Origin of the sequence: Sedimentimonas flavescens (genome assembly GCF_019264375.1) — a bacterium.
GTDB classification, from domain to species: Bacteria; Pseudomonadota; Alphaproteobacteria; order Rhodobacterales; family Rhodobacteraceae; genus Rhodobacter; species Rhodobacter flavescens.
In genome coordinates this window covers 437,067-493,605 of sequence record NZ_JAHVAI010000001.1, presented here as the reverse complement: position 1 = coordinate 493,605, position 56,539 = coordinate 437,067, and the positions used below count along the sequence as shown (strand labels likewise).

51 protein-coding genes and 1 tRNA gene are annotated in these 56,539 nt (G+C 65.6%); 29 read left to right on the top strand and 23 right to left on the bottom strand.

Features of this window, described 5'->3' with window-relative positions; translation table 11 throughout:
• Positions 1-79: 79 nt before the first annotated feature.
• From KTQ37_RS02505 to KTQ37_RS02490, 4 genes are all read right to left on the bottom strand, one after another.
• The gene (locus KTQ37_RS02505) at positions 80-1,255 is read right to left on the bottom strand and encodes an acetyl-CoA C-acyltransferase family protein (protein WP_218628878.1); all 1,176 of its coding nucleotides are present in this window, start codon (positions 1,253-1,255) and stop codon (positions 80-82) included.
• A gap of 126 nt (positions 1,256-1,381) precedes the next feature.
• Positions 1,382-2,119, bottom strand: coding sequence for a metallophosphoesterase family protein (locus KTQ37_RS02500; RefSeq protein WP_218628877.1), 738 nt, complete (start codon positions 2,117-2,119; stop codon positions 1,382-1,384).
• Between the two features lie 65 nt (positions 2,120-2,184).
• Positions 2,185-3,780 (bottom strand): phosphoglycerate dehydrogenase, encoded by a 1,596-nt coding sequence (gene serA / locus KTQ37_RS02495; protein ID WP_218628876.1) that lies wholly within the window; start codon positions 3,778-3,780, stop codon positions 2,185-2,187.
• Between the two features lie 74 nt (positions 3,781-3,854).
• Positions 3,855-5,000 (bottom strand): phosphoserine transaminase, encoded by a 1,146-nt coding sequence (locus KTQ37_RS02490; protein ID WP_218628875.1) that lies wholly within the window; start codon positions 4,998-5,000, stop codon positions 3,855-3,857.
• Between the two features lie 254 nt (positions 5,001-5,254).
• On the opposite strand from KTQ37_RS02490, the gene serB reads away from it, so the two are divergent.
• Positions 5,255-6,127: a phosphoserine phosphatase SerB gene (serB, locus tag KTQ37_RS02485; protein ID WP_218628874.1), complete on the top strand. Its 873-nt coding sequence runs from the start codon at positions 5,255-5,257 to the stop codon at positions 6,125-6,127.
• Here the strand turns inward: serB and nagA are convergent.
• A complete protein-coding gene (gene nagA, locus KTQ37_RS02480) occupies positions 6,103-7,251 on the bottom strand; it encodes an N-acetylglucosamine-6-phosphate deacetylase (RefSeq protein WP_218628873.1) in 1,149 nt (382 codons plus the stop codon). The two genes, serB and nagA, sit on opposite strands and share 25 nt — an antisense overlap.
• Positions 7,239-8,069 carry a glucosamine kinase nucleotide-binding domain-containing protein gene (locus KTQ37_RS02475; protein WP_218628872.1) on the bottom strand — a complete coding sequence of 277 codons (831 nt, stop codon included), beginning with the start codon at positions 8,067-8,069 and terminating at the stop codon, positions 7,239-7,241. The genes nagA and KTQ37_RS02475 overlap by 13 nt, the downstream gene beginning before the upstream one ends.
• A 127-nt stretch (positions 8,070-8,196) precedes the next feature.
• Here KTQ37_RS02475 and KTQ37_RS02470 point away from each other — a divergent pair, with 127 nt between their 5' ends.
• The 8 genes from KTQ37_RS02470 to KTQ37_RS02435 all read left to right on the top strand — a co-directional run bounded on the left by KTQ37_RS02470 (position 8,197) and on the right by KTQ37_RS02435 (position 16,257).
• The gene (locus KTQ37_RS02470; protein ID WP_218628871.1) at positions 8,197-10,293 is read left to right on the top strand and encodes an FAD-dependent oxidoreductase; all 2,097 of its coding nucleotides are present in this window, start codon (positions 8,197-8,199) and stop codon (positions 10,291-10,293) included.
• Complete coding sequence (locus KTQ37_RS02465) at positions 10,290-10,901, top strand: CDP-alcohol phosphatidyltransferase family protein (protein WP_218628870.1); 612 nt, start codon at positions 10,290-10,292, stop codon at positions 10,899-10,901. Before KTQ37_RS02470 ends, KTQ37_RS02465 begins: the two co-directional genes overlap by 4 nt.
• Before the next feature lie 3 nt (positions 10,902-10,904).
• A complete protein-coding gene (locus tag KTQ37_RS02460; protein WP_218628869.1) occupies positions 10,905-12,080 on the top strand; it encodes an ABC transporter substrate-binding protein in 1,176 nt (391 codons plus the stop codon).
• Positions 12,077-13,678: an ABC transporter permease gene (locus KTQ37_RS02455; protein ID WP_328799683.1), complete on the top strand. Its 1,602-nt coding sequence runs from the start codon at positions 12,077-12,079 to the stop codon at positions 13,676-13,678. The genes KTQ37_RS02460 and KTQ37_RS02455 overlap by 4 nt, the downstream gene beginning before the upstream one ends.
• Positions 13,675-14,328, top strand: coding sequence for an ATP-binding cassette domain-containing protein (locus KTQ37_RS02450; RefSeq protein ID WP_218628868.1), 654 nt, complete (start codon positions 13,675-13,677; stop codon positions 14,326-14,328). The genes KTQ37_RS02455 and KTQ37_RS02450 overlap by 4 nt, the downstream gene beginning before the upstream one ends.
• A 39-nt stretch (positions 14,329-14,367) precedes the next feature.
• Entirely contained in the window at positions 14,368-14,997 is a 630-nt protein-coding gene (locus tag KTQ37_RS02445; protein ID WP_218628867.1) for a hypothetical protein, read from the top strand.
• A gap of 123 nt (positions 14,998-15,120) precedes the next feature.
• On the top strand, positions 15,121-15,891 hold the full coding sequence (locus tag KTQ37_RS02440) for a DUF6478 family protein (RefSeq protein ID WP_218628866.1): 771 nt from the start codon (positions 15,121-15,123) through the stop codon (positions 15,889-15,891).
• 12 nt (positions 15,892-15,903) lie between these two features.
• Positions 15,904-16,257 carry a hypothetical protein gene (locus tag KTQ37_RS02435; protein WP_218628865.1) on the top strand — a complete coding sequence of 118 codons (354 nt, stop codon included), beginning with the start codon at positions 15,904-15,906 and terminating at the stop codon, positions 16,255-16,257.
• A gap of 87 nt (positions 16,258-16,344) precedes the next feature.
• On the opposite strand, the gene KTQ37_RS02430 is transcribed toward KTQ37_RS02435, so the two are convergent.
• Positions 16,345-18,357 carry an NADPH-dependent 2,4-dienoyl-CoA reductase gene (locus tag KTQ37_RS02430; RefSeq protein ID WP_218628864.1) on the bottom strand — a complete coding sequence of 671 codons (2,013 nt, stop codon included), beginning with the start codon at positions 18,355-18,357 and terminating at the stop codon, positions 16,345-16,347.
• A 203-nt stretch (positions 18,358-18,560) separates the two neighbouring features.
• On the opposite strand from KTQ37_RS02430, the gene KTQ37_RS02425 reads away from it, so the two are divergent.
• Positions 18,561-19,466, top strand: a complete 906-nt coding sequence (locus KTQ37_RS02425) for a LysR family transcriptional regulator (RefSeq protein ID WP_218628863.1) — start codon at positions 18,561-18,563, stop codon at positions 19,464-19,466.
• 36 nt (positions 19,467-19,502) lie between these two features.
• On the opposite strand, the gene KTQ37_RS02420 is transcribed toward KTQ37_RS02425, so the two are convergent.
• From KTQ37_RS02420 to KTQ37_RS02410, 3 genes are read right to left on the bottom strand one after another with little or no spacing between them, the layout of a single operon-like run.
• Positions 19,503-20,426 carry an OmpA family protein gene (locus tag KTQ37_RS02420; protein ID WP_218628862.1) on the bottom strand — a complete coding sequence of 308 codons (924 nt, stop codon included), beginning with the start codon at positions 20,424-20,426 and terminating at the stop codon, positions 19,503-19,505.
• Positions 20,423-21,136: a GNAT family N-acetyltransferase gene (locus tag KTQ37_RS02415; RefSeq protein ID WP_218628861.1), complete on the bottom strand. Its 714-nt coding sequence runs from the start codon at positions 21,134-21,136 to the stop codon at positions 20,423-20,425. Before KTQ37_RS02415 ends, KTQ37_RS02420 begins: the two co-directional genes overlap by 4 nt.
• Entirely contained in the window at positions 21,133-21,861 is a 729-nt protein-coding gene (locus KTQ37_RS02410) for a competence/damage-inducible protein A (RefSeq protein WP_218628860.1), read from the bottom strand. The genes KTQ37_RS02415 and KTQ37_RS02410 overlap by 4 nt, the downstream gene beginning before the upstream one ends.
• Before the next feature lie 115 nt (positions 21,862-21,976).
• Here KTQ37_RS02410 and map point away from each other — a divergent pair, with 115 nt between their 5' ends.
• Positions 21,977-22,786 carry a type I methionyl aminopeptidase gene (gene map / locus KTQ37_RS02405; protein ID WP_260012777.1) on the top strand — a complete coding sequence of 270 codons (810 nt, stop codon included), beginning with the start codon at positions 21,977-21,979 and terminating at the stop codon, positions 22,784-22,786.
• A gap of 138 nt (positions 22,787-22,924) precedes the next feature.
• Here map and KTQ37_RS02400 read toward each other — a convergent pair whose 3' ends face one another.
• The gene (locus KTQ37_RS02400) at positions 22,925-24,811 is read right to left on the bottom strand and encodes a bifunctional 2',3'-cyclic-nucleotide 2'-phosphodiesterase/3'-nucleotidase (RefSeq protein WP_218628859.1); all 1,887 of its coding nucleotides are present in this window, start codon (positions 24,809-24,811) and stop codon (positions 22,925-22,927) included.
• 168 nt (positions 24,812-24,979) lie between these two features.
• Between KTQ37_RS02400 and nudC the strand changes: the two genes are divergently transcribed.
• Both nudC and KTQ37_RS02390 read left to right on the top strand, forming a co-directional pair.
• A complete protein-coding gene (gene nudC, locus KTQ37_RS02395; protein ID WP_218628858.1) occupies positions 24,980-26,011 on the top strand; it encodes an NAD(+) diphosphatase in 1,032 nt (343 codons plus the stop codon).
• Positions 26,012-26,035: 24 nt separating this feature from the next.
• A complete protein-coding gene (locus KTQ37_RS02390) occupies positions 26,036-26,497 on the top strand; it encodes an SRPBCC family protein (protein ID WP_218628857.1) in 462 nt (153 codons plus the stop codon).
• Here the strand turns inward: KTQ37_RS02390 and KTQ37_RS02385 are convergent.
• On the bottom strand, positions 26,488-27,324 hold the full coding sequence (locus tag KTQ37_RS02385) for a prephenate dehydratase (RefSeq protein WP_218629005.1): 837 nt from the start codon (positions 27,322-27,324) through the stop codon (positions 26,488-26,490). The genes KTQ37_RS02390 and KTQ37_RS02385 overlap by 10 nt on opposite strands.
• Before the next feature lie 205 nt (positions 27,325-27,529).
• On the opposite strand from KTQ37_RS02385, the gene KTQ37_RS02380 reads away from it, so the two are divergent.
• From KTQ37_RS02380 to KTQ37_RS02360, 5 genes are all read left to right on the top strand, one after another.
• Positions 27,530-28,072, top strand: coding sequence for a c-type cytochrome (locus KTQ37_RS02380; protein WP_218628856.1), 543 nt, complete (start codon positions 27,530-27,532; stop codon positions 28,070-28,072).
• 135 nt (positions 28,073-28,207) lie between these two features.
• On the top strand, positions 28,208-30,097 hold the full coding sequence (locus tag KTQ37_RS02375; protein WP_218628855.1) for an extracellular solute-binding protein: 1,890 nt from the start codon (positions 28,208-28,210) through the stop codon (positions 30,095-30,097).
• A gap of 28 nt (positions 30,098-30,125) precedes the next feature.
• Positions 30,126-31,280, top strand: coding sequence for a microcin C ABC transporter permease YejB (locus KTQ37_RS02370; protein WP_218628854.1), 1,155 nt, complete (start codon positions 30,126-30,128; stop codon positions 31,278-31,280).
• Positions 31,280-32,386, top strand: coding sequence for an ABC transporter permease (locus tag KTQ37_RS02365; RefSeq protein ID WP_218628853.1), 1,107 nt, complete (start codon positions 31,280-31,282; stop codon positions 32,384-32,386). The genes KTQ37_RS02370 and KTQ37_RS02365 overlap by 1 nt, the downstream gene beginning before the upstream one ends.
• Positions 32,383-33,975 (top strand): ABC transporter ATP-binding protein, encoded by a 1,593-nt coding sequence (locus tag KTQ37_RS02360; protein ID WP_218628852.1) that lies wholly within the window; start codon positions 32,383-32,385, stop codon positions 33,973-33,975. Before KTQ37_RS02365 ends, KTQ37_RS02360 begins: the two co-directional genes overlap by 4 nt.
• A 51-nt stretch (positions 33,976-34,026) precedes the next feature.
• Here the strand turns inward: KTQ37_RS02360 and hemN are convergent, their stop codons facing one another.
• On the bottom strand, positions 34,027-35,382 hold the full coding sequence (hemN, locus tag KTQ37_RS02355) for an oxygen-independent coproporphyrinogen III oxidase (protein ID WP_218628851.1): 1,356 nt from the start codon (positions 35,380-35,382) through the stop codon (positions 34,027-34,029).
• A gap of 58 nt (positions 35,383-35,440) precedes the next feature.
• On the opposite strand from hemN, the gene fnrL reads away from it, so the two are divergent.
• Positions 35,441-36,187 (top strand): transcriptional regulator FnrL, encoded by a 747-nt coding sequence (fnrL, locus tag KTQ37_RS02350; RefSeq protein ID WP_218628850.1) that lies wholly within the window; start codon positions 35,441-35,443, stop codon positions 36,185-36,187.
• A 73-nt stretch (positions 36,188-36,260) separates the two neighbouring features.
• Here the strand turns inward: fnrL and KTQ37_RS02345 are convergent, their stop codons facing one another.
• Positions 36,261-37,100: a universal stress protein gene (locus KTQ37_RS02345; RefSeq protein ID WP_218628849.1), complete on the bottom strand. Its 840-nt coding sequence runs from the start codon at positions 37,098-37,100 to the stop codon at positions 36,261-36,263.
• A 357-nt stretch (positions 37,101-37,457) separates the two neighbouring features.
• Between KTQ37_RS02345 and ccoN the strand changes: the two genes are divergently transcribed.
• The 8 genes from ccoN to ccoS all read left to right on the top strand — a co-directional run bounded on the left by ccoN (position 37,458) and on the right by ccoS (position 45,580).
• Positions 37,458-39,056 carry a cytochrome-c oxidase, cbb3-type subunit I gene (gene ccoN, locus KTQ37_RS02340; RefSeq protein WP_218628848.1) on the top strand — a complete coding sequence of 533 codons (1,599 nt, stop codon included), beginning with the start codon at positions 37,458-37,460 and terminating at the stop codon, positions 39,054-39,056.
• A gap of 12 nt (positions 39,057-39,068) precedes the next feature.
• On the top strand, positions 39,069-39,812 hold the full coding sequence (ccoO, locus tag KTQ37_RS02335; RefSeq protein WP_218628847.1) for a cytochrome-c oxidase, cbb3-type subunit II: 744 nt from the start codon (positions 39,069-39,071) through the stop codon (positions 39,810-39,812).
• 11 nt (positions 39,813-39,823) lie between these two features.
• On the top strand, positions 39,824-40,039 hold the full coding sequence (locus KTQ37_RS02330; protein ID WP_218628846.1) for a cbb3-type cytochrome oxidase subunit 3: 216 nt from the start codon (positions 39,824-39,826) through the stop codon (positions 40,037-40,039).
• Between the two features lie 15 nt (positions 40,040-40,054).
• On the top strand, positions 40,055-40,948 hold the full coding sequence (gene ccoP, locus KTQ37_RS02325; protein WP_218628845.1) for a cytochrome-c oxidase, cbb3-type subunit III: 894 nt from the start codon (positions 40,055-40,057) through the stop codon (positions 40,946-40,948).
• A gap of 293 nt (positions 40,949-41,241) precedes the next feature.
• Complete coding sequence (gene ccoG, locus KTQ37_RS02320) at positions 41,242-42,696, top strand: cytochrome c oxidase accessory protein CcoG (RefSeq protein WP_218628844.1); 1,455 nt, start codon at positions 41,242-41,244, stop codon at positions 42,694-42,696.
• A gap of 24 nt (positions 42,697-42,720) precedes the next feature.
• Positions 42,721-43,176, top strand: a complete 456-nt coding sequence (locus KTQ37_RS02315) for a FixH family protein (protein WP_218628843.1) — start codon at positions 42,721-42,723, stop codon at positions 43,174-43,176.
• A 3-nt stretch (positions 43,177-43,179) separates the two neighbouring features.
• A complete protein-coding gene (locus tag KTQ37_RS02310; RefSeq protein WP_218628842.1) occupies positions 43,180-45,414 on the top strand; it encodes a heavy metal translocating P-type ATPase in 2,235 nt (744 codons plus the stop codon).
• A 7-nt stretch (positions 45,415-45,421) separates the two neighbouring features.
• Positions 45,422-45,580, top strand: a complete 159-nt coding sequence (ccoS, locus tag KTQ37_RS02305; RefSeq protein WP_218628841.1) for a cbb3-type cytochrome oxidase assembly protein CcoS — start codon at positions 45,422-45,424, stop codon at positions 45,578-45,580.
• Positions 45,581-45,589: 9 nt separating this feature from the next.
• Here the strand turns inward: ccoS and KTQ37_RS02300 are convergent, their stop codons facing one another.
• The 9 genes from KTQ37_RS02300 to rpmH all read right to left on the bottom strand — a co-directional run bounded on the left by KTQ37_RS02300 (position 45,590) and on the right by rpmH (position 54,262).
• Positions 45,590-47,140 (bottom strand): D-alanyl-D-alanine carboxypeptidase family protein, encoded by a 1,551-nt coding sequence (locus tag KTQ37_RS02300; RefSeq protein ID WP_236021045.1) that lies wholly within the window; start codon positions 47,138-47,140, stop codon positions 45,590-45,592.
• Between the two features lie 298 nt (positions 47,141-47,438).
• Positions 47,439-48,089, bottom strand: coding sequence for a ribosome biogenesis GTP-binding protein YihA/YsxC (gene yihA / locus KTQ37_RS02295; protein ID WP_218628840.1), 651 nt, complete (start codon positions 48,087-48,089; stop codon positions 47,439-47,441).
• Positions 48,089-48,844 carry an MOSC domain-containing protein gene (locus KTQ37_RS02290; RefSeq protein WP_218628839.1) on the bottom strand — a complete coding sequence of 252 codons (756 nt, stop codon included), beginning with the start codon at positions 48,842-48,844 and terminating at the stop codon, positions 48,089-48,091. Before KTQ37_RS02290 ends, yihA begins: the two co-directional genes overlap by 1 nt.
• Entirely contained in the window at positions 48,841-50,673 is a 1,833-nt protein-coding gene (gene yidC / locus KTQ37_RS02285; RefSeq protein ID WP_218628838.1) for a membrane protein insertase YidC, read from the bottom strand. The genes KTQ37_RS02290 and yidC overlap by 4 nt, the downstream gene beginning before the upstream one ends.
• Positions 50,674-50,851: 178 nt before the next feature.
• Positions 50,852-52,315: an EAL domain-containing protein gene (locus KTQ37_RS02280; RefSeq protein WP_218628837.1), complete on the bottom strand. Its 1,464-nt coding sequence runs from the start codon at positions 52,313-52,315 to the stop codon at positions 50,852-50,854.
• A gap of 152 nt (positions 52,316-52,467) precedes the next feature.
• Positions 52,468-53,349 (bottom strand): tRNA 2-thiocytidine(32) synthetase TtcA, encoded by an 882-nt coding sequence (ttcA, locus tag KTQ37_RS02275; RefSeq protein ID WP_218628836.1) that lies wholly within the window; start codon positions 53,347-53,349, stop codon positions 52,468-52,470.
• The gene (yidD, locus tag KTQ37_RS02270) at positions 53,342-53,611 is read right to left on the bottom strand and encodes a membrane protein insertion efficiency factor YidD (protein WP_218628835.1); all 270 of its coding nucleotides are present in this window, start codon (positions 53,609-53,611) and stop codon (positions 53,342-53,344) included. The genes ttcA and yidD overlap by 8 nt, the downstream gene beginning before the upstream one ends.
• Positions 53,608-54,105, bottom strand: a complete 498-nt coding sequence (gene rnpA / locus KTQ37_RS02265; RefSeq protein WP_218628834.1) for a ribonuclease P protein component — start codon at positions 54,103-54,105, stop codon at positions 53,608-53,610. The genes yidD and rnpA overlap by 4 nt, the downstream gene beginning before the upstream one ends.
• A 22-nt stretch (positions 54,106-54,127) precedes the next feature.
• The gene (rpmH, locus tag KTQ37_RS02260; protein WP_218628833.1) at positions 54,128-54,262 is read right to left on the bottom strand and encodes a 50S ribosomal protein L34; all 135 of its coding nucleotides are present in this window, start codon (positions 54,260-54,262) and stop codon (positions 54,128-54,130) included.
• 289 nt (positions 54,263-54,551) lie between these two features.
• Here rpmH and KTQ37_RS02255 point away from each other — a divergent pair, with 289 nt between their 5' ends.
• Entirely contained in the window at positions 54,552-55,955 is a 1,404-nt protein-coding gene (locus tag KTQ37_RS02255; RefSeq protein WP_218628832.1) for a sensor histidine kinase, read from the top strand.
• A gap of 421 nt (positions 55,956-56,376) precedes the next feature.
• Positions 56,377-56,453: transfer RNA gene (locus KTQ37_RS02250), tRNA-Arg, on the top strand.
• The last annotated feature ends 86 nt before the right edge of the window (positions 56,454-56,539 follow it).

The following is a 56,539-nucleotide window of genomic DNA, read 5'->3' as shown; positions in this document are numbered from 1 at the left end:
TCATTGGCGCAGATTGGCAGCGGGGAATGAATTAACCCTTAAGCGGCGCGGCGGGATGACCCGCCGCGCCAGATCACTCTCAGCAGAGTTCGATCGCGATGGCGATGCCCTGACCGCCGCCGATGCACATGGTGATCAGGCCGCGCTTGCCGCCGGTGCGCTCCAGGTGATGAAGCGCCTTGACCGTCAGGATCGCACCGGTCGCGCCGATCGGGTGGCCAAGCGCGATGGCGCCGCCGTTCGGGTTGACCTTGGCCGGATCGAGGCCCAGGCCCTTGGTGACGGCCAGCGCCTGCGCGGCGAAGGCTTCGTTCGACTCGATCACGTCGAAGTCTGACACGTTCAGGCCGATCTTTTCGCACAGCTGCTGCACGGCCGGGATCGGGCCAAGGCCCATCACCTCGGGGCGCACGCCCGAAACCGTGTAGCCCAGGATCTTGGCGCGCGGCTTAAGGCCCGCAGCGGCGGCGGCCTCTTCGCGCGCCAGTACCACGGCGGCCGCACCGTCGTTGATGCCCGATGCGTTACCGGCGGTGACCGAGCCGCCCTTCTTGAACACGGCCTTCAGCCCGCCGAGCTTGTCGAGCGAGGTCGCCTTGGGGTGCTCGTCGGTGTCGAAGACCACGGTGCCCTTGCGCGAGACGATCTCGACCGGGACGATCTCATCCTTGAAGACGCCAGCGGCGATGGCTGCGGCGGCGCGGTTCTGGCTTTCCAGCGCGAAGGCGTCTTGCTCTTCACGGGTGATCTCGCATTCCGAGGCGACGTTCTCGGCGGTCACGCCCATGTGGCCGGTGCCGAAGGGGCAGGTCAGCGCGCCAACCATCATGTCGATAACGCTGGTGTCGCCCATCTTCTGGCCGAAACGGGCGGAGGGGATGATGTAGGGGGCGCGGCTCATGCACTCCGCACCGCCAGCCAGCGCGAAATCGGCATCGCCCAGCATCAGCGACTGGGTGGCCGAGACGATGGCCTGGGCGCCCGAGCCGCACAGACGGTTGACGTTCATCGCCGGGGTGCCGACCGGAACGCCAGCCTGGACCGAGGCCACGCGCGAGACATACATGTCGCGCGGTTCGGTATTGATCACATGGCCCAGCACGACCTGGCCGATCTTGTCGGCGCTGATCCCGGCGCGCTCGATCGCGGCCTTGTTGACCAGCGTGGCCAGATCGATGGGCGAAAAGCCCGCAAGGCTTCCGCCGAAAGTACCGATAGCGGTGCGCGCGCCGGAAAGGATAACGATGCCAGTCATGTAGGGTCCCCCTCGTTGGTTCGAATCGGACGTTATCGTGCGAAATCCAATTGCGCCAGTTTCCGTTAGGGAAATAACGCCCAGAAACGAGGGTCAGGCGAATATTTGCCGCGAAAAACGCCCGGTTCAGCCCGCCGCGGGGGGAACCCGCCCGCTTTCGCTCAGCAGCCAGACCTCGTCGCCTTCAATCACGACGGCCGAGACCGGCCCGCCGTAGCCCGCGCTGGTGTCGAGGTTGATGCGGTTGCCATAGTGGGTAACCTCATCAATGGCTGTATGGCCATGCACGACAAGCACCCCGTGATCGCGCCGGTCGTCAAGGAATTCCCGCCGGATCCAGAGCAGATCGTCCTCGACCTGCGCGTCCAGATCCACCCCCGGACGGACCCCGGCATGGGCGAAGAACGCCCGTTCCGTGCGCAGCCGGATCGGCAGCGCGGCCAGCCATTCGCGATGGCGAGCGGGCACCGCAGCGACTGCGTCGCGGTGCACCTGATCAAGCGGGCGGTCCTCGGCATTGGCGACGCCGTAGGATTCAAGCGTGGTGCAGCCTCCGACCCGTGGGTGCAGCCATTCGATGCCGAAGCGCAGCATCGGGTCGTGGTAATAGGGGTCGTCCAGAAAGCCCAGGAACATCCGGTCGTGATTGCCGCGCAGCACCTCCCACGGGCGCCCGTCGGCCTGTCCCTGCATCAGATAGTCGATCACCCCGGCCGAGCGCGGACCACGGTCCACCAGATCGCCGACATGCACGACGCGGGCGGCCACGTCGCCGGTCTGGCGGCGGTCGCTTTCGATCAGCGCGTGCGCCGCCTTGAGGCGGTCAAGCTGGCCGTGGATGTCACCGATGGCGTAGATGCGCATTCTCGTTCCAATGAATAGGGCCCCCCGCCGTGGCGAGGGGCCCTTGGGCATGGTGCGAACTTAGCTCAGTCGACGTTGAATTCCAGCGGTTTCACCTGCTGGAAGAGACCGGTCGCCTCGAGCTCGGCCACGATCGAGGCGTCGAGCGCGTTGTCGAGATAGGCGATGGCGATCGCCTCGCCACCCGCGGCCGAGCGGCCCAGGGTGAAGTTCGCGAGGTTCACGTCGTGGTTGCCAAGCAGCGTGCCGAGCTTGCCGATGATGCCGGGCACGTCCTTGTTGGTGGTGTAGAGCATGTGGTTGCCGACTTCGGCGTCCACGTTGATGCCCTTGATCTGGATGAAGCGCGGCTTGCCATCCGAGAACACGGTGCCCGCGATCGAACGCTCACGCGCGTCGGTGACCACGGTAACCTTGACGTAGCCGTCGAACACGCCCGACTTGTCCTGCGTGGTGGTCGAGATCTGGATGCCGCGCTCTTTCGCGATCACCGGGGCCGAGACCATGTTCACGTCGGGGTTGGCGCGCTGCATGATGCCGGCGACAACGGCGCAGTCGAGCGCCTTGAGGTTCATCTTCGACACGAGGCCATCATAGGTGATGTTGATCGCCTTGATCGGCTCATCGGTCATCTGGCCGACGAAACCGCCCAGGTATTCCGACAGCTTCACCCAGGGACCCATGACCTTGGCCTCTTCGGCGGTCATCGAGGGCATGTTGAGCGCGTTTTCGACAGCGCCGTCGAGCAGGTAGTTCGACATCTGCTCGGCGACCTGAAGGGCCACGTTCTCCTGCGCTTCGGTGGTCGCGGCGCCCAGGTGCGGGGTGCAGACCACGTTCGGCAGACCGAACAGCGGGTTTTCGGTGGCCGGCTCGACCGAGAACACGTCGAAGGCGGCGCCCGCGACATGGCCCGATTTCAGCAGGTCGGCCAGCGCCTCTTCATCAACCAGACCGCCACGGGCGCAGTTGATGATGCGCACGCCGGGTTTGGTCTTCTCGAGGTTCTCGCGCGACAGGATGTTGCGGGTCGAGTCGGTCAGCGGCACGTGCAGGGTGATGAAGTCGGCGCGCTTGAGCAGCTCTTCCAGTTCCACCTTCTCGACGCCCATCTTCTCGGCCTTTTCTTCCGACAGGAAGGGGTCGAACGCGATGACCTTCATTTTCAGGCCCTTGGCGCGATCGCACACGATGCCGCCGATGTTGCCCGCACCGATGACGCCAAGCGTCTTGGCGGTCAGCTCGACGCCCATGAACTTCGACTTTTCCCACTTGCCCGCATGGGTCGAGGCCGAGGCCTCGGGGATCTGGCGGGCCACGGCGAACATCATCGCAATGGCGTGCTCGGCGGTGGTGATCATGTTGCCGAAGGGGGTGTTCATGACGATGACACCCTTCTTGGACGCGGCTTCCTTGTCGACGTTGTCGACACCGATACCGGCGCGGCCGATCACCTTGAGGTTGGTAGCCTTTTCGAGCAGCGCTGCGGTGGCCTTGGTGGCCGAGCGGATCGCGAGACCGTCATAGTTGCCGATGATCTCGGCCAGCTTTTCCTTGTCCTTGCCGAGCTTCGGCTGGAAATCCACCTCGATCCCGCGGTCGCGGAAGATCTGCACGGCGGCGTCGGAGAGTTCGTCGGAGATGAGAACCTTGGGGGCCATTTCTGGGGCTCCTGAATCTTGATGTAATCTGGGGAAGGACGGGCGCCGCCGGGGCGCCCATCGGACTTCGCAAATCAGGCTTGCGCCGCGATTTCCGCCTCGAAGGCGTATTCGAGCCAGGGCATCAGCGCCGCGACATCCGCCGCCTCGATGGTCGAGCCGCACCAGATGCGCAGGCCCGCCGGGGCATCGCGGTAAGCGCCGATATCAAGGGCGACGTCCTCTTTCTCGAGACGCTTGGCCACGGCCTTGGCGAAGGCGGCGCCGTCCTTGATGCGCTCGTCGGTGAACTTCAGGCAGACCGAGGTGGTCGAGGCCGTCGCCGGGTCATTGGCGAGGTTCGCGATCCACGGACGGGCGGCGCAGAAATCCCACACCACTTTCGCATTGGCTTCGGCGCGTGCGACCAGCCCTTTCAGGCCGCCCACGGTTTGCGCCCATTTCATCGCCACCAGATAGTCTTCGACGCAGAGCATCGAGGGGGTGTTGATGGTCTCGCCGACGAAGATACCTTCGATCAGCTTGCCAGCCTTGGTCATGCGGAAGATCTTGGGCAGCGGCCACGCGGGCTTGTAGCTTTCCAGACGCTCGACAGCGCGGGGCGACAGGATCAGCACGCCGTGGCCACCCTCGCCACCCAGAACCTTCTGCCAGGAGAAGGTGGTGACGTCGAGCTTGTCCCAGGGCAGTTCCATGGCAAACGCGGCCGAGGTCGCGTCGCAGATGGTCAGGCCTTCGCGGTCGGCCGGGATCGCATCGCCATTGGCCACGCGCACGCCCGAGGTGGTGCCGTTCCAGGTGAAAACGACGTCGGTGTTGAAATCGACGGTCGCGAAGTCAACGATGTCGCCGTAACCGGCTTCCTTGACGGTCGCGTCGAGCTTGAGCTGCTTGACCACGTCGGTCACCCAGCCCGAACCGAACGATTCCCAGGCGCACATGGTGACAGGGCGGGCGCCCAGCAGCGACCACAGCGCCATTTCGACGGCGCCGGTGTCCGAGGCGGGAACGATGCCGATGCGGTAATCCGCGGGCACGCCCAGAATTTCGCGGGTGAGGTCGATCGCCTCTTTCAGCTTGGCCTTGCCGACAGCGGCACGGTGCGAACGGCCCAGGGGCGCGTCGGCAAGCATATCGAGGGAGAAACCGGGGATCTTCGAGCAGGGGCCCGAGGAGAAGCGCGGATTGGCCGGCCGCGCGGCCGGAGCTTGGTTAGCCATCAATGGTATCCTTCCAGATAAACGCCTCTCGTTGGGGAGAGGTGTCCCGTCGCCGCAAATACGGGGGCGCGTGATTCCGCACAAGAGGAAAATTGGCCCAATACGCCGCATCTGCACACGAAAGCGACATCGGCGTTCACTATCGGAAACTTCGCCCCACGGGCCGCGCCACCTTTGCACCGCGCCGTGTTTTGCGATAAGGCGCGGCGGACCGCGCGTCAGCGCCCGACCGGATAACCTAGCGGACCTTGCCCATGTATATCGTCACCCTGCTTGCCGACCCGAAATCCGCCAATCTTGAGCGCGTCGCCGTCGAATCGCTGCGCGATGCCTGGGCGGGGGGCGATGTGCGTTGGCTCAACCCCGGTGTGGCCGCCGAGTTTCCGATTGAGGCGATCCCGGCCAACCGCTGGTCGGTCTGGGAAGGGATGCAGGCGCTCGGCCTCGATCTGGTGGTGCAGCCTGAGGCGGGGCGGCGCAAGCAGATGCTTCTGGCCGATATGGACAGCACGATGATCCAGCAGGAATGCATCGACGAGCTGGCCGATGTGGCGGGCGTGGGCGAGCGGGTGAAAGAAATCACCGCCCGCGCGATGAATGGCGAGCTGGATTTCGAAGGCGCGCTGACCGAGCGTGTGGGCCTGCTGCGTGGCCTGCCCGAAAGCGTCATCACGCAAGTGATCGAAGAGCGCATCACTTTCATGCCGGGCGGCCATGATCTGCTGCGCACCATGAAGGCCAATGGCGCCTATTGCGCGCTCGTGTCGGGCGGGTTCACCGCCTTCACCGGCTTTGTCGCTGAGACGCTCGGCTTCGACGAGAACCGCGCCAATATCCTGATGATCGAGGATGGCAAGCTGACCGGCGTGCCCTCGCGCCCGATCCTGGGCCGCGAGGCCAAAGTGCAGGCGCTGATCGAGATCACCGAACGGCTTGGGCTGTCGCATGACGCTGTCATGGCGGTGGGTGACGGGGCGAATGACCTGGGGATGCTGAACCTTGCGGGCGCGGGCGTTGCGCTGCACGCCAAGCCCTCGGTCGCGGCGCAATGCGATATCCGCATCAACCACGGCGACCTGTCAGCGCTGCTCTACATTCAGGGCTACGCGGTCGAAGAGTTCGCCTGAAGCGCTTTGCCCGCGCGCCAGACGCGGGTCAGGTTCCAGTCGTCATCAAAGAGAACCAGATCGGCGGGCAGCCCCGGCGCGATGCGCCCGGCGCGCGCGCCGATGACCGAGGCGGGAATGGCGCTGGCCATCGCGATGGCTTGTCCGGCAGGCACCCCGGCCTGAGTGATCAGCGTGCGGATCGCCTGCGGCAGGCTGAGATCGGCCCCGGCGAGCGTTCCGTTCTCCAGCCGCAGCGCGCCATCGCGGCGCAGGATGCGCTGGCCCGCAAGGTCGAATTCGGCCAGATCGGTACCGGCGGCGGCCATCGCGTCCGACACAAGGAACATGCGCCCGTGGCGTTTGGCTGCCAGCGCCATGCGCAGGGTAGCCGGATGGACATGGATCCCATCGGCGATCAGCCCCACATCCACCGGCAGATCGAGCGCCGCGCCCACAAGGCCCGGCTCGCGCGAGCCAAGCTGCGACATGGCGTTGAACAGATGCGTGACGACGCTTGCTCCGGCATCGATCGCGGCGCGGGCCTCGTCATAGGTGCAGTCGCTGTGGCCGAGGCTGACGACGATGCCATTGCCGACCAGCCGTGCGATCTGTTCCGGCGTGACGGCGGCGGGGGCCAGCGTGATCATCAGCGCGGGCAGGCCGGTTACGGCCTCAAGCAGGACCTCGATGTCCTCTTCGGTCATCGGGCGGATATGCTGGGGCGGATGGCAGCCGGGGCGGCGCGGATCGAGGTGCGGGCCTTCGAGGTGCAGGCCCAGAAAGCCCGGCACACGCGGCACGGCAGCGATGGCCGCGGCGAGCACGGTCTGCGTCGCGGCGGCGCTGTCGGTGATCAACGTGGGCAGGATGCCGGTTGCGCCAAGCCGCGCATGGGCCTCGCAGATCGTCGCAATGCTTTGCACGCTGGCCGCACCGTCCAGCATCACCCCACCGCCACCGTTCAGTTGAAGGTCGATCAGGCCCGGGGCCAAGGTGCCGCTGATCTGCTCGCGCGGGCCGTCAGGGGCCATGTCTTCCGACACCAGAGTGGCGATTTTCCCCTGACGCAGCACCAGCGCATGATTTTCGTGCCAGCTCTCGCCGTCGAAAATCTTTGCGCCAGTCAGGATCAGGTCTGCCATGTGCTCTCCTCGCGGGCCATCAGTAGCGCGCCGTCGAGGGAAGTGCCAAGGGGCGATTGCATGGGCCAGTCCGTCAGCGCAAGTTTCGGGCCTAGGCCGCCAATCCAGACTACCGGCAGTGGAGCCTCGCGCGGTTGCAGGATCTGGATGGCCGAGCGGATCTCGGCCCGTGCCGCGTCCAGCACATGGGCGGCGGCCGGATCGGTCGCCTCGGCCGCCAGCACGCGCGGGGCAAGGGCGGCATATTCCGCAGCCGTCGCGCGCAGGCTGAAGGTCACGATGCCAGGCGCGCCGCCCAACTCGCCCGCGATCTGGGCCAGAAGCGGGGTGGGCGGAATATAGCCGTCGAGCATCCGCGTCGCGCGCATCAAGAGCGCGCGCCCGATCCAGGCGCCCGAGGCCTCGTCGCCCAAGCGCAGGCCCCAGCCGCCGATTGCGCGGATCTGCCCGTCGCTCTGGCGCGCGAAGACCGATCCCGTGCCGATGGCCGCGACGATCCCGTCCGCCGTGCCAAGCGCGCCGCGCACCGAGGTCGCGACGTCCTGAACCACGCGTGCGCGAAACGGCAGCGCGGCTTCCATGCGGGCGCCCATGCCTGAGAAATTCGACCCGGCAAGCCCCAGCACGGCGCGCACTTGGCCCGGATCGCGCCCGGCCAGTGCCTGCTCGGCCGCGCTCAGGATATTGCCGAGCGCGCCCTCGAAATCCGAGGCCATGTTTGCGGAGCCCGCGCGGCCCTCGCCCAGGATATGGCCGTCAATGTCACTTAATGCGGCGCGGCAGCCGGTGCCTCCGCCATCCATGCCCAGAAAATACATCGTCTGCCTCTCGACGTGTAACGCCTGTGTCCGCGTAGACGAATTGGCCAGACGGGAGGGGAATGCAAGATGGACTTTGAGGCTAGTCGCCCGATATGTCTGGGGCAATCCACCGAAGGGAAACCGCTTGCGCAAACCGATCCTGTTCATCGCCTTGATCGCCCTTGGCCTCGCGGGGGTGATCTGGGCGGCCGATCCCGATCCGGGCGCGCTGCGCGACCTGCTGGCGCGGCTTGAGGCATGGCGTGCCGAGCACCCCGGCGTGCTGCCGGCAGCGTTCTTCGGGGTCTATGTCGCGGTGGCCGCGGCCTCGTTGCCCTTCGCGGTCTGGATGACTTTGCTTGCCGGGGCACTGTTTGGCTTCTGGGGGGCGCTGGCGCTCGTGTCCTTCGCTTCAAGCATCGGCGCCAGCTTGGCCTTTCTGGTGGCACGCTATCTGGCGCGCGACTGGGTGCGTGCTCGCCTCGGCCCGCGTGCGGCCCGGATCGACAAGGGGCTGGCGCGCGACGGGGCGTTTTACCTGTTTTCCCTGCGGCTTATCCCGGTTGTGCCGTTCTTCGCGGTGAACCTCGCCTTTGGCCTGACGCCGATGCGCGCGGCCACGTTTTACGGCGTCAGCCAGTTGGGGATGCTGCCCGGCACGGCGGCCTTCGTCTTCGCAGGCACCCAGCTTGGCCGGATCGAGAGCCTCTCGGACGTGCTCAGCCCCGGCCTGATCGGCGCCTTCGTGCTGCTTGGCGTTCTGCCCTGGATCACGCGGCTGGTGCTGCGGCTGATCGAGGCACGCAGGCGGGCCGCGCGCTGGCCCCGGCCCGCCAGGTTCGATCGCAATCTGATCGTGATCGGTGGCGGTGCCGCAGGGCTGGTCGCGGCCTATGTCGCGGCGGCGGCCAAGGCGCGCGTCACGCTGATCGCCGAGGGGCCAATGGGGGGCGATTGCCTGAACTACGGCTGCGTGCCCTCGAAGGCGCTGATCTCGGCTGCCCGTGCGGCGGTGGCGGCGCGTGGCAACGCAGGGCTCGGTGTCGCCGGTCAGGCGCGGGTCGATTTTCCCGCTGTTATGGCCCATGTGCGCCGCGCCATCACCGCCATTGAGCCGAACGATTCCGAGGAACGCTATCGCGGCTTGGGCGTCGAGGTGCTGCGGGGCCGCGCGCGCCTTGTCGATCCCTGGACGGTCGAGGTGGACGGCCAGCGGCTGAGTGCCCGCGCCATCGTTCTGGCCACCGGCGCCGCGCCGGTTATCCCGCCGATACCCGGTATCGAAACCGCCGCGCCGCTGACCTCGGAAACCCTGTGGGAGCATCTTGCGCAGCTTGACGCCCCGCCGCGCGATCTCTTGATCCTTGGCGGTGGGGCGATGGGGTGCGAACTGGCGCAGGCGCTGGCGCGGCTTGGCGCGGGGGTGACGCTGATCGAGGCAGGCGCGATCCTTGCGCGCGAGGAGCCCGAGGCCGCAGCCCTTGTGCGCGCGGGACTTGAGGCGGACGGCGTGCGGCTGATCGAGGGGCGCGTCGTGCGTTTTGCGCCGGGCGTGGCGGTGCTGGAGGATGGCGCCGAGGTTCCCTTCGGCACGCTTTTGCTGGCGACGGGGCGGCGCGCGCGGATCGAGGGGATGGGGCTTGAGGATCTGGGCATCGCCGCTGGCCCGGTGATCGAGACTGACGACTATCTGCAAACGCTTGTCCCCGGCATCTACGCGGCGGGCGATGCGGCGGGGCCGCAGCAACTGACGAATGCCGCCGGCCATCAGGGCTGGATCGCGGCGGCGAATGCGCTGGCCGCGCCATTCTGGCGGTTCCGGGCCGAGGCAACGATTCCCCATGCGGTTTTCACCGCGCCCGAGGTCGCCCGCGTCGGTCTGAGCGTGGCCGAGGCGCAGGCGCAGGGGCTGGCCCATGACGTCACCCGCTATCCGCTGGCCGATCTCGACCGTGCGGTGACCGAAGGCGAAGGCTCTGGTTTCGTGCAGGTGCTGACGGCGAAGGGGAGCGACCGGATTCTGGGAGCCACCGTGATTGGCCCCCATGCCGCCGAGATCCTGTCCGAATTCACCCTGGCGATGCGTCACGGGCTGGGCTTGGGCAAGATCCTCTCGACGCCGCATATCTACCCGTCGTGGTCCGAGGCCGCCAAGAACGCAGCCGGTCGCTGGCGGCAGGCGCGCGTCAACCCGCGCCTCCTGGCGCTGGCCGCGCGGTTTCATGCATGGAGGCGCGGATGATCGACGCGCTGATCGCCCCGGCGCTGCGCCGGATGATGGAGCCCCCCGCCCGCGCCCTTGTGGCGGCGGGGGTGCGCGCCGATCAGGTGACGCTGGCGGGCTTTGGCCTTGGGCTTGCGGCAGTGCCGGCGCTGGCGATGCAGGCCTTCGGCGTCGCGCTGGCGCTGATCTTGCTCAACCGGCTGGCCGACGGCCTCGATGGCGCCGTCGCGCGGCTGAGGGGGGCAACCGACCGGGGTGCGTTCCTCGATATCGCGCTCGATTTCGTCTTCTACGCGCTGGTGCCCCTGGGGTTCGCGCTGGCCGATCCGCAAGTGAATGCGCTGCCCGCCGCCGTGCTGATCGCCGCTTTCGTCGGCACGGGGTCAAGCTTTCTGGCTTTCTCGACCATCGCGGCCAAGCGCGGGATGCGGGCCGAAGCCTTCCCGGCCAAGGGTATCTATTATCTGGGCGGTCTGACCGAGGGGGCGGAAACCATCGCCTTCTTCGTGCTGATCTGCCTCTGGCCTACGGCGTTCCCCGCGTTGGCCTATCTCTTCGCCGCGGCCTGCGGCGTGACCACTCTGACCCGCTGGGCCATGGGCTGGCGGGCCTTCGACAAAGGATGATCCATGCGATTTCTTGCGCTTGCACTGATGCTGGCGGCCAGCCCCGCGCTGGCGGACTGGTCCGAGACCCTGGCCGAGGCGCGGGGCCAGACGGTCTATTTCAACGCCTGGGGCGGCGATCAGCGTACCAATGATTTCATCGCTTGGGTCGGTGCGCAAACCGAGGAGCAGTTCGGCGTCAAGGTCACGCAGGTCAAGCTGTCGGACACCGCCGAGGCGGTTGCCCGTGTGCAGGCCGAGAAGGCCGCCGGGCAGAAAACGGGCGGGGCAGTAGACCTCATCTGGATCAACGGGCCGAACTTTCTGGCGATGAAAGAGGCGGGGCTGCTGCACGGCCCCTTCGTGGCTGATCTGCCCAATGCGCGGTATCTTGATCTTTCCGAAGGCGCGCCCGCGGCCACCGATTTCACCGTGCCGGTCGAGGGGATGGAGGCGCCCTGGCGGCTGGCCAAGTTTGTCTTTGCCCATGATGCCGCGCGGGTCGAGCCTCCTGCGCGCATGGCTGATTTCCCGGTTTGGGCGGCGGCGCATCCGGGGCGGCTGACGCATCCGAACCCGGCCAATTTCATGGGCGCGACCTTCCTGAAACAGGCGCTGGCCGAGCTTGCACCCGATCCCGCCGCGCTGGCCGCTCCGGTCACCGATGCAGGTTATGCCGCGCAGACTGCGCCGCTTTGGGCCTGGTATGACGCGCTGCGCCCGAACCTGTGGCGCGCGGGGCAGGCCTTCCCCGAGAATGAAAGCGTGCAGGCGCAACTTCTGGCCGATGGCGAGGTTGATATCGCCATGTTCTTCGATCCGGCCGCGCCCGCCGCGCTGATCGCCCAAGGGGTGCTGCCCGAAAGCGTGCGCGTCTTCACCCCTGAGGGCGGCACGATCGGCAATGTCTCTTTCGTGGCGATACCGTTCAACGCGGCCAATCGCGCCGGGGCCGAGGTGGTGGCAAACTTCCTGCTCGACCCGGCGACGCAGGCGCATATGCAGGATGTGAACGTTCTGGGCAGCTATTCGGTTCTTGACCCGTCCATGCTGGACGACGCGGCCCGCGCGGCTTTCGCGGCGCTGCCCTCGGCCCCCGCGCTGCCGACGCTGGAGCAGCTTGGCCCGACCCTGCCCGAGCCGCATCCAAGCTGGATGACCCGCCTGACCGCGGATTGGGCGAAGCGCTACACCCCGTGATTTGGCTGCGCGCCCTTGTCGCGATGCTGATTGGCGCGCCGGTTCTGGTGGGCGTCGGGCTGACGCTGGCCGCGGCATGGGGTGCGGATTGGACGAAGGTTCTGGCGCTGCCGGGGCTGTGGGGCGGTCTGCGGCTGACGCTGATCACCGGGATTGGCGCGACGGTGCTTTCGCTGGCGTTGTCAGTGCCGCTCGGGCTGTGGATCATGGGCCGGCCATGGGCCGCGCGCTGGCTGGCGCCGATGCTGGCGGTGCCCCATGCGGCGCTGGCGATCGGGCTTGCGTTCCTGATCGCCCCTTCGGGCTGGTTCGGGCGCGCGTTGGCGCAGGTTTTGGGCTGGGCCGTGCCGCCTGCATGGCCGCTGCCCGGCGATCCCTATGGGGCGGCACTGGTTCTGGGGCTGGTGCTGAAGGAGTTGCCGTTCCTCTTGCTGATGACGCTGGCCTCGGCCTCGCAGGTCGATGTCACGGGGCAGATGGCGGTGGGGCGCAGCCTTGGCTACGCGCCGGGGCGGGTCTGGGCGCGGGTCATCTGGCCGCAGCTTTATCCCGGCCTGAGGCTGCCGGTGTTCATCGTACTGGCCTATGGGCTGTCGGTAGTGGACATGGCGCTGATCCTTGGCCCCTCGCACCCGCCGACGCTCGCCGTGCAGATCCTGCGCCTTTATACCGCGCCCGAGATGCGGCAGGCGGAGGCCTCGGTGCTGGCCATTGGATTGGTCGCAATGACCGCCGCGCTGGCGGGCATCTGGTGGTTGGCCGAGCGTGCCTGCACGGCCTTCGGCCTTATGGCCCTGCGCCGGGGGCGGCGCGGCATCGCGCGTCGCTGGCCGGGGTCAGTTGTGATGGCCGCCCAAGGCGGGTTGTTCGTTGCAGCCATGGCGGTGCTGGCGCTCTGGAGCGTCACCGGGATCTGGCGTTTTCCAGACCTCTGGCCCGAGGGGCTGAGCCTTGCCCTCTGGGCGCGGGGCGACTGGATTGCCGTGGCGCTGCGCAGCCTCTGGCTCGGGCTGGCAAGCGTGTCTCTGGCGCTTACGCTGGCGGTCGCGGTGCTGGAGGGCGAGCATCGCGCGGGTCGCCCGTTGCGCCTTGGGGCGATTATCGTGGCGCCCTTGTTGCTACCGCAGATCGGGTTCTTGCAGGGGCTGACGACGGGGTTCTTGTGGCTCGGCCTGCCCGCCGGACCGCTCGCGGTGATCTGGGCCGAGGTGCTTTTCGTCTTTCCCTATGTGCTACTGTCGCTTGGCGGGCCGTGGCGGGCGCTCGACCCCGATCAGCTGCGCGCGGCGGCAAGCCTTGGGGCGGGGCCGTGGCGACAGCTGTGGCGGGTGCGGCTGCCGCTGCTGGCGCGGCCCATCGCGGCTGCGGCGGCGGTGGGGTTTGCCGTCTCGGTCGCGCAGTATCTGGCGGTTCTGCTGCCCGGTGCGGGGCGGGTGGCGACGCTGACGACCGAGGCGGTGGCTCTGGCCTCGGGGGCTGATCGGCGGGTGGCTGCGGTCTATGGGCTGGCGCAGGCGGTGCTGCCGCTTCTGGCCTTCGCGCTGGCGCTGGCCTTGCCTGCCTATGGCCGGGGCGGTTCAGGGGGGCGTGCGCCATGACGCTGGAGTTGCACGACCTCTGCCTGACCGCGCCCGGCGCTGCCGCGCCGCTCTTTGCGCCGCTCAGCCTGCGCATCGCGCCGGGCGAGATCGCCTGCCTGACCGGTCCGTCGGGCGTTGGCAAATCAAGCCTGATCGCCGGTATCGCGGGGCAACTGCCGCGCGGCTTCGTTCTGAGCGGACAGGTTCGCCTGAACGGGCGCGATCTGCTGGCCCTGCCGCCCGAGCGGCGCGGGGTGGGCGTGATCTTCCAGCAAGCGCTTCTGTTCCCGCATCTGTCGGTGGGCGACAATCTTGCCTTTGGCCTGTCGCCCGAGTTCCGGGGCCGCACGGCGCGGCGCGCGGCGGTGAGCGAGGCATTGGAGCGCGCAGGCCTTCCGGGCTACGGCGCACGCGATCCGGCTACGCTTTCTGGCGGGCAGAGGGCGCGTGTCGCGCTGATGCGGGCGTTGCTGGCGCAGCCGGGGGCGCTGTTGCTCGATGAACCCTTCGCCGCGCTCGACCCCGCCCTGCGCGCCGGGATGCGCGATTTCGTGGCTGAGCATTTGCGCGCGGCCGCAATTCCGGCGCTTCTGGTCAGCCATGATGCGCAAGATGCCGCCGTGGCCCGGCAAAGCCTTGCCATCGCGCCGCTCGGGGCCGGGGGCTAGCCTTGCCCGAGGCGGGGCTTGCGGGTAAGCCTCCGCCCCATGTTCGCTCGCCGATTCCCTGCTGGAGCCCTTGTCCGCCGCGCCCTTTGGGCGGGGGCGCTGTTGCTTGCCGCCTGTGTCGAGCAAACGGGTGGCGTGCGCGCGGTCAGCAAGGTTGCGGTGGCAGGCGGCGCGGTGACGCTGAGCGCGCCCTACGGGTTTTGCGTCGATCCGCGCTCGACCCGTGAGGGGGCGACGGGCAGCTTTGTGCTCTTTGGCAATTGCGCGGCGATCTCGGGCAATCCGCAGGCGCCTAAACCCCCGGCGCGGGCGCTGCTGAGCGCGAGCGTCGGGCCGCAAAGCCCGCAGCCGGTGGCCGAGAATTTCGCGCAGATCGAGGCGTTTTTCCGATCCGAGGCGGGGCGGGCGGCGCTTGCCCGCTCGGGCAAGGCGGCTGATGTCGAGATCCTGAGCGCGCGCGTGCGCGACAAGGCGCTGATCATGAAGCTGCGCGACCGCTCGGCCAGCCGTGGCACCCCGGTCGCGGAAACCTACTGGCGCGCGGTCACCGGTGTTAGCGGTCGGATCACGGCGCTGTCGGTCATGCCCTTGGCGCAGAGCGGGCTGGGTGATGACGAGCAGCTTGCCCTGCTGCGCGACTTCGTCGCACGGACCAAAAGTGCAAATTGACCTCGCCGTCTGGGCGGGTAGGACTGCGTGTTAAGTTAGTCCTGCTGCCTTGGGCGCGAATTTCTGCGGCGTCGGCCCATTGTGGTATCCGTATCTGTAACGATTTGCTGCTATGACCGCGTCATGAACAAGATTCCGACCTCATTGCTTGACCGCATCGTGCAAGCCCGAACGCTGAACCGTTGGGGGCGCGCCGCGCGCTTGGCCGAGCGCGCCGCGCTGGCCGATCTGCGGGTGTTGCGCACGCAGGCGCAGGCGCTGCGCCGCGAGGTGGAGCGGGTGTTGCATGTCTCTGACACCCGGCTTGTAGCGGGTGTGACGGGCGATGCGATCGAGCGCCCGCTTGGGTGCGACTGGGCCTGGCGACCGGCACTGTGGTCGGGGCCGGTGCGGCCCGCGGGCATCGCCAGAGTCGCAAGTCACGACCGGTTGAGCTCCGAGGTTGCGGTGTTTCACGACTGTCCCAAACGCGAGCTGACCCTGCGCCAGATCCGCAACACCCGGCGCGGAGATGTGGCGCCCTTCGGGCTCAAGCTCGATGTGCTCGGATTTGGCGGCTCATTCCTGTCGGTCGCGCTGGATCTGCCCGAGGCGGCGTTGCGCGGGCTGCGCCGGTCGCATCTGATGAGGCTGTCGGTGGATATGCAGCGTGAGCGCGCGGTGCCGGTTTTCGGACGGCTCAATATCAAGCATGGTCCGAACACTGCGCGGGTCGTTCTTCAGCTATCGTGTCAGTCGGGGCCGCAAAGTGTCGAGTTCGATCTGGGCTCGGTGAAGTTCAACGAGAAGCGGGTCGAGAAGGTCTGGCTCGATCTGAGTTTCGATGCGCCGAGCATGAATGAGATCGTGTTGCGCGATCTGCATCTGCTGCGCCATCCGCGCGCCGAGATCTGAGGAGCGAAAGCCATGCTGGAACTGTCGCGGATTCGGGGGGGCATCTGGGAAGGTGTGATCCTGTCGCAGGAGTTGCCGCGCGTCGAGGTGCTGCATCTGGGGCAGGTGCTGGAAGGGCTTGGGGCCGAGCGTCTGGCCGAAGGCAAGTGGCGGCTGAGCCTGCCGATTCCGACCGAGGTGCTTGCGGACGGGGTGCAGACCTTCCTGGTGCGCGATCTGGAGAACGGGGAGATCGTCGAGCGGTTCTCGATCGTGACAGGGGCGCCGCTGGAACAGGATCTGCGCGCCGAGATCGACCTGTTGCGCGCCGAGCTGGATATGCTCAAACGCGCCTTCCGGCGGCATTGCGCGGAAGCCGAGGGCTGAGGGGCGCTGCCCCTCGCGGCCGGAGGCCGCTCACCCCGAGGTATTTATTGCCAAGAAGAAATGGAGGGGCCGGGGAGGCCCCGCCGGTCAGAGCATTGCGCCGAGGCGGGTGCCCTGATTGATGGCGCGTTTGGCGTCAAGCTCGCCCGCGACATCGGCGCCGCCGATGATATGGGGGGTGACGCCCGCCGCGATGAGTTGGTCGGCGAGGCTGCGCTCGGACAGTTGCCCGGCGCAGAGGACGACCGTGTCGGCCTCGATCAGCGTCGGGTTTTCGTGCGCCGGGCCGAAGGAGATATGCAGGCCCTCGGGGGTGATGCGTTCGTAATTGACGCCGCCGATCATCTTGACGCCCTTGGCATGAAGGGTCGCGCGGTGAATCCAGCCCGTGGTCTTGCCGAGCTTGCGGCCGGGTTTTTCCGGCTTGCGTTGCAGGAGCGTGACGGTGCGGGTGGGCGGCTCGGGCTGCGGTGTGGCAAGGCCGCCCGGCGTGGTGGCGGGGTCGCCCACGCCCCATTCGCGCATCCATTCCTCGGGGTGCAGCGTCGGGCTGTCCGAGGTCGTGAGGAACTCCGCAACGTCGAAGCCGATGCCGCCTGCGCCGACGATGGCGACGCGCGGGCCAGCGGTAACGCGGCCGGTGAGAATGTCGATGTAGCTGGCTGCGCGTTCCGAGCCGGGGATGCCGGGGTCGCGCGGGATCACGCCGGTGGCGATGATCACCTCGTCGAAAGGCGCGAGCAATTCTGGCGTGGCCTCGGTTTCAAGGCGCAGGGTGACGCCACTGCGGGCGGCCATCGTGGCGAACCAGTCGGTGAGGCCGTGGAACTCCTCTTTGCCGGGGATGGTGCGGGCCATGGTAAGTTGTCCGCCGATTTCCGATGCCCGGTCGAAAAGGGTCACGGCATGGCCGCGCCCGGCGGCGGTGATGGCGGCGGAGAGGCCTGCGGGGCCTGCGCCGACCACCGCGATCGCCTTGGGTTGCTCGGCCGGGGTCAGCGACAGTTCGGTTTCAAAGGCGGCGCGGGGGTTCACGAGGCAGGTCGAGATCTTGCCCGAGAAGGTGTGATCGAGGCAGGCCTGGTTGCAGGCGATGCAAGGGGCGATTTCCGCGCCGCGGCCCTCGGCCGCTTTCGCGACGAAATCGGGATCGGCGAGGAAGGGGCGTGCGAGCGAGACCATATCGGCCTGACCCTGCGCGAGAATCCCCTCGGCGACGTCGGGCGTGTTGATGCGGTTCGAGGTGATCACCGGAATCGAGACCTCGGGGCGCAGGCGCGCGGTCAGCCAGGCGAAGGCCGCACGCGGGACTGATGTCGCGATGGTGGGGATGCGCGCCTCATGCCAGCCGATGCCGGTGTTGAGCATCGAGGCGCCCGCGCCCTCAATCGCCTTGGCGAGTTGCACCACCTCGTCCCAGGTCGAACCGTCCGGCACGAGGTCGATCAGCGAGATGCGGTAGATCAGGATGAAATCCGGGCCGGTGGCCTCGCGCACGCGGCGCACGACCTCGACTGGCAGGCGCATGCGGTTTTCATAGGCGCCGCCCCAGCGGTCGGTGCGGCGGTTCACGTGGCGCACAAGGAATTGGTTGAGGAAATAGCCCTCAGAGCCCATCACCTCGATCCCGTCATAGCCTGCCTCGCGGGCGCGGACGGCGGCGGTGACGATATCGGCGATCTGCTTCTCAATCCCCTCCTCATCAAGCTCCTTCGGCGGGAAGGGAGAGATCGGCGACTTGATCGCCGAGGCCGAGACGCATTCGGGGCCATAGGCGTAGCGGCCCGCGTGCAGGATCTGCATGGCGATCAGCCCGCCCGCCTCATGCACCCGGTCGGTGATCACGCGGTGATTGGCGATGTCTTGCGGGGTAAACAGGCCTGCCGCGCCGGGAAAGACGCCGCCTTCACGGTTCGGAGCCATACCGCCGGTGACCATCAGCGCCACGCCGCCGCGTGCGCGAGCGGCGTAGAACTCGGCCACGCGGTTCCAGTCGCCGGTCTCTTCGAGGTTGGTGTGCATCGAGCCCATCAGCACGCGGTTCTTCAGGACCACATGCCCCAGATCGAGCGGGGCCAGCATATGCGGATATTGGCTCATAGGTCTCCTCCCTTGGCTGGGCGCAATGTGACGTGAACGTCAGAGACTGTCACGCCGAACGCCGCGTCACGGGCGCGGCGCCATCGTTTCCGCCGCGGACTCAACGCGCCCTACTTTCCCGGTATTGTCTCTCCACGGCCCCATTTCGGCCCGAATTACCCGCCATAGGTGAGCGAACCGACGAGTTTGCCGAAGGGTGAAAGATGGATCGCCTGACCGAAATGGAAGCCTTTGCCACTGTGGTGGATCAGGGTGGTTTTACGGATGCAGCCAAGAAGATGGGCATCTCGAAATCCGCGGTGTCCAAGCATGTCTCGTCGCTTGAGGCACGTCTTGGCGCGCGGCTTCTGAACCGCACCACCCGCCGCGTCAGCCCGACCGAGATCGGTCTGGCCTATTACGATCGTGCGCGCCGGGTGCTCAATGATGCCGGAGAGGCCGACGCGCTCGTGACCTCAATGCAGGTTGCGCCCTCGGGTCTGCTGCGCATTTCGGTGGCGACGGATTTCGGGGTCAATCTGCTCTCGCCGGTTCTGGGCGAATTCTTGCAGGAATATCCTGATATTACCGTGAACATGGTGCTGAACAACCGGTATGTCGAGCTGATCTCGGAAGGGTTCGACATGGCGATCCGGGTGGGTGAGCTGGAGGATTCGAGCCTGCGTGCGCGCAAGCTGACCGAGACCTCGCAGCGGATGATCGCCTCGCCGAGCTATTTCCAGCGCCACGGGCGCCCGATGCGGATCGACGATCTGACCGACCACAAGCTGCTGCATTACTCCAGCCAGTCGAACGGCAATGTCTGGAAGATCACCGCCCCCTCGGGCGAGCGGCGGCAGGTGCGCTCGAACGGCTGGCTGACGGTGAATGACGGGCAATCGCTGCTGCATGCCTGTATCGCGGGGTTGGGAATCGCCTATCTGCCCTCGTTCCTTTTCGCGGATGCGATGCGGCAGGGGCTGGTCGAGGATGCGATCCCCGATCTGCCGACCGAGACGCAGGGCATCTACGCGATCTACCCGCCGGGCCGCTTCACCCAGCCCAAGGTCCGCGCCTTCATCGATTTTCTCGCCGCGACGTTCTCGGACAAGGGGCCGGACATCTGGTGAACCCGCTTTCTTCGGCGCTGTCCCTGTCGGGCGCCATCAACTTGGGGTCGAGGTAAGTATTGCCTCGACCCTTCTGTTTTTCGCCTGCCCCTCTGGGGTCTGGTTGCTGGCACGCGGTGCGAGCCAGCCCGCGCCCTCTGCCCCAAGCTGCGCGGCCGCGACGCCGTAACGCTCGATCAGACGGTTGCGCACGGATTCGGCGCGTTGGCGCGAGATTGCGATATTCGGCTCAAGCCCGCCGATCGTGTCGGTATGGCCTACAAGGGTCACCCGCGCTTCGGGGCGGGTTGAAAGGTAGTCGGCCAGTGCCGCTAGGCTGGGGAAATCCTCGCCCTCGAGCGTGCTCTTGCCGCTTTCGAACACCAGATCTTCCAGCACGACCGAGCCCTGGGTTTCCAACGCGGTGCCGAGCGGCGTGACGGGCAGTTCGACTACGGGGCGGTTTTGCGCCAGCGGGTTTGTCGGCGCCGCAACGGCAATCGGCTGGGCCGTAAGTGTCGTCAGGTGGATAAACCCCGACTCGCTCGAGCGGCTGACGGTCAGCGCGAGGTAGTCGGACGCGTTGCGCGCCGCGAGATAGCGAAAATCGCTCAGGTCGACATGCATTTCGGGTTCGGGCAACAGGCCCAGTTCATAGCGGAAATCGAAACCGCCACAGGCGTCGGTCTCGCATTCGAACAGGATGTGATAGCCCGCCGCCGTGATCTGTTCGCGCAGCGGCGCGAGGATCTGCAAGGTGGTCATCTGGTTGGCGCGCAGTCGCCAGGCGCTGTCGGTGCGCGGCCCCTCGATGGCGATGCGCTGTGCCTTGCCGTCTTTCCAGGGGCCGGTCAGCAGCCCGTAGCTGGTCGCCGGGTTGATCGCCTCGGCACTTTGCGCGGCGCCCTCGGGCAGGGTCGGCTCGAAGGCAGCAGCGGCGCAGGGCAGGGCCAGAGCGGCAACCCAGATCGCAAGCTTCATTTCGCGGCCTCGCTGCGATAGTGGTAGCGGCCAATCATTTCCAGCCCGAGCACACGGTAAAGCGCATTCGCCTCGGCATTGGCCTCGGTCACCACCAGCATCATCCGATGCGCTCCGTTCTCGGCTGCCCATCGCGCGGCCTCGTGGATCATGGCGCGGGCTAGGCCCATGCGGCGCATCTCGGGCAGGATCGCCAGCGCATGGATCATCGCCACACCGTCATGAATCGCCACGAACATCGTTCCGGCGGCGCGGTCGGTCTTGCGCCCGAGAATGCAGCATTTGGGCGCGTCGGCGCGCTCCATGATCGCCTGTCGCGCGGGGCCGATGCCGAGGTCGGTCCACAGATCGCGCGCGATCTGCAAGGGCGGCCAATGGGCAAAGGCGGTGACGGGTGGCACCTCGCCCTGAAGCGCGTCGATGGGGGCGTCATAGATCACGGTCGGGTCGGTCACGACAAAGCCGCGCGCCTCCAGCGTCGTGTCCAGCGCCGCATCGCCTGGTCGGATCTGGAACTTGGGACTCTGGCCGAGTGCGCGCTGCGCCACGATGGCCGCCTCCAGATCGCACGCTTCCCAAGGTGCGCCTCGCGAGGCCGCGCTGACGCGCGAGCCGCCGCCCTTGCCCTCACGGATCACGAAGCCGCCGGCTTCCGAGCGGGCGGCAGGGGGCCAGGTGGCGTCGATGACTGCGAAGACCTGCTCGGTCATTGTCCCTCCGGGAAGGCGGTTTTCAGCGCGGCGAACCCGGCCTCAAGCGCCGCGGGATCGGTTGTTCGCACGACGAGGTTGGTGCCATAGCGCCCCTCGGTCACGAATGGGTAGGAGCCGAAGCTGACATCCGGATGCGCCGCAGCCAGCGCGCCCAACTCATCGGCGATCGCCGCCTCGGGGATCATCATCTGCCAGCTGCGGGTCAATAGCGGAGCGCCCCCGGTCAGCCTCGGCAAGAGCCCCGCGACCATTGCCTGAAAGATGTTGGGAACGCCCGCCATCACATGGCAGTTTCCGATGCTGAAACCAGGCGCGCCCGAGACCGGGTTGTCGATCAGCCGCGCATCGTCGGGGATGCGGGCCATGCGCAGCCGGGCCTCTGTGAATTCGACCTCGCGCGCGGCGTAATGCGCGGCGAGGATCGCACGGGCATCCTCGCGCACGCCAATCGGGCGACGGAAGGCCTCAGCCACCGCATCGGCGGTGATATCGTCATGAGTCGGTCCGATCCCGCCCGAGGTGAACAGATGATCGTGGCTTGAGGACAGCGCGCGCACCGCCGCCACGATGCTTGCGTGCTCATCTCCGATCACGCGGATCTGGCGCAGGTCTATGCCCACTTTCGCAAGCTCTCCGGCCAGGAAATGGGCGTTGCCCTCGCGGGTGCGGCCGGTCAGGATTTCGTCGCCGATAATCAGGATCGCAGCGGTGGGGTTTGGCATCGCGGGCCTCCTTTGGGCCAATGTATAAGCCCCGCGCTTGCGTCGCGAAAGCCCGGCTCTGGCCAAGGCGCGCAGAAATGACTATCTAGGGCCCAAGCCAAGCAGGAGAATAGCAGTGGAAGAAGCCCGCGGCCGGGTGACCAAGGACGGCATCCGTATCTATGAAGCAGCCGATTTCGACGGGATGCAGGCCGCCGGCCATTGCGCCGCGCGCATCCTTGACGAGGTTGCCGCCCTGGTCGAGCCGGGCGTGACCACCGGCACGCTGGACGACTTCATCCGCAACCGCGTCACGGAACTGGGCGCCACTTCGGCCACCATCGGCTATCGCGGTTACAAACATGCCTCCTGCATCTCGGTCAATCACGTGGTCTGCCACGGCATCCCGGGTGACAAGGTGCTCAAGGATGGCGACATCCTGAACATCGACGTGACCGTGATCCTCGACGGCTGGTTCGGCGACACTTCGCGTATGTATGTGGCAGGAAACCTCAGCCGCAAGGCCGAGCGCCTGATCCAGGTCACTCATGACGCGCTGATGATCGGGATCGAGCAGGTCCGCCCCGGCAACACCTTCGGCGACATCGGCTTTGCCATCCAGCAATATGTCGAAGGCCACCGTATGGGCGTGGTGCGCGACTTCTGCGGCCACGGCCTTGGCCGGGTCTTCCACGCGCCGCCGAATGTGCTGCACTACGGCCGAAAAGGCTCCGGCCCCATGCTCGAGGAAGGCATGTTCTTCACTATCGAGCCGATGGTCAACCTCGGTCGCCCCGAAACCAAGGTGCTCGCCGACGACTGGACCGCGGTGACCCGCGACAAGTCGCTCAGCGCGCAGTTTGAGCACTCGGTCGGCGTCACCTCCGACGGTTGCGAGATCTTTACCCTCTCGCCCGCAAACCGCTTCCACCCGACCTGGGGCTGACCTGCCCCTTCAATGTGGCCCAAATATCCCACGGGGGTCCGGGGGTGTGAAACCCCCGGCCGGGTCCGGCGAGTGCTGCTCGCGCTTTGTTGGAAAAGCTCTTATCCCGGCGCCGTCAGGCTTGGGTGAAGATCGCGCTTACTCCTGAAAGAACAACCGCAGCTCAAGAAAACCGTCGTCGCGGATCCCTAGCGCTTCCATATGCGGGCCATTGGGCAGCGGCAGGAACCGTGCCGCGCAGGGCGCGGTGCAGTAGAGTGCCGAGGTATCCGGCATCGAAGCAAAGCGCCAGATTGGCGTCGCTTGAGGCGCAACGGCGGGGACACTCTGCACCGTTTGCATCAACGCGTCTTGCGCGGAGACAGGCGGGCCGAGATCGAGCACGCTGGCCCCTTCGGCGACAAAACCCCCCGCGCCCGAGCTGCGATAGTTGTTCGTGGCCAGAATGAAGCGATCATCAGGTGCGACGGGGCGGCCCTTATGACAGAGCTCCCCGATGCGTCGTGCCTGCGGGTTCACCAGTCGACCGTCGAGCGCATGGCGCGCGGGCTGTGATAGGTCGATCTGGTAGGTCAGGCCAAGGATCACATCGAAATTGTAGCAGGGGAACTCGGGGTTCAGCAGAGGCTGGTCCTGAACGCCCGGGCTGAGGCGATGGAACAGCCCCGCCGCACGCTCCAGCCAGTCGGCTAACCCGGCGCCGGTGATCTCTATCGCGCTGATCGTGTTCGGGAAGAGGTAGAGATCGACGATATGGCGCGTTGTCAGCGGCCCCGGCGGGATGTCGAGGAAATGCTCGGGCCCGCTCCGCCCGCCGCATTTGAAGGGCGAGACGGCGGACAGGATAGGCAGATCGTCGCCCAGGCATCGCCGAACGTGGTCGCGCTGCGCCTGCGCCACCAGCGTCAGCGCGCGGTCCGGCGCGACGGGGGCAACGTAGCTGTGCAGCGCCACCGCAGAGTGCCCGAGCGGGCGGCGGGCGAATTCCAGGGTCTTCGCGTGGGCGGTGGTATTGGTGGCGATGATGCGCGGCGCCTCGGGCGGGCGGGGGGCGCCTGCGGGCGGGCGGATCGGGCGCAGCTCGGTTGCGAAATCGGCGATCCGCCAGCCATCGCAGCAGCGCTGCAATTGCAGGTCCATCACCCCCAGATGCGAGCCCCACCGCCCCGCAAGCATCGCGGGCTTGCCATGAAGCGTGCCGCGCGCCGGGTCGATGCCGGGGGCGGGACGGGTTTCTGGGCCGGGGAAGGGCAGGTGGCTGTGGCCACAGAGCAGCACGTCGATCCCCGGCACGCGTGCCAGTGCAAGGGCGGCATGTTCGGCATCCTCCTCGCAGGCCGAGATCCCGGTATGCGCCAGCGCGACCACAAGATCCGCCCCGGCGGCGTGCAAGGCGGGCACATGGGCGCGCGCCGCCTCGACGATACCGCGCGTGACCAAGCGCCCTTCAAGGTGCTGGCGATCCCAGGCGGTGATCTGCGGCGGCAGCAGACCGATCACGCCGATGCGCAGCATGTGTTCCGTGCCTGCGGTGTCGCGCATCTGGCGCGTCAGGACCACCCAGGGCGGCAGCAGGGTGCGGTCGCGCAGGGGCTCGGGGCTTCGCTCGGTGATCGCATTGGCGCAGACCATCGGAAACGATGCTCCGGCCAGTGCGCGCAGCATGAATTCGAGGCCATAGTTGAACTCGTGATTGCCCGGCGTGCCCGCGTCATAGCCCACGGCATTCATCGCGGCGATCATCGGATGCGTCTCGCCCGCGGCCAGACCATGCTCGCGGCCCCAGTATTCGGTCAGCGCGGTGCCTTGCAGGAAATCGCCATTGTCGAAGAGAAGGCAATTGGCGGCCTCGGCGCGGGCGATGTCGATCAGGCTGGTCAGGCGCGCAAGGCCCACCGCGTCGCTTGGGCGGTCGGTGTAATAGTCGTAACCGTGGATATGGCCGTGCAGATCGGTCGTCTCAAGCAATCGTAGTGCGATCCGGGGCCCATCGGGGGGGCGATTGGGCGCGGAACCTGCCGTCATTCCTGCTTACCTTCCATTTCTTGCACAACCTAAGGGAGAGTTGCGATCAAAGCCAACTCAAAGCGCCGCCGCACCAGAGGTTTACCCATTCGCGCGACATCCCTGCAACGCTACTGGCCAATTCAGGGCTTTCATGCGATCAGTTCCGCAAGCGAAGGGGTGGGAAATATGAGCGCATTCACGACAGCGGGCCACGCGCCGACGGCTGCTCTGGCCGAGGCCCTGGAGCGCGAAGGGCTGGCCTTCGCCGGTTCGGGGCTGGAGCGTGCGGCGCATCTGCGCGGCGATGCTGCGTTTCTGGCGCAGGCGCTTGCGGACCCGGCCACGCTGATCCTTCCGTTCTGGCGTGGTCGCCCACTGTTCGCGGCCGAAGATGCCCCCGCCACGGCGGCGGGGCGCGGCCTTGCGCCGATCGCGCCGGGGCATAGGTTGCTGGCTGCCGGCGGCGAGAGCGCAATCTTTCTGGGCCTGTGCGAGGGCGTCGCGATCTTTGCCAAGGATGTTTCGGACTGGGTGCCCGATGGCCCTTTGCCAGACCCGGCGGCCTTCTTCGACGCGAGCGAACAGCGCCACCCCGAGCTTCCCGAAGGCACGTTTTTTGCCGAGTTGCGCGGCCAGATGATGGCGCTTGATCCGCGCGCGGCCGAGCTGGCCGCGACCGCGCGGGCGATCCTGTCATGGCAGGCCACGCACCGCTTCTGCTCGTGCTGCGGCGCGCCCAGTCAGCCCGAACAGGCGGGCTGGCAGCGCCGCTGCATCGCCTGTCGCGCGCAGCATTTCCCGCGCACCGATCCGGTGGTGATCATGCTGGTGACACGCGGCAACCGCGTGTTGCTCGGGCGCAGCCATCCCTGGCCCGAGGGGATGTATTCCTGCCTAGCGGGTTTCATGGAGCCGGGCGAGCCGCTCGAGGCCGCGGTGCGCCGCGAAGTGGCCGAGGAAACCGGTGTTCAGGTGGATGCGGTCAGCTTTGTTGCATCGCAGCCCTGGCCCTTCCCGACCTCGCTGATGCTGGGCTGCCGCGCCGAGGCGATCAGCGATGCGATCACCATCGACCCGGTCGAGATCGAGGATGCCCTGTGGGTGACGCGCGAGCGGCTGGCCGGGATTTTCGCCGGGCAAGACCCCGAGATCCGGGCGCCGCGCAAGGGTGCCATCGCGGGATGGCTGCTCAGGCACTGGCTGGCCGACCGGCTCTGACTCGCGCGCCCAAGGATTCTGAGAATGCGACTTTCGACCCGAGAAGATATTAACGCGACACCCGATCATATTTTCGATCACCTCGCCGATTTCGCGGTGTTTCGCGGCGAGGCGCTGCGCCGGGGCGTGTCGATGCGGCGCACCGATACGCTGAGCGCGCCCGCGCCGGGCATGTCCTGGCAGATCGATTTCGACTATCGCGGCAAGGCGCGTCGGCTGATGGCCGATATTCAGCGGTTCGACCGGCCGGAGGCGCTGGACTATCGCGGCCTGTCGGGCAGCTACGAGGTGCTGCTGGAACTGCGCCTGATGGCGCTGGCGCGAGAGCGCACGCGGCTGATCGTGGGGCTTGAGGTCAAGCCGCGCACGCTTGGAGCGCGGCTGGTGGTGCAATCGGCCCGGCTGGGGCGCGCGGGACTTGAGAAGAAACTCGCCGATCGGGTGCGCGGCTTCGCGCGCCGAATCGAGCGTGGCTCTCAGGACTGACGGCGCGGGTCGGCCGGGTAGACGCCCAGAAGATCCAGCTGCGAGGTGAAATAGCGCAGCTCGTCCAGCGCGAGGCGGACATTGTGGTCGTCGGGGTGGCCCTCGATGTCGGCGTAGAACTGGGTTGCGGTGAAGCTGCCGCCGACCATGTAGCTTTCCAGCTTGGTCATGTTGACGCCATTCGTCGCGAACCCGCCCATCGCCTTGTACAGTGCGGCCGGGATGTTGCGCACGCGGAAGACGAAGGTGGTCATCATCGTCCCGTCGCCACGGCGCGCCAGGTTCGGCTCGCGCGACATGATCAGGAAGCGGGTGGTGTTGTCCTGCTTGTCCTCGATATGGCGCGCCAGAACGTCCAGACCGTAGATCTCGCCCGCCAGTTCCGAGGCCAGCGCCGCGACCGAAGGATCGCGCTGCTCGGCGACGATCTTGGCCGAGCCTGCCGTGTCGGCACCGGTGATCCGCTCCAGCCCGTGCGATTGCAGAAAGCCCCGGCACTGGCCAAGAAGCACAGTGTGGCTCATTACTGCGCGCACATCGTCAAGCTTCGTGCCCTTCACTGCCAGCAGGTTGATATGCACCCGCACGAAGGCTTCGTCGATGATATGCAGCCCCGATTCCGGCAGCAGGTGATGGATGTCGGCCACGCGCCCATAGGTCGAGTTCTCGACCGGCAGCATGGCAAGGTCGGCATCGCCCTTGCGCACGGCCTCGATCACGTCCTCGAAGGTGCGGCAGGGCAGGGCCTCCATGTCGGGGCGGGCGTCGCGGCAGGCCTGATGCGAATAGGCCCCGGGCTCGCCCTGGAATGCGATCCGTCCGGTCAGTTTGTGGCTCATGCGCTCCCCCATCGGCTGGTGTGGCACTGCATTAGCGCGCGGGGAAGGCTGAGGAAAGCGCCAAAGCCCACGGCCAGGCCGGAAATGCACGCTTAGGCGCAGGTTTGTCGCATTGCCACGCAAAGAAACCTTGAAACACGGGGCGTAAACCGGATACATGCCCTCAACTGAACGGCCATATCAGGGAAGTGCTATGTTCAAAACCATGAATGTCCTCAAGGCAGCGGGCGCTCTGCTGGGCGCCTTTCTGTTCTTCCTCGTCGCCAACACGGCATCGAACGCGCTCTTCACCATTGGCGATACCGCCCATGGCGAAGCGGAAGGCGAACATGCCGAAGTCGCGATGATGACGGCGACACCGGGCGGTCTGCTCGACGCCGGTGGTGGTGAGGAAGCTGCCGCCGAGGAAGAAGTTGTCGTCGCGCTGGACGGCGGCGATGCTGCCAAGGGCGAGAAAGTCTTCGGTAAGTGCAAGGCCTGCCACAAGGTCGATGGCAGCAACGGCACCGGCCCGCATCTCGATGGTGTGGTCGATCGCGCTGTCGCTGGCGTCGAGGGCTTCGGTTATTCGGACGCGATGGTTGCCCATGGCGGCACCTGGACGCTCGAGGCGCTGGACGCCTGGCTCGCCAAGCCGAAAGACTACATTCCGGGCAACAAGATGTCCTTCGCCGGTCTGCCTAAGGCCGAGGACCGCGCCGACCTGATCGCCTACCTCCGCTCGCTTGGCGGCTGATCCGCGATCACCGTGCTGAATTCGAAGGCCGCGCCGAAAGGTGCGGCCTTTTCCTTTCATCTCACGCAGTTGCAACTTGCGCCCGCGCGCGTCGCGCTTTTAGCTAGCCGGAAGTGTTTGGAAAGGGAGGCCCGGATGGCGAGGAAGCAGGCGGTGGCAGTGGCGGCGCAGGACCGGCGACCGGGGCTGATGCTTGGGGCCGCGGTCGTAGGGGCGGCGCTGTGGATGGGTCTCGCGGGCCTTGCGCGGGCCGAGGAGACCATCGTCGCCAGCGCGATCGCGACCTTGGGCGATCTGAAATACGGCCCTGACTTCACGCATCTCGACTATGTGAACCCCGATGCCCCGAAGGGCGGCGAGATCTCGGAATGGACGGCGGGCGGGTTCGACAATTTCAATCCCTACACGCTTGAGGGCCGCGCCGCTGCGCTGTCCTCGGCGCCGCATGAATCGATGCTCACGGGTACGGCGGACACGGTCGGCGAGGCCTATTGCCTGCTCTGCGAGAGCTTCGAGTACCCGGCCTCGAGGGACTGGGTGATCTTTACCCTGCGCGAAGGGGTGCGGTTTTCCGACGGCACGCCAATGACCTCGGAGGATGTGCTGTTCTCCTATGAAGTCTTCCGCGACAAGGGGCTGTCGTCCTTCCGTGCGGTCGTCTCGCAACAAATCGCCTCGGCCGAGGTGCTGGACGCGCGCCGCATCAAGTTCACCTTCACACCCGATTACCCGCGCCGCGATATCATTCAGGCGGCGGGCGGGCTGCCGGTGCTGTCCAAGGCGCAGTTTGAGCGCGACGGGCTGGATCTCGAAAAGGCCTCGGACAAGGTGCTGATGGGCTCGGGGCCCTATATGTTCGACAGCGCCAAGGATGGCCGCACGGTGATCTGGAAGCGCAACCCCGATTACTGGGGTGAAGATCTGCCGATCAACCGGGGTAAGAACAACTTTGACCGTATCCGGGTGGAGTATTACGGCGACTATCAGGCGGCCTTCGAGGGCTTCAAGGCGGGTTCCTACACCTTCCGCAACGAGGCGAGCTCGATCATCTGGGCCACGGCCTATGATTTCCCGGCGTTCAACTCGGGGCAGGTGGTCAAGGCCGAACTGCCCTCGGGCGATATTGCCTCGGGCCAGGTTTTCGCGATCAACCTGCGGCGCGAGAGGTTTCAGGATATCCGCGTGCGCGAGGCGCTTGGCCTGATGTTCAACTTCGAATGGTCGAACGAGACGCTGTTTTACGGCCTCTATGACCGGGTGAACTCGGCATGGGAGAACTCGGAACTGGCTGCGACGGGCGTACCTTCGCCCGAGGAGGTCGCGATCCTCGAGCCGCTGGCCGCCGATCTGCCGGAGGGGATTCTGACCGACGAGGCGGCGATGGCGCCGGTTTCCGGCACGCGCCAGCTTGACCGGGGCAACCTGCGCAAGGCCGCGGCGCTCTTGGATGAGGCGGGCTGGCCCGTCGACGACGACGGCGTGCGCCGCAATGCGCGCGGCGAGACGCTGCGTGTCGAGATCCTGAACGACAGCCAGACCTTCGATCGGGTCATCAACCCTTATGTCGAGAACCTGCGCGCGCTTGGCGTCGATGCCACCATGTCGCGGGTCGATGACGCGCAGTATGAGAACCGCCGCCGCAGTCATGACTACGACATGATCTCAGCCCATCTCGGGCAGGACTATATCCCCGGCGCCGATCTGCAGCAGTATTTCGGCTCGAATTCGACCGATGACGTGTTCAACGCCATGGGGCTGGCCAATCCGGCAATCGACAAGCTGATCCGTCTGGTCGAGGAAGCCAAGACCAAGGACGAGCTGACGCCACGCGTCCATGCGCTCGACCGCGCCCTGCGCGCCCTGCGCTTCTGGGTGCCGCAATGGTACAAGGGCAGCCATACGGTCGCCTATTTCGACATGTACGAGCACCCCGAGAACCTGCCGCCCTACGCTCTGGGCGAGTTGGACTTCTGGTGGTATAACGCCGAGAAAGCCGAGAAACTGAAAGCCGCCGGCGCGTTCTGAGCGGAAGAATAATAAAGGCAGAGCAGGTATGGGCGCCTATATCCTCAGGCGGTTGCTTCTGGTGATTCCGACACTGTTCGGGATCATGCTGATCAACTTCACGCTGACCCAGTTCGTTCCCGGCGGGCCGATCGAACAGATCATCGCCCGCGTCGAGGGCGAGGCGGATTCGCTGCGCAACATCTCGGGCGGGGGCGATGCAGGGGCCGCGCAGGGTGGCGTCGAGGATAGCGGCTATCAGGGTGCGCGCGGTATCTCGCCCGAGTTGCTCGCGCAGCTTGAGGTGCAGATGGGCTTTTCGCGCATCGTCTGCGACGAGGGCTTCACCGGCACGCCCGATCTGAAAGACCCCGCCTGCCGCAAGGAGCCGATCCCGGCCTGGAAACGCTTTTTCTACATGATGGGCGACTATCTGCGCTTTGACTTCGGCAAGAGCTTCTTCCACTCGCAGACGGTGATCGAACTGGTCGTGGACAAGATGCCGGTGTCGATCACGCTGGGGCTGTGGTCCACCATCCTCGCCTATCTGATCTCGATCCCGCTTGGCATCCGCAAGGCCGTCAAGGACGGCACGCCCTTCGATACCTGGACCTCGGGTGCGATCATCATCGGTTACGCGATCCCCGGCTTTCTGTTTGCGGTCATGCTGATGGTGCTGTTCGCGGGCGGGTCGTACTGGAAGATATTCCCGCTGCGCGGGCTGACCTCGGACAACTGGGATCAGCTGAGCATGATGGGTAAGGCGCTGGATTACCTGTGGCACATCGCGCTGCCGGTGATCGCCACGACGATCTCCAGCTTTGCGACCATGACCCTGCTGACCAAGAACTCGTTCCTGGATGAGATCAACAAGCAATATGTCATGACCGCCCGCGCCAAGGGCCTGGCCGAGCGCAAGGTGCTTTACGGCCATGTCTTCCGCAACGCGATGCTGATTGTCATCGCAGGCTTTCCGGCCACCTTCCTGGGCGTGTTCTTCGGCGCCTCGATCATCGTCGAGACGATCTTCTCGCTCGACGGTCTGGGGCTTCTGGGCTTCCAGGCGGCGGTCGAGCGGAACTACCCGGTCATCTTCGGCACGCTTTACGTCTTTGGCCTGATCTCGCTGGTCGTCGGCATCCTGTCTGACCTGATGTATGTCTTCGTCGATCCCAGGATCGACTTCGAGCGGAGGGCCGGCTGATGGCGCTCTCACCGCTCAACGCGCGCCGCTGGCGCAACTTCAAGGCCAACCGCCGCGCCTTCTGGTCGCTGTGGCTGTTCCTGGCGCTTTTCGTGCTCTCGCTCTTTGCCGAGGTGATCGCGAACGACAAGCCGATCCTCGTGCGCTACCGGGGCGAGTTCTTCGTGCCCGCCTATCGCTTCTACCCCGAGACGGCCTTTGGCGGCGATTTCCGCACCGAGGCGATCTACCGCGATGAGGCGGTGCAATGCCTGATCGTTACCGGCGGGCGTGAGGAATGCTGGGACGACCCCGACACCTATATGGAAGAGGCCCGCACCAAGGGCACGGTCGAGGGTGAACCGATCGAGAAAGGCTGGATGATCTGGCCGCCGATCCCCTATCACTACCGCACGATCAACAACGTCGGCACCGCACCCTCGGCGCCGGATAGCAAGCACTGGCTCGGTACCGACGATACCGCGCGCGATGTGATGGCCCGCGTGATCTACGGCTTCCGCACCTCGATCCTGTTCACGTTGATCGTGACCTCGGTGGCCTCGGTCGTTGGTATCTCGGCGGGGGCGGTGCAGGGTTATTTCGGCGGGCGGGTCGATCTGGTCTTCCAGCGCCTGCTGGAGATCTGGGGCTCGACCCCCTCGCTTTACGTCATCATCATCCTCTTCGCGATCTTGGGGCGAAGTTTCTGGCTACTGGTTTTCGTGGCGATCCTGTTTGGCTGGCCCGCCCTGACCGGCGTCGTGCGAGCCGAGTTCCTGCGGGCGCGCAACTTCGAGTATGTCCGTGCCGCGCGGGCGCTTGGCGTGTCGGACCGGGTGATCATGTTCCGCCACATCCTGCCCAACGCGATGGTCGCCACGCTGACCATGCTGCCCTTCGTCATCACCGGCACGATCTCGATGCTCGCCTCGCTCGATTACCTCGGCTATGGCCTGCCCAGTTCCGCGCCCTCGCTGGGGGAACTGGCGTTGCAGGGCAAGCAGCACCTTCAGGCGCCCTGGCTGGCGTTTTCGGCCTTCTTCACCTTCGCGATGATGCTTTCTCTGCTCGTCTTTATCTTTGAAGGCGTGCGCGATGCCTTCGATCCGAGAAAGGTCTTCAAATGAGCACCGTTCTCAAGGTCGATAACCTGCGCGTCTCGTTCCGTCAGGACGGCAAGATCATCCCGGCGGTCAAGGGTGTGTCCTTCACGGTCGAAAAGGGCGAAACCGTTGCGCTGGTGGGGGAATCCGGTTCGGGCAAGTCGGTCACGGCGCTGTCCACGGTCGCACTGCTTGGCTCGAACGCCGAGCTGTCGGGGTCTGTGCAGTATGAGGGCGCCGAGATGATCGGCGCGCCCGAGGCCAAGCTGCTTGAAGTGCGCGGAAATGACATCAGCTTCATCTTCCAGGAGCCGATGACCTCGCTCAACCCGCTGCACACGCTGGAAAAGCAGATCGGCGAGAGCCTGGCGCTGCATCAGGGCATCACCGGCGACGCCGCGCGCCCGCGGATCATTGAGTTGCTGGAGAAGGTCGGGATCCAGAACCCGGAAAGCCGCTTGCAGGATTACCCGCACCAGCTCTCGGGCGGCCAGCGCCAGCGCGTGATGATTGCCATGGCGCTGGCGAACGGCCCCGAGTTGCTGATCGCGGACGAACCCACGACCGCGCTCGACGTGACTATTCAGGCGCAGATCCTTGAGTTGCTGGCCGAGTTGAAACGCGCCGAGGGCATGAGCCTTCTGTTCATCAGCCATGATCTGAATGTCGTGCGTCGGATCGCCGACAAGGTCTGCGTCATGCAGATGGGCGAGATTGTCGAGCAGGGGCCGACCGAAGAGATCTTCGCCAACCCGCAGCACCCCTATACCCGCAAGCTGATGGCGGCCGAGCCGAAAGGGCTGGCCGACCCGGTGCCGGAAGGTGCCGAGGAATTGGTGCGGACCGAGCATCTCAAGGTCTGGTTCCCGATCCAGCGCGGGCTTTTGCGCCGCACCATCGGCCATGTGAAGGCCGTCAATGACGCATCGCTGAGCGTGCGCGCGGGCGAGACACTGGGGATCGTGGGCGAATCCGGCTCGGGCAAGACGACGCTGGCGCTGGCCATCATGCGGCTGATCGCCAGTGAAGGGCCGATCGTCTATTCCGGGCAGAACATTGCCGACTGGCAGGCGCGGCAGCTGCGCCGGCTGCGGCGCGACATGCAGATCGTTTTCCAGGATCCGTTCGGCAGCCTGAGCCCGCGCATGACGGTCGAGCAGATCATCGGCGAGGGGCTGACGGTGCATGGCGTCGATCCGGGTCGCAACCGGCGCGACATGGTGGCCGAAATCATGACCGAGGTCGGGCTCGACCCCGGTTCGATGACGCGCTACCCGCATGAGTTCTCGGGCGGTCAGCGCCAGCGGATCGCCATTGCCCGCGCGATGATCCTGCGCCCGCGTCTGGTAGTGCTGGATGAACCAACTTCGGCGCTCGATATGACGGTGCAGGTGCAGATCGTTGACCTGTTGCGCGATCTGCAACGCCGCCACGGGCTTGGCTATCTGTTCATCAGCCACGATCTGCGCGTGGTGCGCGCGCTGGCCCACAAGGTCATGGTGATGAAGCGCGGCGATGTGGTCGAGGCCGGCCCCGCCGCCGAAATCTTCGCGCGCCCGCAAACCGACTACACGCGCGAGCTGATCACCGCCGCATTGGGCGAGCGCGTCTGAGCAAGAAAAAAGCCCCGCCGTGAGGCGGGGCAGGTCAGCCTTTCGAATAGATCAGATCGCCGAGCTGTGACCGGCCTTGGACAGGTCATAGGCATCGAAATGCCGGGCGATCATGCGGGTCAGCGGTCGGCCCTTTTCCGGGATCTCCAGACCCTCGGTGGTTACCTGCACCATGTCCTCAAACTTGGAGGCGCAGCTGGCGAACATCTCGGCCAGTTTCACCGGATCGGCGCGATCATCGCGCACCAGTTCCTGCGCCGAGACCTTGAAGTCGCACATCAGGGCCTCGATCAGGCGCGAGCGCATCTTGTCGTCTTCGGTGAAGACATGCCCGCGCGAGGTCGAGAAGCGACCATCGCGGATCGCGCCGGTATGCGCGCCCGTCGCCGAGGCGTTCTGTGCGAAACCCTGCGGGAAGCGCGAGATCGAGCTTGCGCCCATACCCACCAGCGCTTCTGCCAGATCGTCGGTGTAGCCCTGGAAGTTGCGGCGCAGCTTGCCCGATTTCAGCGCCTTCGACAGCCCGTCGGTCGGCAGGGCGAAGTGGTCGATGCCGATCTCGTCATACCCATCCGCCACGAACAGACGCCGCGCGGTCTCGAACAGCGTGAGGCGTTCTTGCGGGGTCGGCAGGTGGTCTGACGGGATCATGTTCTGCCGCCGCGCCATCCATGGCACATGGGCATAACCGTAAAGCGCCACCCGGTCGGGGCCGAGCGAGAGCAGCTTCTGCACTGAATCCGAGATTTTCGCCGGGGTCTGGTGCGGCAGGCCATAGAGAATGTCGGCGTTGAGGCTTTGCACGCCGCGCTCGCGGATCATCTCGACCGCGCGGCGGGTGATTTCATAGCTCTGGTCGCGGCCGATCACCTGCTGGATCTGCTCGTCGAAGTCCTGTACCCCGATCGAGGCGCGGTTCAGCCCGCTTTCGGCCAGCGCATCCATACGCGAATCGTCGATCTCGTTCGGATCGATCTCGACCGAGAATTCGGCACCTTCGCCCATCGGCACCGCTTCGAACACGGCGGCCGCGACGCGGCGCATCATGTCGGCGGGCATCAGCGTGGGCGTGCCGCCACCCCAATGCAGGCGCGAGAGCGTCACGCCGGGTGCAAGGCGGCTCTTGAGCATTTTCAGCTCGGCCAGCAGGGTTTCCGAATAGATCCGCACCGGATCGTCGCTTTGCGTGCCCTGCGTGCGGCAGGCACAAAACCAGCACAACCTGCGGCAGAAGGGGACGTGCATGTAAAGCGAGATGGAGGCGCCGGCCGGTATGGCCTCGATCCATTCCTCGAAGTGCGACGGCCCCACGTCGGTCGAGAAGTGGGGCGCGGTCGGATAGCTTGTATAACGGGGCACCCGTGCGTCGAATAGCCCGAGCCGGGTGAGTTGCGATTCCTGTTCCATGCGCGTATCGTTACCGACAAGACGCGCAACAGAAATTGACCCAAATCAAGTGACACAGATGGCACACGACGACGTGTATCCGGTCTCCCTTGCCTGCGGAGACTGTCCTATTCGCCACCGCGCTGTTTGTGCAAGGTGCGAAACAGACGAACTCGAAGAACTCGAATCGATCAAATATTACCGTAGTTTTGAGGCTGGTCAGACCGTTATCTGGGCGGGCGACAAGATGGATTTCGTGGCCTCGGTGGTCACCGGCATCGCGACGCTGACCCAAACGCTTGAAGACGGGCGCACGCAGATGGTGGGCCTTTTGTTGCCATCAGATTTCGTGGGCCGTCCGGGGCGCGAGTTTGCGGCCTATAATGTGACGGCGACCACCGACATCCTGATGTGCTGCTTCCGCCGCAAGCCGTTCGAAGAGATGATGGAGCGCACCCCGCATATTGCGCAGCGGCTGCTGCAGATGACGCTCGACGAACTCGATGCAGCGCGGGAATGGATGCTGCTTCTGGGGCGCAAGACGGCGCGGGAAAAGATCGCCTCGCTCTTGTCGATCGTGGCGCGCCGCGATGCCTCGATCAAGTTGCGCCATCCGCAGGGTCGGATGACCTTCGACCTTCCGCTGACGCGCGAGGCGATGGCGGATTACCTGGGCCTGACGCTCGAGACGGTCTCGCGGCAGATGTCCGCGCTCAAGCGCGACGGGGTGATCGAGTTGGAGGGCAAGCGCCACGTGACCGTGCCGGATATGGACCGCCTGCTGCTAGAGGCGGGTGACGACAACGACGGCGGCTTCCTGGTCTGACCACAGCGACTGAAAACGGCAAACGGCGCCCCGAGGGGCGCCGCTTTGGTTTGTGAGTGGTCTTCCGGTCGTTTCAATGCGCCATCAGAACCGGCACTTCGGCCAGTTCCAGCATGTTGCGCGTCGCGCCGCCCAAGATCGCTTCGCGGAAGCGCGAGTGGCCATAGGCACCCATGACGATCATATCGGCATTGGTGTCGCGCACGTGACGGTTGAGTACATCCGAGACGCGCGGCATGGTCTTGGCCAGCACCGAGACCTCGGCATGAACGCCGTGGCGCGCGAGCATCTGGCTGAGCTGACCGCCGGGGTCCGAGCGTTCCGGGCCATGGGTCGGCGGGTCGATCACGGTTATATCCACCTGTTGCGCCGCCTTCAGCGCCGGCAGAGACTTGCGCACAGCGCTCATGGCTTCGTTCGACTGGTTCCAGGCGACGACCACGCGCGCCGCGACTGCCGCGCCACTGTAGCCGTCGGGTACGATGAGCACCGGAACCTGCCCCTCGAACAGGGCTGCCTCGACAACGGCCTCAAGTTCTTGCCCGCGACCCTTGCCATAGGGCCGCCCCATGACCACGAGATCGGCAAAGCGGGCGCGCAGCCCGACGACCGTGGCGATGGCGCCGATCTGCACGACAAGCGTGTCCGAGCCCCAGCGGATATCCTCGGCTCCGAGGCGCGCCTTGACGGCGGCCTCGACCTCGCGCGCATCTTGCTGGGCGCGGTCGAGCACCTCTTGCTGCACGAAGGCGGTGGCGCCAGCGTAGTAATAGCCCGTCTGCGTCCGATCGACGCCAAGGCAGAGCACATCGAGATGCGCGTCCTGCCGCCGGGCGACCGCGATTGCGGTCTCAAGCTGCGATCCTGCTGCTGCGGGATCGGTGACGATGGTCAGAATGGATTTGTACGACATGGTATCCTCCGCGCGTATCTCCCTGATGAACGCTAGGCTGCAAAAGCCGCAAGGACTTTGACCCGGATCAAGTCATCCCCCCGAGCGGGCAGGAAAAATTTCACATCTGCCATGCAACTTTTGCGAGCGATCTGATCGCGGCTAGGGCATATTGGGGCCGGGACGGGGGCGTTCAATGCAGTTGCGGCGCGGTTTCTCGCACCTGCGGCGAAACAACACACCCCGCTCCGAGGGATTTGATGCAGATCAATGCATCGGGCATACCCTGAGACCACAAGGGCTACAGTCATGAATTCTCTGTCCGAAGACCGACTCGGGCCGGGGCAGGGAAACAGACAAGACGAAGGGACGCACAACATGTGGGATTATTTCAAGCTGATCGCGCTTGGCCTCGTGGCGGTACTTGCCGCCATCGCGGCCAACTACGCGCGCGATCTTGCCTATATGGTGAACGCGATTGAGGTCATGCTGGCCGCGGCGATCGCGTTTATCTGGGTGCTTCGCACCATGGGGTCGGCTCCGGCCCCGCAAAACGAATACTTTGACGATGTCGTTCGCGCGGGTGTCATTGCCACCACGTTCTGGGGGGTCGTGGGCTTCCTGGTCGCGGTTATCATAGCGTTTCAACTTGCCTACCCGGTGCTCAACTTTGAGTGGGCCCAGGGTTACCTGAACTTCGGCAAGCTGCGCCCGCTGCATACTTCGGCAGTTATTTTCGCCTTTGGCGGTAACGCATTGATCGCCTCGTCGTTCTATGTCGTTCAGCGCACCTCGGCAGCGCGCCTCTTCGGCGGCGGCCTTGGCTGGTTCGTGTTCTGGGGCTATCAGCTGGTGATCGTGCTTGCCGCGACCGGCTATATCCTGGGCGCCACCCAGTCGAAGGAATATGCCGAGCCGGAATGGTACGTCGACCTGTGGCTGACGATCGTCTGGGTGTTCTACCTGGTCGCCTTCCTCGGCACGATCATCAAGCGCAAGGAACCCCACATCTATGTGGCGAACTGGTTCTACCTGTCGTTCATCGTGACCATCGCGATGCTGCATATCGTCAACAACCTCGCCATCCCGGTCTCGATCTTCGGTTCGAAGTCGGTGCAGGTGTTCGCCGGCGTGCAGGATGCGATGACCCAGTGGTGGTATGGCCACAACGCAGTGGGCTTCTTCCTGACCTCGGGCTTCCTGGGCATGATGTACTACTTCGTGCCGAAGCAGGCTGAACGTCCGGTCTACTCGTACAAGCTGTCGATCGTGCACTTCTGGGCGCTGATCTTCCTGTACATCTGGGCTGGCCCGCACCACCTGCACTATACCGCTCTGCCGGACTGGGCCTCGACCCTCGGCATGGTGATGTCGGTCATCCTGTGGATGCCGTCCTGGGGTGGCATGATCAACGGTCTGATGACGCTCTCGGGCGCATGGGACAAGCTGCGTACCGACCCGGTCATCCGTATGATGGTGGTGTCGATCGGCTTCTACGGCATGTCGACCTTCGAAGGTCCGATGATGTCGATCAAGGCCGTGAACTCGCTGTCGCACTACACCGACTGGACCATCGGTCACGTCCACTCCGGCGCTCTGGGCTGGAACGGCATGATCACCTTCGGCGCGCTCTACTTCCTGGTGCCGCGTCTGTGGGCACGTGAGCGTCTCTACTCGAACACGCTGGTCAGCTGGCACTTCTGGCTCGCTACCATCGGTATCGTCCTCTACGCTTCCGCAATGTGGGTGACCGGTATCATGGAAGGCCTGATGTGGCGCGAAGTGGACAGCCAGGGCTTCCTCGTGAACGCCTTTGCCGACACCGTGGCCGCCAAGCACCCGATGTATGTCGTGCGCGCCCTCGGCGGTGTGCTCTACCTCGTCGGCTCGATGATCATGGCCTACAACCTCTGGGCAACCGTCGCCAAGCAACCGCGTGTCGCGGCTGCCTCGGTGGCTGCTGTTCCGGCTGAATAAGGAGAGCGGCAGATGGCACTTCTAGATAAACACGGCGTCATTGAAAAGAACGCCACGCTTCTGCTGGTCTTCTCCTTCCTCGTCGTCACCGTCGGCGGCATCGTGGAGATCGCACCCCTCTTCTACCTCGAGAACACGATCGAGAAGGTAGAAGGTGTGCGTCCCTACACGCCGCTGGAGCTGACCGGGCGCGATATCTACATCCGCGAGGGCTGCTACGTTTGCCACTCGCAGATGATCCGCCCGATGCGCGACGAGGTGGAGCGCTATGGTCACTATTCGCTCGCAGCCGAGTCGATGTACGACCACCCGTTCCAGTGGGGTTCGAAGCGGACGGGGCCTGACCTCGCCCGCGTCGGCAACCGCTACTCGGATGCGTGGCACGTGGATCACCTGGTGAACCCGCAAGCGGTCGTGCCGGAATCGGTGATGCCGAAATACGGGTTCCTGCTGAACACGATGGTGGACGCAGACCATATCGGTGACCGTCTGGCCACCGATGCGCTCGTGGGCGTGCCCTACAGCTCCGAAATGATCGAGAACGCCAAGGCGGACTTTGCCGCTCAGGTCGATCCCGACGGCGATTTCGATGGGCTGAACGCGCGCTATTCGGAGGCCTTCGGGTCCCCGGCGGTCAACGTGCGCAACTTCGACGGTCAGCCGGGCATCTCCGAAATGGATGCTCTGGTTGCCTATCTTCAGGTACTCGGCACGATGGTCGACTTCTCGACCTTCGAACCCGTGGCAAGTCGCTAAGGAGGTAGGGGATGGACTATCATATTCTCAGGGAATTCGCCGATAGCTGGGCCATGCTTGCGCTGTTTGCGATGTTCATCGGGATCGTGTTCTGGGCGTTTCGTCCCGGTTCGCGCAAAACGCATGAGGATACTGCGAACATCCCCTTCCGGCACGATGACAAACCCGCCTGTCAGGGCGGTGGCTGCCAAGGCGGCCGCTGTCATGACGACGGCGCCACGTTGTAAGGAGGCGTGGACGAAATGAGCAAAAAACCCACCAAACACCATCAGCCGGACACCACGGGTCACTCGTGGGACGGTATTGAAGAGTATAACAACCCCCTGCCGCGCTGGTGGCTGTGGAGCTTCTATGCCACCATCATCTGGGGCATCGGCTACTCCATCGCCATGCCGGCGTGGCCGCTTCTGAACGGCGCAACGCCGGGCCTTCTTGGCTCGTCGACCCGCGCGAACGTTCAGGCCGAGATCGACCGCTACGCGGCGGCCAACAAGCCGATCGAGGAAAAGCTGGTTGCGACCGACCTGACCCAGATCGCGAACGACCCGGAACTGGCTTCCTTCACCCAGAACGCGGGTGCGGCCGTCTACAGAACCTGGTGCGCACAGTGCCACGGTGCGGGCGCGGGCGGGAACGACCGTCTGGGCTATCCGAACCTGCTGGATTCGGACTGGCTCTGGGGCGGCTCGATCGAGGACATCTACCTCACGGTTGCCCACGGCATTCGTAACGACGAAGACGACGATGCGCGCTATTCGCAGATGCCCGCCTTCGGTCGCGATGAGCTGCTCGACGACACCCAGATCGCGCAGGTCGTACAGCACGTCCGCAAGATCTCGGGGCAGGAGTATGATGCTGCCCTGGAGGCTGAAGGTGCTGTTGTCTTCGCCGACAACTGTGCTTCGTGCCACATGGAAGACGGCACCGGTGACCGCGCACAAGGTGCGCCGAACCTGACCGACGCCATCTGGCTCTACGGTGGTGATGTCGACGCGCTGACCTACACGGTCGCCAATGCCCGCTTCGGCGTCATGCCGTCGTGGAGCTTTGCGCCTGAAGGCGGTGAGCAGCGTCTGTCGGAGGCCGAGATTCGCGCTGTTGCGGCCTATGTCCACGGCCTCGGCGGTGGCGAATAACAATCCGGGGGGCTTCGGCCCCTTGGGTAGCACCGGCGCCCCGTCCTGTTCGCGCGTTTCCTGGGGGCGCCGGTGTCCTTATCGGGCGGGGCTTAGGTCCCGCCCAATTTCGTATTTGGGATACACATTTAGCGGCATGGTGTAATCTGTCAAAGCCTTATTCGGCCTGATTACCTGCACATGGCTAATTGCTGTATCGCAGACTTGCCTTTTTGACGCATGTCAAAGTCTTTTTTTCTGCTGCATAGCAGAAGGGACCCGAACATAGATTGCCTCAGCAAACGGAGAGAGTCGTGAGCTCGACCGATCAAGCCGATCCGCCCCCCCTTTACGCCGCACGCGAACCCGTCTTCCCCAAGCGTGTCAACGGTAGTTTCCGCTCCCTGAAATGGGTGCTGATGGCGGTGATGCTGGGCATCTACTACATCACCCCCTGGATTCGCTGGGATCGTGGCCCGGCGCTGCCCGATCAGGCGGTGCTGGTTGACCTTGCGAACCGGCGCTTCTTCTTCTTCATGGTCGAAATCTGGCCGCACGAGTTCTACTTCGTCGCGGGCCTCCTGATCATGGCGGGCCTGGGGCTGTTTCTCTTCACCTCGGCCGCCGGTCGCGTCTGGTGCGGTTATGCCTGCCCGCAGACCGTCTGGACCGACCTTTTCATTCTGGTCGAACGCTGGGTCGAGGGCGACCGTAACGCCCGCATCCGTCTGCTGCGTCAGAAATGGAATGCCGAGAAAGTCCGCAAGCGGATCACGAAATGGATTCTGTGGCTGCTGATCTCGATCGCGACGGGCGGCGCCTGGGTGTTCTACTTCACCGATGCGCCCGAGCTGCTGAAGAACCTCGTTATCGGCGCGGCCCATCCGGTCGCCTATACCACCATTGCCGTGATGACCGCGACGACCTTTGCCTTTGGCGGCTTCGCGCGCGAGCAGATCTGTATCTACGCCTGCCCTTGGCCGCGTATTCAGGCCGCGATGATGGATGAGGACACGCTCGTCATTGCTTACCGCGAATGGCGCGGAGAGCCGCGCGGCAAGCTGCACAAGGGCGTCACGCCCGAAGGGCAGGGCGACTGCATCGACTGTAACGCCTGCTTTGCGGTCTGCCCGATGGGGATCGATATCCGCAATGGCCAGCAGCTGGAATGCATCACCTGCGGCCTGTGCATCGACGCCTGCAACGAGATGATGGACAAGATCGGCAAACCGCGTGGCCTGATCGGCTATATGGCACTCAAGGACGAGTCGATGGAGCGCGCCGGCGGCCATCCCAAGAACGTCTGGAAGCACATCTTCCGTCCGCGCACGCTGCTCTACTTCACCCTCTGGGCCGGTATCGGCGTTGCGCTGGTCGTGGCACTGTTCATGCGCTCTCCGATCGATTTCAACCTGACCCCGAACCGCGACCCGCTCTACGTGATCCAAGGTGACGGCTCGGTGCGCAACATCTACACGATGCGCCTGCGCAACAAGGCCGGGGATGAGACGACCTTCCGCATCACCGTCACGGGTGAGAACGGCGCGCCGCGCACCGATCTGAACCTGCTGCTCGAAGGCGCCGAAGGTAACGAGATCTCGGCCCCCGCCGACGAGACGCTGACCCAACGTGTCTATATCGAGGCGCCGGCCGGATCGGCCCCCGCTCTGGCGGACCGCACCGAATTGCGTGTATGGGTGGAAGAGGTCGGCGCACCGGCGCGTGCGGCGGTGGATACCGTCTTCAACGGTACCGGCAAGCGCGACTAACGGATCACTCGGGAGCAGTTTCTCATGGCGAAAGAGATCACCGGAAAGAAAGTTCTGGCGATTGCCGTCGCGGCCTTCGGCGTCATCATCGCGGTCAACCTCGTGATGGCGTGGAAGGCGATCGCGACCTTCCCGGGGCTCGAGGTGTCGAACTCCTACGTCGCCTCGCAATCCTTCGACAAGGAGCGCGCGGCGCAGGAGGAGCTCGGCTGGAGCGTCGAGCCCACCTATGAGAACGGCACGCTTTCGCTGGTAATCCGCGACCGGGCCGGCCTTCCGGCCCGCGTCTCCGAACTCAAGGCGCTTGTCGGGCGCACCACCCATGTGCGCGCCGACATCGAGCCGGCCTTCACCTATGCGGGCGGCATCTTCGTCGCCCCGCTCACGCTCGAACCCGGCGCCTGGCTTTTGCATCTTGATGCAGTTGCGTCTGATGGCACGCCATTCCGTCAGCGCATCGACCTTTTCGTAAGAGGCTGATCCATGAGCGTCGCGCCCGCCGCTGGACGACTGACCGAAGCGCCCTCGGAGTTCACCGACGAGCATGTTTCGGCCTCGGCCTGCCCGGCCTGCCTTGCGGCGCCTTCGGCCGAAGATCTCGCGAGATCCGGCGACATCAAGGGCGCACGCCTGATCTTGTCGCTGCCCACGGCGCATTGCGCGGTCTGCATCAGCGATGTCGAGCGCGCCCTGCACCGCCACCCGGGCGTGCGCTCGGCCCGCGTCAACCTCACGCTCAAGCGCGTTTCCGTCGATGCCGAGGGTACGGTCGGCGCGGATGACCTGATCAAGACGCTCGACGGAATCGGCTACGAGGCGCATGAGCTTGATCCCGGCCTGCTCTCGGCGACCGAGACCGACCGGCGCGGGCGCGATCTGCTGATGCGGATCGGCGTGTCGGGCTTTGCCATGATGAACATCATGCTGCTGTCGATCTCGGTCTGGTCAGGGGCCGAGGCCGCGACGCGCGACCTGTTCCACTGGATCTCGGCCGCGATTGCGCTGCCGACGGTGGCTTTTGCCGGGCAGCCCTTCTTCGCCTCGGCCTGGAACTCGCTGAAGGCCGGACGGCTGGGGATGGATGTGCCGATCTCGCTGGCGATCATTCTGGCCTCCTCGATCTCGGTCTTCGAGACGATGAACCACGGCCACCACGCCTATTTCGACGCAGCGGTCATGCTGACCTTCTTCCTGCTCGTGGGCCGCTACCTTGACTATCGCACCCGCGCGGTGGCCCGCTCGGCAGCCGAGGAACTGGCCGCGCTGGAAGTGCCGCGCGCCACCGTGTTGCGCGATGGCGCCGAGGTCGTGGTGCCGGTGAACGAACTTGCGCCCGGAGATCTGATCCGCGTGCGCCCCGGAGCCCGCATCCCCGCCGATGGCGAGGTGACCGAGGGCACGTCGGAGACCGACCGCTCACTTCTGACCGGGGAAAGCCTGCCGGTCTATGCCGGTCCGGGCAGCAAGCTGAACGCAGGCGAGGTCAACCTGACCGGCCCGCTAACCCTGCGCGTGATTGCCGCCGGCAAGGACAGCGCGCTGCACCGGATGGCCGACTTGGTGGCGATGGCCGAGAGCGCCAAGACCCGCTACACCTCGCTGGCCGAGCGCGCGGCGCGGGCCTATTCGCCGTTGGTGCATATTCTCAGCTTCACCGCTTTCGGGGTCTGGATGTGGCTGACGGGGGGCGATCTGCGCTTCGCAATCAACATTTCCGCCGCCGTTCTCATCATCACTTGCCCCTGTGCGCTTGGCCTTGCGGTGCCGGCCGTGGTCACGGCAGCTTCGGGCAAGCTGTTCCGCAAGGGCCTCTTGATCAAGGACGGCACGGCGCTGGAGCGTCTGGCCGAGGTCGATACCGTTGTTTTCGATAAAACCGGCACGCTGACCATGGGCACCCCGCGCCCCGAGAATCTCGATGCGCTGAGCGCCGAGGAGTTCGGCGTGGCTGCGGCACTTGCAAGCGGATCGTCGCATCCGCTGGCCCGCGCGATCCATGATGCGGCGCAGGCACAGGCGCTTGCGGTCCCGCGGCTTGAAGACATCCGCGAGGTGCCGGGATACGGCGTCGAGGGGCGCTGGAACGGGCAGGTCGTGCGTCTTGGCCGGGCCGATTGGCTTGGCGCGGATGCGGGCGCCGCGACGGCGACGCATTTGCGGATCGGCACGGCCCATCCGGTGACCATCCGGTTCGCCGATCAGCTGCGCCCCGGTGCTGCCGAGGCCGTCCGTGCGTTGAGTGCGCAGGGCAAACGGGTCTTCCTTGTATCCGGCGATGTCGAGGGCGCGGTCAGCGCCCTGGCCGAGCGCCTAGGCATTGAGAACTGGCATGCCGGAGCCCTGCCGCAGGAAAAGGTGGCGCTTGTTAACGATCTGACGGCCAAGGGCGCGCGCGTGCTTATGGTCGGGGACGGGCTAAACGATACGGCCGCGCTGGCAGCCGCCCATGCCTCGATCTCGCCCGCTTCTGCGCTGGATGCGGCGCGGACGGCTTCGGATATCGTGCTTCTGGGGCAGGATCTTGCGCCCGTCGCCGATGCGCTGCGCGTGGCCGTTCAGGCGCGGCGGAGGATCAAGGAAAACTTCGCAATCTCGATCGTGTACAACATTGTTGCGGTTCCGATCGCGCTGATCGGCCTTGCCACGCCGCTTGCCGCGGCCTTGGCAATGTCCACGTCCTCGATTACGGTCTCGCTGAATTCGCTACGGCTGAAGTGAGGACGCGATGGGCGTTATCGCATTCCTGATCCCGATCTCCCTGATCCTCGGCGGCTTGGGGCTGCTGGCTTTCTTCTGGTCGGTCAAGGCGCGCCAGTACGAAGACCCCAAGGGCGACAGCGAGCGTATCTTGTCGGACGAATTCGACGACCACCCCAAAAGCTGATCGCGGGCGTTACGGCCCGATCACCGTGCATTCCGACGAGCGGGCCATCAGGCGTGCACAGGCCAGTTCCGCATCGCCCTTGGTCATGCCGACGAAGTTCGCCTCATAGCCGGTCTTGCGGGTTGCGACCTTGCGCAGCGCGGTGCCGAGCGTGTCGCTTTCCATCAGCGCGGTTTTCAGCAGCAGCCGCTCGGCCGCATATTGCGACGAGAACTTGCCCAGGCTGATCCCCCAGTTGCGCCCGCCCGAGGATGAGGCGCGCGACACTACCTTTTGCTCGGCGCGCGGGGCCGGGGCGGGCGGTGTAAGGGCCGCAAGAATCACGGTGTTCGAGCGTGCAGCGGGGGCGGCCGCCATCGCCAGCGTCTCGGGCTGGGGGGCGGTGCTTTGCGCGAACAGGGGCTCATCGGGCGGAGCATCGCCTTCGGCGAGGCTTTCGTCGAACTCGGGTTCGGTGGCGGCCACCAAGGCCAGCGTTTCGGGTTGCGGTTCGGTCGCCTGCGCGAAGGCCTCACGCGGTGCGGCGACCGGGCGCGGAGCCTCTGCGGCGGCGGCAAGGACCAGAACTTCGGCCACGGGTTCAGGCGCGGCGGTAACTGTGAGCACTGGCGCGGGCGTGGGCTCAACGGCAGCGACAACGGCGGGTGCTTCGACCGGCGCGGGTTGCACAGCCTCGGTCAGAGCGGCCAGAATCGCGTTGCCGTCAAGCGTCGACTCGCCCGGGCGGGCGATAGGGCGCGGGCTTTGGGCGGGTGCGGCCGAGGCTACACGCTGCGGAGCCGCAGCGGCCTGCGCGGCGGGCGCCTGAGCCAAATATTGCAGCGGCTCGGGGCGCACCTCTTGCACGCGGTTCGGCGCACGACCGAAGCCGATATCGAGCAGTTCGGCCATCTTGGCGTTGCGCTGCGCGGTCGAGGTGCCACCGAAGACGGTCGCGATGATGCGTTTGCCACCGCGCTGCGCCGACGCGGTCAGGTTAAACCCGGCGGCGACGGTGTAGCCCGTCTTGATCCCGTCCGCGCCATCATAGGCGTCCAGAAAGCGGCGGTTGGTGTTGGCAACCTTGGCCATCCCGGCATCCGCCGTCCGGCGCGAGAAGATGTTGTAATACTGCGGATAATCGTAGAACAGCCGCCGACCAAGCGTGCTCATGTCCCGCGCGGTCGAGAGGTGCCCGGAACGGGTCAGACCGTTGGCGTTCTTGAAGGTCGTGTTGCTCATGCCAAGCGCCTTGGCCGTGCGGTTCATACGCGCGGCAAAGGCCGCCTCGTCGCCGCCAAGCGCGTCCCCGATGGCCGAGGCCGCATCGTTTGCAGATTTGATCGCGGCCGCGCGGATCAGGTAGCGCAGCGCGATGCGCTGCCCGGCCTTCAGGCCAAGCCGCGACGGTGGCTGGCTGGCGGCGTTGCGCGAAATCGTGACCATCGAATCAAGACTGATCTCGCCATGCTCGACCGCCTGGAAGGCGATGTAGAGCGTCATCATTTTGGTCAGCGAGGCGGGATGCAGCCGCGTGTCGGCGTTCTTGGCGTAAAGCACTTCACCCGAACGGGCATCCATCACGAAAGCAGCATAGGGCGCTGCCAGCACGGCGGCCGGCACCAGAAAAAGTATGAATGACAACAGCCCATAACGGACCCATCGCGCAAGCGTGGTCACGGTCTCAGCCCTTTTACTGCCTCGTGCCCCGATTGTTTTGATTTGGGGCTTTCGAGCAGCGTAGCACGGCTTTGTGAGGCTGAAAACCGTATTGTTTCAATGCGATTCACTGCGACATTCATGCATCGCGCAAGATCTCGTAGGCGCCGGAGGGGCGCTCACGAGGCATTGTGTGGCGAGGCGGGTTTTCCTGCGCGGATTATTCGAGATTGGCGATGATTGCCCGCAGCACGTCGACGCCTTCGCCCTTCTCCGAGGAAGTGACGACGATTTCGGGATGGGCTGCCGGGTGCGCGGCCAGTGCGCCCTTGACCTGTTCGATAACCTTCTCGCGCTCGGCCTTGCTGATCTTGTCCACCTTCGTCATCACCACCTGGAAGGTGACGGCCGAGCGGTCGAGCAGCGTCAGGATCTCGTCATCGACCTTCTTCACGCCGTGGCGCGAATCGATCAGCACGAAGGCGCGGCGCAGGTTCACGCGGCCCGAGAGATAGGATTTGAGCAGCTCCTGCCACTTCTTCACGACGTTCACCGGGGCCTCGGCAAAGCCATAGCCCGGAAGGTCCACGAGATAGGGGCCGTCCTGGGTCGTGAAGAAGTTGATTTCCTGCGTCCGGCCCGGGGTGTTCGAGGCGCGCGCGAGGTTCTTGCGATTGGTCAGCGCGTTGATCAGGCTTGATTTGCCGACGTTCGAACGCCCGGCAAAGCACACCTCGACCCGGTCCGCCGGGGGCAGGCCGGACATCGCGACGACGCCCTTGAGAAACTCGACGGGGGCCGCGAACAGAAGGCGCCCACGTTCGGCGGCCATCGGCTCGGGCGTCTCGGCCAGTTGGAATTGCATCTTCATCAGAGTACCTCGACGCTGTCGCCACGCGCGATCTCGCCGCCCGTGATCACTGTGGCATAGAGCCCGAATTCATGGTCGCCCCACTGCGCGTCCAGCAGTGCGAGCGTATCGATATCCGCGCTGCCGGTCTCGGGGTTGGCGCAGGTCGCGCGGCAGCGGGTGATCGGCATGGCGATTTCAAGCTCGGTCGCGCCGATCTTGACGCGACGGCCGATCAGGTCACGCTCGGCCCCGGCGTTCCAGCCATCAACCCAGAGGTTGCCGCGGAAGCGATGGGGCGACATCGGCGTGCCCGCCCGTCGCGACAGCGCCGCGAGTGACCCGAGCGACAGGATCGACACATAGGGATCGGGCATGTCCGATAAGGCGGCGCCCGCCACGCTTTCGACCGAGCGCGGGGCTGGACGGTTTTCAGGCCAGAGCGGGCGCAGCCACTCGATCAGTTTGACCTGATCTTCGGCCCGGTCCGGTGCGATCCGCAGGTGCCACAGATCTGGGTGGGTCAACTCAATCGTGCCATCGTCTTGGGTCTTGGCCTGAACCGCCATCAACCCCGGCGCCGCGACACCGCGCACGAAGTTCGTTTTCGACGCCCATTCTGACAGGGGGGCGTCGAACTTCGCGCCCTCATGGGCGATAGCCCAGACCCTGTCGAAAGGCAGAACGCGCCCCTTTGTCAGGGGCGCGCTGCGGATTTCCTCATATCCGACCGACTTGATTGGATGTCGGAAGATATGTGCCAGTCTTGCCGTCATTTCTTTGGCTTGTCCGCCGCGGGCTTCTTGGCAAAGCCCGACCGGATATTGCCGAAGAGATCGGGGCGTTTTCCGTGCATCGACATGATTGTGTACTGCTGAATGAACGTGATCGTGTTGTTCGCGATCCAGTAGAGCACGAGGCCCGAGGCGAAGCTGCCCAGCATGAACATGAAGACCCAGGGCATCCAGGCGAAGATCATTGCCTGGCTCGGGTCGGTGGGCGCCGGGTTCAGCTTTTGCTGGAGCCACATCGAGATGCCAAGCAGGATCGGCAGCACGCCGAGGCTGAGCATGAACAGCATCGAGCCGGGCTCGGGCGTTGCGAAAGGCAGCAGGCCGAACAGGTTCAGGATCGAGGACGGATCGGGGGCCGAGAGGTCCTTGATCCAGCCAAGCCAGGGCGCGTGGTAAAGCTCGATCGTGACGTAGATAACCTTATAGAGCGAGAAGAAGATCGGGATCTGCAGCAGGATCGGCAGACAGCCCGCAGCCGGGTTGACCTTGTTCTTCTTGTAGAGCTCCATCATGCCCTGCTGCATCTTCATCCGGTCGTCGCCCGCAGCGGCCTTGAGGGCCTCCATCTCGGGCTGCAGTTCCTTCATCTTCGCCATCGAGATGTAGGACTTGCGGGCCAGCGGGAAGACCAGCGCCTTGATGATGACGGTCAGAGCGATGATCGCCCAGCCCATGTTGCCGATTGCGCTGTTCAGCCAGTGCAGCAGGCGGAACATCGGCTTGGTCAGGAAGTAGAACCAGCCCCAGTCGATAGAGTCGATGAAGCCCTGGATGCCGCCCTCTTCCTGGTAATCGCGGATGGCTTCCCATTCTTTCGCGCCCGCGAAGAGGTGGGTGGCGACATCTGCCGAAGTGCCGGGGGCAACCTCGACGACCGGCAGGCGGGCCTCGGCCTGGTACAGGTCCGCCCCTGCGGTGTATTTCACGACCGAGTTGAAATTGCCGCTCATCGGCGCCAGCGTGGTCATCCAGTACTTGTCGGTAAAGCCGATCCAGCCGCTTTCGAGCGCGGGCAGAACCTCGGCCTGGCCTTCACCCTCGACCGGGTCGAGCTTGGTGATGTCCTTGTACTTGATCTCTTCGAGCTTGCCGTCGGTCATACGCACCGCGCCTTCGTGCAGCACGTAGACGCGGTTGCCTTCGGGGATGCCGTGGCGGGCGATGATGCCGTAAGGGGCAAGGCGGACAGTAGCGCCGGTGTTGTTCTCGACGCGCTGCGTGATGGTGAACAGGTAGTTCTCGTCGATCTCGATCTTGCGGTGGAACACAAGGCCCGCGCCGTTATCCCAGGTGATTTCGACCGGGTTGGCGGGGGTCAGGGTTGCGCCCTCCGGAGCACTCCAGACGGTGCGCGGGCCAGGGACCAGCGCCGGGTCGAGGCCGCCAGCCGGGGCCCAGCCATAGACCGCGTAATAAGGATGCGCGTTCAGCGCGGTGTCGCCCACGGGCGAGAGCAGCCGCACCAGCGGCGAGTCCGCGTCGAGCGTTTCCTTGTAATTCTTGAGCGACAGATCGTCGATCCGGCCGCCAAGAAGCGAGATCGAGCCGGTCAGCGCCGAGGTTTCGATCTCGATGCGCGGGGTCTGCGCGAGGGCGGCCTGCGCTGCGGCTGCGGCGTCGATCACCGCGCCCGGCGCGGCCTGTTCGACGGCGGTCGGGATGGCCGGGGTCGCGGGCGAAGCCGTCTGCTCGGCCACGGCCGTTGGATCGGCGGGCGCGGGCTGCTCTGGCGGGAACAGATATGTCCAGCCGATCAGCACAGCGGCCGAAAGCGCGGTCGCAAGGATGAGGTTCTTGTTCTGATTATCCATGTCGGGCAGTCCACCAGCCGTTCCAGGTTCGGGGTGGTTCAACAGAAGGGGCAGGGAAAGGTCAAGCGATTTTCCTGTAAAACAGCCCCTGGCGCGGCCAGAATGGCGTTTTAGGTCTCAGGATACCGTGCGTCGGTCGGGCTTGCGCGCTTTCCCGCCTTTGCCCGCGGAGCGTTGCTCAGACACCGCCCCCCTGCAACAGCCTTGGCGTCGCGGCGAGTTTGGCGCGGTGTCGATGCTCCCACTCGCACAGATCGCCCATCGCCATCGGCCGAGCGATGGCCTTGCCCTGCACATGCCGACAGCCAAGTTGCGCCAGCAGTGTGTGCTCCGCGGTTGATCCGACCCCGTCCGCCAGTGTCTCAAGCCCAAGCTTCTCGGCCATCGCGATCAGCGCGGCGACGGACTGGCGCTGTTCGTCATGGCTGTCGAGCTTGCTGACAAGGCTGCGGTGGATGCGCAACCTGCGCGCTGCGGTGCGCCGAATCGCGCTGACTGAGAGCGGCCCGTTGCCGAACCCCGCAAGCTCGATGCCGCAGCCCAAGGCGGCCACGGCGCCAAGGTTGAGCCAGATCACCTCGTCGTTCAGATGCGCCATGACATCTTGCATCAGCACCAGCCGGATCTGCGCGGGCGCGACATCGAAGCGGTCGAATTCCCATTTCAGGCGCTCCGGCAGCTTGGGGTTTCCCAACAGCCCGGCGCAGAAAGGCAGCGAGACGGGGCCTGTCGCGATCCCGCGCCGCTCCCACTCGCGCAGGGCGGTAAGGCTTTGATGGAGCACGATTTCCGCAAGCCGCTCGCGCAGATGGGGCGAGTCGATGGTGCCCATCACGTCCTCAACCTCGGGTGCCCCCTCGACCGGATTCCGGATCCAGCGCGCGACGGCTTGGACGCCGGACAGCGCGCCGGTATCGGTGTCGAGCTGCGGCTGGAACAGCGTGGTGACCTGCCCGTTCTCGATGGCCTCGCGCGCGATCCGGTTGGGCGAAACCTGCGCCCCGACCGCGCGGTGCTGATCGTTCGAATAGGCGCGGATGGCGCTTGGCCCGCTGCGGCTGGCCTGCATCGCGGCGGTCTCGGCCGCGCTCATTAGCGCCTCGCCCGAGCGCGCCGGGCTGCGGCCCATCTGGCAAAAGCCGACATGGCAGGTGGCGGCGACCGTATGCCCCGAGATCGGCAGCGGCAGCTCGCAGGCCGCCTGAAGGCGTTGCGCCAGCTGGATCATGGCCTCCAGATCGGGATAGGCCGTGGGGTTGAGCATGATGGCAAAGCGCGCGCCCTCAAGCCGGGCCAACCGGTCGCTGTCACGCAGGACGCCGCGCAGCCGCTCGCCCGTGCGGCGCAAGATCAGGTCGAACTCGGTCTCGGGCATCTCGCGGGCAAGGGCAACGGGATCGTCGAGACCGAGGACGAAACAGGTGGTGCTGCGCGCGGTCGCCGCGGCGTCGTCAAGCAACATGCCCATGATCTCGACCGCCTCGGCGCGCAGCGGCAGGCCGGTCACACCGTCGCGGGGCTGCTCGCGCGGGGTGGGCGCCCCAAGCGGGCGGGTGGACCAGGCCACGGCGATGGCTATCGAGGCGACCACTGCCAGCGCCTCACCCCCGAACCAGAGCCCGGCAAGGGCGATCGCGGGCAAGAAGATCGCCAGCTCGCTGCGCAAAACGATTGGCTTAACCCTGTCGAATATACTCCGTAATGCTGAACGTCCCATGATAACCCCCATCTGGCAGCGCGAGGGTCCCCACCCGTCGCACCGCAAAGGCTAGGGGTAATCTGGTCAGCGAAGCGTTAATCGGCGTTGCGCAAATTCGGTATGTTTTGGGTAAAATCGTCGCTTTCCGCGACCGAGCGCATCAGTCCGGCAAAGTCGAACACGCCCGGATCGCACAGATGCGAGGGGCGCACGTTCATCAGGGCGCGGAACATCACCTGACGGCGGCCGGGGCTGCGGGCCTCCCAGCCATCCAGGATCTGCTTGACCTGCTGGCGCTGCAAACCGTCCTGACTGCCGCACAGATCGCAGGGGATGATCGGGTAGTGCATCGAGCGCGCGAATTTCTCGCAATCGGCCTCGGACACGAAGGCCAGCGGGCGATAGACGAACAGATCGCCTTCCTCGTTCACCAGCTTGGGCGGCATCGTCGCCAGACGCCCGCCGTAAAAGAGGTTCATGAAGAAGGTCTCTAGGATGTCATCGCGGTGATGGCCGAGAACCACGGCGGAACAACCCTCCTCCCGCGCGATGCGATAGAGGTTGCCGCGCCGCAGCCGCGAGCAGAGCGAGCAATAGGTCCGCCCCTGAGGGATCTTGTCCACGACGACGGAGTAGGTGTCCTGATACTCGATCCGGTGCGGCACACCCATGTCCTCAAGGAACTTGGGAAGCACGGTCGAGGGGAAGCCCGGCTGCCCCTGATCGAGGTTGCAGGCCAGCAGATCGACGGGCAGCAGCCCGCGCCATTTCAGCTCATGCAGGATGGCGAGCAGCGTGTAGCTGTCCTTGCCGCCCGACAGGCAGACAAGCCAGCGCGTGCCGCGCTCGATCATGCCGAACTTTTCGATCGCATCGCGGGTCTCGCGCACGATGCGCTTGCGCAGCTTCTTGAACTCGGTCGTCGAGGGCGCGCCTGCGAAAAGCGGGTGGATCGGGGCGTCATCATCGTCAAGCATCGTGCTTATCCTTCGCGCGGTGGGCGTCGAATTCGGGGTCGGCGCCGGGCACCGGGTCATAGCCGTGACCGCCAAGCGGGTGGCAGCTGAGGACGCGCTTGGCCGCTAGGTATCCGCCCTTGAAGGCGCCATGGCGTTGCAGCGCCTCAAGTGCATAGGCCGAGCAGGTCGGCTGATAGCGGCAGCCATGGCCGACCCAGGGGCTGAGCAGCAGCCGGTAGGCGCGCACGGGCAGCGCGAGGATATGGGCGAGCGGGCTCATCCCTTGCCCCTTCGCTTGCCCTTGGCCGGTTCGCCGCGGGGGCGCGCCTGTTGCGCGCGGCCGGAATGGATGTCGTTCAGCGCGCGTTTCATATCGGCCAGCAGGGCCGCGAAGTCGCGGGTCGCGGTGGCCTCGGGGCGGCCGACCAAGACGTAGTCCCAACCTGCGTGACCAGCCTCGGGCAGTACCAGCCGCGCGACCTCGCGCAGGCGGCGCTTGGCGCGGTTGCGGGCAACGGCATTGCCGAGTTTCTTGGAACAGGTGAAGCCGACGCGGATCAGATCGGCAGGGCCTTCATCCTCGCGGCGCTTGCGCGCCTGCAGCAGGAAGCCCGGTGTGCCTTGGCGCAGGGCCGAAGCCGCGCGCAGGAAATCCGCGCGCTGGCGCAGGATCTCGATCCGTGTCGCACTGGCAGGCAGACAAACGGAAACCGCCGGCGCGCTTCCCGCACACCGGCCCTTGGGGCCAGTCACGGGAGCCTCCGGCGGCGTCATGGCTTACGTGCCGTTCCCGGCCTTACGCCGACAGAACGTGACGGCCTTTGGCGCGGCGCGCGTTGAGAACCTTGCGGCCCCCTTTGGTCGCCATGCGGGCGCGGAAGCCGTGGCGGCGGGCGCGGACGAGCTTCGACGGCTGATAAGTGCGTTTCATCGCGGTTACTCCGGGTTCTGTCTACGGTAGGGCTACGCGAATTTCGGATTCGGCAGCCGCTCATATTCGAAGCCCGGGCTATAGTGGGGGTTCGGCAGCAAGTCAACGGATCAGACGCGGATTTTTCGCCCCCGCGGTGGAGTTTACGGCCCTGTCCGAAGATAAGATGTCTTGGCGGCCTTCCGCGCAAGTGGCAGGCTCCCTATTTATTGCGCGAAGCATTTGGTATTACGTGGAAATGCCGCCTATGCGGCGAACTGGCGGGAATTCCCCCGCGATGTGACGGGACATGGCGATCAACACCCTCTCGGGGCGCTTTCTGATTCTGACGACGATGTTCGTTCTGCTGGCCGAGGTGCTGATCCTTTTGCCGGGCATTGCGAATTTTCGCGAGGACTATCTTCAGACCCGGCTTGAGCGCGCGCAGATCGCCTCGCTGGCGCTGCTGACCACCGATCAGATGATCGAGCCCGACCTGGAGGAGGAGCTTCTGGCCAATGCGGGCGTGTTCAACGTCGTGCTGCGGCGTGATGCGATCCGCCAGCTGGTGCTGTCCTCACCGATCCCGCAGCAGGTGGCCGCGAGCTATGACCTGCGCGAGACGCCCTATTGGAAGCTGGTGCGCGATGCGCTCGCGGTTTTGGCCGATCCGTCGAACCATGTGATCCGGGTCATCGGCGATCCGGTGCAGAAGGGCGGGCTGGTCATCGAGGTAACGATGGAAACCGGCCCGATGCGAATCGCGATGATCGAATATGGGCTGCGGTTGCTGACGCTCTCGGCGGCGCTCTCGGTCGTCACGGCCATCTTGCTGTTTGCGCTGGTGCGCCAGTTGATGGTGGAGCCGATCAAGCGCGTCGTGGCGCATATGGCGGCCTATGCCGAGGCCCCGGAGGACGCGCGCCGCATCATCGCCCCCGAGGCGCGGATCGTCGAGCTGCGCGTGGCCGAGGATGCGCTGGCCTCGATGCAGCGGCAGCTGACCTCGGCGCTAAAGCAAAAGGAGCGTTTGGCACAGCTCGGGCAAGCGGTCGCCAAGATCAGCCACGATCTGCGCAACATCCTGACCACGGCGCAGCTCTTCGCCGACCGGATGGAGGATTCGGACGACCCGGGGGTGCAGCGTGCCGCGCCCAAGCTGATGAACTCGATCGGCCGCGCGGTGAACCTGTGCGAGACAACGCTGGCCTTCGGCCGCGCCGAAGAGCCGCCGCCAACGTTGTCGCGCTTCATGCTCTCGGGGCTGGTGGGCGAGGTGGTCGAGGGCGAACAGCCCCCGGCGGATGCCGCGCAGATCGACTTCGTCACCGATATTGCGCCCAACCTCGTGATCCGCGCCGACCACGAGCAGCTATATCGCGTGATCTCGAACCTTGTGCGCAATGCCCGTCAGGCGATCGAGGCCACCGGCAAGCCCGGCACGATCGAGATCGGCGCGGGTGAGGAACCCGAGGGCTGGTGGATCCGCGTGCAGGACACCGGCCCCGGCCTGCCCGAGCGCGCGCGCGAACACCTGTTCCAGCCCTTCTCGGGCGGCACGCGCAAGGGTGGCACGGGCCTTGGTCTTGCGATCTCGGCTGAGCTGGTGCGCGGCCACGGCGGCTGGCTGGAACTGGTGCGCACCGATGCCGACGGGACCGAGTTCAAGCTGCACCTTCCGCGTGAGTTCGATCTGCCTGAACGCGCTGCCTGAGGCGAGGGCCCGCGCGCAGGACGTCGGACGTCCTAGCGAAATGCATGACCGGGGCACGCGAATTTCTCTGAAGGATCGGGCGAAGCCGCTGATCATCGATGCGCCCCGATACTGGCCGGGTTTGATGCAGCGAATCCGGCCCTCACCAGAACCGGCGCCGTGACACGCCCGAGATTGGGGGCCGGTGGTCTTGGTGCCGTCTGGTGTGCTCCTGGCCGGGCGCGCTTTCTGCTGTTTCGGAAGTCCTCGCCGGCGCTGTCGTGACAACCCGAGCAAGCAGGGCGGCATCCTGAGTGCATTTTTCTCAACGCAGAAAGGGGCCGTCGCGCCCACGCGACGAGGGGCGGGAAATAAGTTTCGGGAAACGTCGATTTAGCCCTTGCAAAGCCCCGAGTCGGGGGCTAAATCCCACCTCCACAGCGGACCCGTAGCTCAGCTGGATAGAGCACCAGACTACGAATCTGGGGGTCGGGCGTTCGAATCGCTCCGGGTCCGCCATTTAACTTCCTGACATCGTTAGAAGTTTTCGCCGCGCTTTTCAGCGCGGTCTTGGCGTTTCGTTTTGCGGCAGGTTTGGAGCCGCC

Coding starts and splice junctions, on each gene's coding strand:
- hemN (WP_218628851.1), bottom strand. CDS start 35,382: ATGGAACAGGAATCGCAACTCACCCGGCTCGGGCTATTCGACGCACGG.
- KTQ37_RS02370 (WP_218628854.1), top strand. CDS start 30,126: ATGGGCGCCTATATCCTCAGGCGGTTGCTTCTGGTGATTCCGACACTG.
- serB (WP_218628874.1), top strand. CDS start 5,255: ATGTATATCGTCACCCTGCTTGCCGACCCGAAATCCGCCAATCTTGAG.
- KTQ37_RS02415 (WP_218628861.1), bottom strand. CDS start 21,136: ATGACCGAGCAGGTCTTCGCAGTCATCGACGCCACCTGGCCCCCTGCC.
- KTQ37_RS02430 (WP_218628864.1), bottom strand. CDS start 18,357: ATGAGCCAATATCCGCATATGCTGGCCCCGCTCGATCTGGGGCATGTG.
- yihA (WP_218628840.1), bottom strand. CDS start 48,089: ATGAAGATGCAATTCCAACTGGCCGAGACGCCCGAGCCGATGGCCGCC.
- KTQ37_RS02380 (WP_218628856.1), top strand. CDS start 27,530: ATGTTCAAAACCATGAATGTCCTCAAGGCAGCGGGCGCTCTGCTGGGC.
- KTQ37_RS02375 (WP_218628855.1), top strand. CDS start 28,208: ATGGCGAGGAAGCAGGCGGTGGCAGTGGCGGCGCAGGACCGGCGACCG.
- KTQ37_RS02360 (WP_218628852.1), top strand. CDS start 32,383: ATGAGCACCGTTCTCAAGGTCGATAACCTGCGCGTCTCGTTCCGTCAG.
- KTQ37_RS02255 (WP_218628832.1), top strand. CDS start 54,552: ATGGCGATCAACACCCTCTCGGGGCGCTTTCTGATTCTGACGACGATG.
- KTQ37_RS02435 (WP_218628865.1), top strand. CDS start 15,904: ATGCTGGAACTGTCGCGGATTCGGGGGGGCATCTGGGAAGGTGTGATC.
- rnpA (WP_218628834.1), bottom strand. CDS start 54,105: ATGACGCCGCCGGAGGCTCCCGTGACTGGCCCCAAGGGCCGGTGTGCG.
- KTQ37_RS02390 (WP_218628857.1), top strand. CDS start 26,036: ATGCGACTTTCGACCCGAGAAGATATTAACGCGACACCCGATCATATT.
- rpmH (WP_218628833.1), bottom strand. CDS start 54,262: ATGAAACGCACTTATCAGCCGTCGAAGCTCGTCCGCGCCCGCCGCCAC.
- KTQ37_RS02500 (WP_218628877.1), bottom strand. CDS start 2,119: ATGCGCATCTACGCCATCGGTGACATCCACGGCCAGCTTGACCGCCTC.
- nudC (WP_218628858.1), top strand. CDS start 24,980: ATGAGCGCATTCACGACAGCGGGCCACGCGCCGACGGCTGCTCTGGCC.
- KTQ37_RS02310 (WP_218628842.1), top strand. CDS start 43,180: ATGAGCGTCGCGCCCGCCGCTGGACGACTGACCGAAGCGCCCTCGGAG.
- KTQ37_RS02330 (WP_218628846.1), top strand. CDS start 39,824: ATGGACTATCATATTCTCAGGGAATTCGCCGATAGCTGGGCCATGCTT.
- KTQ37_RS02420 (WP_218628862.1), bottom strand. CDS start 20,426: ATGAAGCTTGCGATCTGGGTTGCCGCTCTGGCCCTGCCCTGCGCCGCT.
- KTQ37_RS02440 (WP_218628866.1), top strand. CDS start 15,121: ATGAACAAGATTCCGACCTCATTGCTTGACCGCATCGTGCAAGCCCGA.
- KTQ37_RS02465 (WP_218628870.1), top strand. CDS start 10,290: ATGATCGACGCGCTGATCGCCCCGGCGCTGCGCCGGATGATGGAGCCC.
- KTQ37_RS02365 (WP_218628853.1), top strand. CDS start 31,280: ATGGCGCTCTCACCGCTCAACGCGCGCCGCTGGCGCAACTTCAAGGCC.
- KTQ37_RS02445 (WP_218628867.1), top strand. CDS start 14,368: ATGTTCGCTCGCCGATTCCCTGCTGGAGCCCTTGTCCGCCGCGCCCTT.
- KTQ37_RS02450 (WP_218628868.1), top strand. CDS start 13,675: ATGACGCTGGAGTTGCACGACCTCTGCCTGACCGCGCCCGGCGCTGCC.
- KTQ37_RS02505 (WP_218628878.1), bottom strand. CDS start 1,255: ATGACTGGCATCGTTATCCTTTCCGGCGCGCGCACCGCTATCGGTACT.
- ccoN (WP_218628848.1), top strand. CDS start 37,458: ATGTGGGATTATTTCAAGCTGATCGCGCTTGGCCTCGTGGCGGTACTT.
- KTQ37_RS02290 (WP_218628839.1), bottom strand. CDS start 48,844: ATGACGGCAAGACTGGCACATATCTTCCGACATCCAATCAAGTCGGTC.
- KTQ37_RS02490 (WP_218628875.1), bottom strand. CDS start 5,000: ATGGCTAACCAAGCTCCGGCCGCGCGGCCGGCCAATCCGCGCTTCTCC.
- ccoS (WP_218628841.1), top strand. CDS start 45,422: ATGGGCGTTATCGCATTCCTGATCCCGATCTCCCTGATCCTCGGCGGC.
- KTQ37_RS02315 (WP_218628843.1), top strand. CDS start 42,721: ATGGCGAAAGAGATCACCGGAAAGAAAGTTCTGGCGATTGCCGTCGCG.
- KTQ37_RS02345 (WP_218628849.1), bottom strand. CDS start 37,100: ATGTCGTACAAATCCATTCTGACCATCGTCACCGATCCCGCAGCAGCA.
- KTQ37_RS02460 (WP_218628869.1), top strand. CDS start 10,905: ATGCGATTTCTTGCGCTTGCACTGATGCTGGCGGCCAGCCCCGCGCTG.
- KTQ37_RS02410 (WP_218628860.1), bottom strand. CDS start 21,861: ATGCCAAACCCCACCGCTGCGATCCTGATTATCGGCGACGAAATCCTG.
- fnrL (WP_218628850.1), top strand. CDS start 35,441: ATGGCACACGACGACGTGTATCCGGTCTCCCTTGCCTGCGGAGACTGT.
- KTQ37_RS02300 (WP_236021045.1), bottom strand. CDS start 47,140: ATGGATGCCCGTTCGGGTGAAGTGCTTTACGCCAAGAACGCCGACACG.
- KTQ37_RS02425 (WP_218628863.1), top strand. CDS start 18,561: ATGGATCGCCTGACCGAAATGGAAGCCTTTGCCACTGTGGTGGATCAG.
- ccoO (WP_218628847.1), top strand. CDS start 39,069: ATGGCACTTCTAGATAAACACGGCGTCATTGAAAAGAACGCCACGCTT.
- ccoP (WP_218628845.1), top strand. CDS start 40,055: ATGAGCAAAAAACCCACCAAACACCATCAGCCGGACACCACGGGTCAC.
- yidD (WP_218628835.1), bottom strand. CDS start 53,611: ATGAGCCCGCTCGCCCATATCCTCGCGCTGCCCGTGCGCGCCTACCGG.
- ttcA (WP_218628836.1), bottom strand. CDS start 53,349: ATGCTTGACGATGATGACGCCCCGATCCACCCGCTTTTCGCAGGCGCG.
- KTQ37_RS02400 (WP_218628859.1), bottom strand. CDS start 24,811: ATGACGGCAGGTTCCGCGCCCAATCGCCCCCCCGATGGGCCCCGGATC.
- yidC (WP_218628838.1), bottom strand. CDS start 50,673: ATGGATAATCAGAACAAGAACCTCATCCTTGCGACCGCGCTTTCGGCC.
- serA (WP_218628876.1), bottom strand. CDS start 3,780: ATGGCCCCCAAGGTTCTCATCTCCGACGAACTCTCCGACGCCGCCGTG.
- KTQ37_RS02475 (WP_218628872.1), bottom strand. CDS start 8,069: ATGTATTTTCTGGGCATGGATGGCGGAGGCACCGGCTGCCGCGCCGCA.
- nagA (WP_218628873.1), bottom strand. CDS start 7,251: ATGGCAGACCTGATCCTGACTGGCGCAAAGATTTTCGACGGCGAGAGC.